General features: G+C 65.9%; 52 protein-coding genes and 6 tRNA genes (1 of these 58 only partly in view). 19 read left to right on the top strand and 39 right to left on the bottom strand.

Going from position 1 to position 56,670, the window contains the following annotated elements:
* On the top strand, window positions 1-1,354 hold the 3' portion of the coding sequence (locus tag SOM28_RS00290; RefSeq protein WP_320466803.1) for a S8 family serine peptidase. Its footprint begins 551 nt before the window's first position; only the last 1,354 of its 1,905 coding nucleotides appear in the window; its start codon lies off the left edge, out of view; the stop codon is at window positions 1,352-1,354.
* 125 nt (window positions 1,355-1,479) lie between these two features.
* On the opposite strand, the gene SOM28_RS00285 is transcribed toward SOM28_RS00290, so the two are convergent.
* The 11 genes from SOM28_RS00285 to apbC form a co-directional block, all read right to left on the bottom strand.
* Window positions 1,480-1,555 (bottom strand) — tRNA-Glu (locus SOM28_RS00285).
* 121 nt (window positions 1,556-1,676) lie between these two features.
* Window positions 1,677-1,752, bottom strand: a tRNA-Glu gene (locus SOM28_RS00280).
* A gap of 75 nt (window positions 1,753-1,827) precedes the next feature.
* Window positions 1,828-1,903: transfer RNA gene (locus SOM28_RS00275), tRNA-Glu, on the bottom strand.
* Window positions 1,904-1,942: 39 nt separating this feature from the next.
* Window positions 1,943-2,018 (bottom strand) — tRNA-Ala (locus SOM28_RS00270).
* A gap of 87 nt (window positions 2,019-2,105) precedes the next feature.
* Window positions 2,106-2,181, bottom strand: a tRNA-Glu gene (locus tag SOM28_RS00265).
* Window positions 2,182-2,237: 56 nt separating this feature from the next.
* Window positions 2,238-2,313: transfer RNA gene (locus SOM28_RS00260), tRNA-Ala, on the bottom strand.
* A gap of 286 nt (window positions 2,314-2,599) precedes the next feature.
* A complete protein-coding gene (gene gltX, locus SOM28_RS00255) occupies window positions 2,600-3,991 on the bottom strand; it encodes a glutamate--tRNA ligase (RefSeq protein WP_320466802.1) in 1,392 nt (463 codons plus the stop codon).
* 63 nt (window positions 3,992-4,054) lie between these two features.
* Entirely contained in the window at window positions 4,055-7,672 is a 3,618-nt protein-coding gene (locus SOM28_RS00250) for an AMP-binding protein (RefSeq protein WP_320466801.1), read from the bottom strand.
* A complete protein-coding gene (locus SOM28_RS00245; protein WP_320466800.1) occupies window positions 7,665-9,038 on the bottom strand; it encodes an aminotransferase class I/II-fold pyridoxal phosphate-dependent enzyme in 1,374 nt (457 codons plus the stop codon). The genes SOM28_RS00250 and SOM28_RS00245 overlap by 8 nt, the downstream gene beginning before the upstream one ends.
* On the bottom strand, window positions 9,028-11,634 hold the full coding sequence (locus SOM28_RS00240; protein WP_320466799.1) for a bifunctional diguanylate cyclase/phosphodiesterase: 2,607 nt from the start codon (window positions 11,632-11,634) through the stop codon (window positions 9,028-9,030). The genes SOM28_RS00245 and SOM28_RS00240 overlap by 11 nt, the downstream gene beginning before the upstream one ends.
* A 221-nt stretch (window positions 11,635-11,855) precedes the next feature.
* Window positions 11,856-12,944, bottom strand: a complete 1,089-nt coding sequence (gene apbC / locus SOM28_RS00235; RefSeq protein ID WP_123068152.1) for an iron-sulfur cluster carrier protein ApbC — start codon at window positions 12,942-12,944, stop codon at window positions 11,856-11,858.
* Between the two features lie 151 nt (window positions 12,945-13,095).
* On the opposite strand from apbC, the gene metG reads away from it, so the two are divergent.
* The 6 genes from metG (at window position 13,096) to SOM28_RS00205 (ending at window position 19,636) form a co-directional block, all read left to right on the top strand.
* The gene (gene metG / locus SOM28_RS00230) at window positions 13,096-15,243 is read left to right on the top strand and encodes a methionine--tRNA ligase (RefSeq protein ID WP_320466798.1); all 2,148 of its coding nucleotides are present in this window, start codon (window positions 13,096-13,098) and stop codon (window positions 15,241-15,243) included.
* 163 nt (window positions 15,244-15,406) lie between these two features.
* Window positions 15,407-16,723, top strand: a complete 1,317-nt coding sequence (locus SOM28_RS00225) for an enoyl ACP reductase FabMG family protein (protein WP_320466797.1) — start codon at window positions 15,407-15,409, stop codon at window positions 16,721-16,723.
* Window positions 16,724-16,799: 76 nt separating this feature from the next.
* Entirely contained in the window at window positions 16,800-17,009 is a 210-nt protein-coding gene (locus tag SOM28_RS00220) for a DUF3460 family protein (RefSeq protein WP_123068155.1), read from the top strand.
* A 16-nt stretch (window positions 17,010-17,025) separates the two neighbouring features.
* Window positions 17,026-17,892 (top strand): segregation and condensation protein A, encoded by an 867-nt coding sequence (locus tag SOM28_RS00215; protein ID WP_320466796.1) that lies wholly within the window; start codon window positions 17,026-17,028, stop codon window positions 17,890-17,892.
* A 27-nt stretch (window positions 17,893-17,919) separates the two neighbouring features.
* On the top strand, window positions 17,920-18,759 hold the full coding sequence (gene panC, locus SOM28_RS00210; RefSeq protein ID WP_320466795.1) for a pantoate--beta-alanine ligase: 840 nt from the start codon (window positions 17,920-17,922) through the stop codon (window positions 18,757-18,759).
* 103 nt (window positions 18,760-18,862) lie between these two features.
* Window positions 18,863-19,636, top strand: coding sequence for a flagellar brake protein (locus SOM28_RS00205; protein ID WP_320466794.1), 774 nt, complete (start codon window positions 18,863-18,865; stop codon window positions 19,634-19,636).
* Window positions 19,637-19,647: 11 nt separating this feature from the next.
* Here the strand turns inward: SOM28_RS00205 and SOM28_RS00200 are convergent, their stop codons facing one another.
* The 26 genes from SOM28_RS00200 to flhD all read right to left on the bottom strand — a co-directional run bounded on the left by SOM28_RS00200 (window position 19,648) and on the right by flhD (window position 42,177).
* The gene (locus SOM28_RS00200) at window positions 19,648-20,181 is read right to left on the bottom strand and encodes a GNAT family N-acetyltransferase (protein ID WP_123068159.1); all 534 of its coding nucleotides are present in this window, start codon (window positions 20,179-20,181) and stop codon (window positions 19,648-19,650) included.
* Between the two features lies 1 nt (window position 20,182).
* On the bottom strand, window positions 20,183-20,608 hold the full coding sequence (locus SOM28_RS00195) for a F0F1 ATP synthase subunit epsilon (RefSeq protein WP_123068160.1): 426 nt from the start codon (window positions 20,606-20,608) through the stop codon (window positions 20,183-20,185).
* Between the two features lie 11 nt (window positions 20,609-20,619).
* Window positions 20,620-21,489 (bottom strand): F0F1 ATP synthase subunit gamma, encoded by an 870-nt coding sequence (gene atpG / locus SOM28_RS00190; protein WP_123068161.1) that lies wholly within the window; start codon window positions 21,487-21,489, stop codon window positions 20,620-20,622.
* 28 nt (window positions 21,490-21,517) lie between these two features.
* Window positions 21,518-22,561: a hypothetical protein gene (locus SOM28_RS00185; protein WP_320466793.1), complete on the bottom strand. Its 1,044-nt coding sequence runs from the start codon at window positions 22,559-22,561 to the stop codon at window positions 21,518-21,520.
* Window positions 22,562-22,581: 20 nt separating this feature from the next.
* A complete protein-coding gene (locus tag SOM28_RS00180; RefSeq protein ID WP_320466792.1) occupies window positions 22,582-22,836 on the bottom strand; it encodes an RNA-binding protein in 255 nt (84 codons plus the stop codon).
* Window positions 22,837-22,848: 12 nt separating this feature from the next.
* Window positions 22,849-23,631 carry an enoyl-ACP reductase FabI gene (gene fabI / locus SOM28_RS00175; RefSeq protein WP_123068164.1) on the bottom strand — a complete coding sequence of 261 codons (783 nt, stop codon included), beginning with the start codon at window positions 23,629-23,631 and terminating at the stop codon, window positions 22,849-22,851.
* Window positions 23,628-24,311, bottom strand: a complete 684-nt coding sequence (locus SOM28_RS00170; RefSeq protein ID WP_123068165.1) for a 3-oxoacid CoA-transferase subunit B — start codon at window positions 24,309-24,311, stop codon at window positions 23,628-23,630. Before SOM28_RS00170 ends, fabI begins: the two co-directional genes overlap by 4 nt.
* A gap of 19 nt (window positions 24,312-24,330) precedes the next feature.
* The gene (locus SOM28_RS00165; protein WP_123068166.1) at window positions 24,331-24,978 is read right to left on the bottom strand and encodes a CoA transferase subunit A; all 648 of its coding nucleotides are present in this window, start codon (window positions 24,976-24,978) and stop codon (window positions 24,331-24,333) included.
* Window positions 24,975-26,177, bottom strand: a complete 1,203-nt coding sequence (locus SOM28_RS00160) for an acetate/propionate family kinase (protein ID WP_123068167.1) — start codon at window positions 26,175-26,177, stop codon at window positions 24,975-24,977. The genes SOM28_RS00165 and SOM28_RS00160 overlap by 4 nt, the downstream gene beginning before the upstream one ends.
* 4 nt (window positions 26,178-26,181) lie before the next feature.
* Entirely contained in the window at window positions 26,182-27,120 is a 939-nt protein-coding gene (locus tag SOM28_RS00155) for a phosphate acetyltransferase (protein WP_123068168.1), read from the bottom strand.
* 11 nt (window positions 27,121-27,131) lie between these two features.
* On the bottom strand, window positions 27,132-29,501 hold the full coding sequence (locus SOM28_RS00150; RefSeq protein ID WP_123068169.1) for a DUF3141 domain-containing protein: 2,370 nt from the start codon (window positions 29,499-29,501) through the stop codon (window positions 27,132-27,134).
* Window positions 29,502-29,621: 120 nt separating this feature from the next.
* Entirely contained in the window at window positions 29,622-30,836 is a 1,215-nt protein-coding gene (locus SOM28_RS00145; RefSeq protein ID WP_123068170.1) for an EAL and HDOD domain-containing protein, read from the bottom strand.
* Window positions 30,837-30,868: 32 nt separating this feature from the next.
* Window positions 30,869-31,513 carry a protein phosphatase CheZ gene (gene cheZ, locus SOM28_RS00140; protein ID WP_123068171.1) on the bottom strand — a complete coding sequence of 215 codons (645 nt, stop codon included), beginning with the start codon at window positions 31,511-31,513 and terminating at the stop codon, window positions 30,869-30,871.
* A gap of 1 nt (window position 31,514) precedes the next feature.
* Window positions 31,515-31,913: a chemotaxis response regulator CheY gene (cheY, locus tag SOM28_RS00135; RefSeq protein ID WP_005666673.1), complete on the bottom strand. Its 399-nt coding sequence runs from the start codon at window positions 31,911-31,913 to the stop codon at window positions 31,515-31,517.
* Between the two features lie 141 nt (window positions 31,914-32,054).
* A complete protein-coding gene (locus SOM28_RS00130; protein WP_123068172.1) occupies window positions 32,055-33,119 on the bottom strand; it encodes a protein-glutamate methylesterase/protein-glutamine glutaminase in 1,065 nt (354 codons plus the stop codon).
* Window positions 33,120-33,155: 36 nt separating this feature from the next.
* A complete protein-coding gene (cheD, locus tag SOM28_RS00125) occupies window positions 33,156-33,755 on the bottom strand; it encodes a chemoreceptor glutamine deamidase CheD (protein ID WP_147934842.1) in 600 nt (199 codons plus the stop codon).
* A 14-nt stretch (window positions 33,756-33,769) separates the two neighbouring features.
* Window positions 33,770-34,624: a CheR family methyltransferase gene (locus SOM28_RS00120; protein ID WP_320466791.1), complete on the bottom strand. Its 855-nt coding sequence runs from the start codon at window positions 34,622-34,624 to the stop codon at window positions 33,770-33,772.
* Window positions 34,625-34,703: 79 nt separating this feature from the next.
* Window positions 34,704-35,207 carry a chemotaxis protein CheW gene (locus SOM28_RS00115; RefSeq protein ID WP_071362121.1) on the bottom strand — a complete coding sequence of 168 codons (504 nt, stop codon included), beginning with the start codon at window positions 35,205-35,207 and terminating at the stop codon, window positions 34,704-34,706.
* Window positions 35,208-35,219: 12 nt separating this feature from the next.
* A complete protein-coding gene (cheA, locus tag SOM28_RS00110; protein WP_123068175.1) occupies window positions 35,220-37,397 on the bottom strand; it encodes a chemotaxis protein CheA in 2,178 nt (725 codons plus the stop codon).
* A 48-nt stretch (window positions 37,398-37,445) separates the two neighbouring features.
* Window positions 37,446-37,811 carry a response regulator gene (locus SOM28_RS00105; RefSeq protein ID WP_005666664.1) on the bottom strand — a complete coding sequence of 122 codons (366 nt, stop codon included), beginning with the start codon at window positions 37,809-37,811 and terminating at the stop codon, window positions 37,446-37,448.
* A gap of 74 nt (window positions 37,812-37,885) precedes the next feature.
* On the bottom strand, window positions 37,886-38,434 hold the full coding sequence (locus tag SOM28_RS00100; RefSeq protein ID WP_320466790.1) for a chemotaxis protein: 549 nt from the start codon (window positions 38,432-38,434) through the stop codon (window positions 37,886-37,888).
* A 25-nt stretch (window positions 38,435-38,459) separates the two neighbouring features.
* A complete protein-coding gene (motB, locus tag SOM28_RS00095; protein ID WP_123068177.1) occupies window positions 38,460-39,392 on the bottom strand; it encodes a flagellar motor protein MotB in 933 nt (310 codons plus the stop codon).
* 52 nt (window positions 39,393-39,444) lie between these two features.
* Window positions 39,445-40,299 carry a flagellar motor stator protein MotA gene (gene motA / locus SOM28_RS00090; protein WP_123068178.1) on the bottom strand — a complete coding sequence of 285 codons (855 nt, stop codon included), beginning with the start codon at window positions 40,297-40,299 and terminating at the stop codon, window positions 39,445-39,447.
* Window positions 40,300-40,445: 146 nt separating this feature from the next.
* Window positions 40,446-41,249, bottom strand: a complete 804-nt coding sequence (locus SOM28_RS00085; RefSeq protein WP_320466789.1) for a class I SAM-dependent methyltransferase — start codon at window positions 41,247-41,249, stop codon at window positions 40,446-40,448.
* Window positions 41,209-41,805: a flagellar transcriptional regulator FlhC gene (gene flhC / locus SOM28_RS00080; protein ID WP_123068180.1), complete on the bottom strand. Its 597-nt coding sequence runs from the start codon at window positions 41,803-41,805 to the stop codon at window positions 41,209-41,211. Before flhC ends, SOM28_RS00085 begins: the two co-directional genes overlap by 41 nt.
* 54 nt (window positions 41,806-41,859) lie before the next feature.
* Entirely contained in the window at window positions 41,860-42,177 is a 318-nt protein-coding gene (flhD, locus tag SOM28_RS00075) for a flagellar transcriptional regulator FlhD (RefSeq protein ID WP_005666655.1), read from the bottom strand.
* Window positions 42,178-42,778: 601 nt separating this feature from the next.
* On the opposite strand from flhD, the gene kynU reads away from it, so the two are divergent.
* From kynU to SOM28_RS00035, 8 genes are all read left to right on the top strand, one after another.
* On the top strand, window positions 42,779-44,038 hold the full coding sequence (kynU, locus tag SOM28_RS00070) for a kynureninase (RefSeq protein WP_320466788.1): 1,260 nt from the start codon (window positions 42,779-42,781) through the stop codon (window positions 44,036-44,038).
* Window positions 44,039-44,092: 54 nt separating this feature from the next.
* Entirely contained in the window at window positions 44,093-44,935 is an 843-nt protein-coding gene (gene kynA, locus SOM28_RS00065) for a tryptophan 2,3-dioxygenase (protein ID WP_320466787.1), read from the top strand.
* 308 nt (window positions 44,936-45,243) lie between these two features.
* Window positions 45,244-46,413: an acyltransferase family protein gene (locus tag SOM28_RS00060; protein WP_320466786.1), complete on the top strand. Its 1,170-nt coding sequence runs from the start codon at window positions 45,244-45,246 to the stop codon at window positions 46,411-46,413.
* Complete coding sequence (locus SOM28_RS00055; RefSeq protein ID WP_123070769.1) at window positions 46,403-46,951, top strand: RBBP9/YdeN family alpha/beta hydrolase; 549 nt, start codon at window positions 46,403-46,405, stop codon at window positions 46,949-46,951. The genes SOM28_RS00060 and SOM28_RS00055 overlap by 11 nt, the downstream gene beginning before the upstream one ends.
* A complete protein-coding gene (locus SOM28_RS00050; RefSeq protein ID WP_320466785.1) occupies window positions 46,948-47,475 on the top strand; it encodes a GNAT family N-acetyltransferase in 528 nt (175 codons plus the stop codon). Before SOM28_RS00055 ends, SOM28_RS00050 begins: the two co-directional genes overlap by 4 nt.
* A complete protein-coding gene (locus tag SOM28_RS00045; protein ID WP_320466784.1) occupies window positions 47,472-47,870 on the top strand; it encodes a GFA family protein in 399 nt (132 codons plus the stop codon). Before SOM28_RS00050 ends, SOM28_RS00045 begins: the two co-directional genes overlap by 4 nt.
* Before the next feature lie 7 nt (window positions 47,871-47,877).
* On the top strand, window positions 47,878-48,774 hold the full coding sequence (gene yddG, locus SOM28_RS00040) for an aromatic amino acid DMT transporter YddG (protein ID WP_320466783.1): 897 nt from the start codon (window positions 47,878-47,880) through the stop codon (window positions 48,772-48,774).
* Between the two features lie 108 nt (window positions 48,775-48,882).
* Window positions 48,883-49,257, top strand: coding sequence for a DUF3325 family protein (locus SOM28_RS00035; protein WP_320466782.1), 375 nt, complete (start codon window positions 48,883-48,885; stop codon window positions 49,255-49,257).
* 151 nt (window positions 49,258-49,408) lie between these two features.
* Here the strand turns inward: SOM28_RS00035 and htpG are convergent, their stop codons facing one another.
* Complete coding sequence (gene htpG / locus SOM28_RS00030; RefSeq protein WP_123070776.1) at window positions 49,409-51,328, bottom strand: molecular chaperone HtpG; 1,920 nt, start codon at window positions 51,326-51,328, stop codon at window positions 49,409-49,411.
* A gap of 204 nt (window positions 51,329-51,532) precedes the next feature.
* Between htpG and SOM28_RS00025 the strand changes: the two genes are divergently transcribed.
* Entirely contained in the window at window positions 51,533-52,030 is a 498-nt protein-coding gene (locus SOM28_RS00025; RefSeq protein ID WP_320466781.1) for a VOC family protein, read from the top strand.
* Window position 52,031: 1 nt separating this feature from the next.
* Here the strand turns inward: SOM28_RS00025 and SOM28_RS00020 are convergent, their stop codons facing one another.
* Entirely contained in the window at window positions 52,032-53,450 is a 1,419-nt protein-coding gene (locus SOM28_RS00020) for an aminotransferase-like domain-containing protein (protein ID WP_320466780.1), read from the bottom strand.
* A 112-nt stretch (window positions 53,451-53,562) separates the two neighbouring features.
* Here SOM28_RS00020 and SOM28_RS00015 point away from each other — a divergent pair, with 112 nt between their 5' ends.
* The 3 genes from SOM28_RS00015 to SOM28_RS00005 all read left to right on the top strand — a co-directional run bounded on the left by SOM28_RS00015 (window position 53,563) and on the right by SOM28_RS00005 (window position 56,542).
* Window positions 53,563-54,483 carry a DMT family transporter gene (locus SOM28_RS00015; RefSeq protein ID WP_320466779.1) on the top strand — a complete coding sequence of 307 codons (921 nt, stop codon included), beginning with the start codon at window positions 53,563-53,565 and terminating at the stop codon, window positions 54,481-54,483.
* A gap of 75 nt (window positions 54,484-54,558) precedes the next feature.
* Window positions 54,559-55,020 (top strand): RidA family protein, encoded by a 462-nt coding sequence (locus SOM28_RS00010; RefSeq protein ID WP_071362106.1) that lies wholly within the window; start codon window positions 54,559-54,561, stop codon window positions 55,018-55,020.
* Between the two features lie 328 nt (window positions 55,021-55,348).
* Window positions 55,349-56,542, top strand: coding sequence for an aminotransferase-like domain-containing protein (locus SOM28_RS00005; protein ID WP_123070771.1), 1,194 nt, complete (start codon window positions 55,349-55,351; stop codon window positions 56,540-56,542).
* Window positions 56,543-56,670 lie beyond the last annotated feature (128 nt).

Here is a 56,670-nt window from a genome sequence, read left to right as displayed (position 1 = left end):
CGGCGCGCCGCTACCCGACGTCGAGGTCTCGCTGTTCGGCGGTGCGCTGCCGAGCTCCGCGGTTACCGGTCCCGACGGGGTCGCCCACCTGCGCCTGTATGGCGAAGACGCGCACACGATCAGCGGCCTGTACGTCAAGCCGCGCACCGATTACTGGAGCCACTACCAGCGCGACCCCGACCTGAGCCTGGACGAAGCCAACGTCGTCATGCTGCGCCCGCTGGCCGATTGGCCGGCCCTGCGGGGCATGCCGCAGCAGCCCGCCATGGGCTGGGGCGCGCGCGCGATGCGCCTCGACCAGGTGCCCCAGCAATTCAGGGGGCGCGGCGTCAAGATCGCCGTCATCGATTCCGGCGCCGCCACCACGCATGGCAACCTCAACCAGATCCACGCCGGCTTCGACGTCGTCAACAAACACGTCGACCGCTCCACCTGGAACGTCGATACGCTCGGGCACGGCTCGCACTGCGCCGGCGTCATCGGCGCCGCCGATCCGGCCTGGGGCATACGCGGCTTCGCGCCCGAGGCCGAGATCCACGTCTGCAAGCTGTTCCCCGGCGGCCAGGTCAGCCAGTTGATCGATGCGCTCGAATACTGCATCGAACAGGGGATCGACGTCGTCAACCTGAGCCTGGGCGGCGGATCGCCGTCCGAAGCGCTGGAGCGGCAGATCGTGCGCGCCAAGCAGGCCGGCGTCGCCTGCATCGCCGCGGCCGGCAACTCGTCGTCGGCCGTCCAGTACCCGGCTTCGTCGCCGCATGTGCTGGCGGTCGCGGCGATCGGCAAGATCGGCGAATTCCCGCCCGATAGCTACCATGCCGAAACCCTCAGCCCGGACAGCGATATGCAGGGTTTCTTTACGGCGAAATTCAGCTGCTTCGGGCCGCAGGTCGACGTCTGCGCACCGGGCGTGGCCGTGGTGTCGTCCGTTCCTCCCAATAACTTCGCGGCCTGGGACGGCACCTCGATGGCGGCGCCACACATCACGGGCCTCGCCGCCCTGGTGCTGGCGCACCGGCCCGAGTTCCAGTCGATGTCGCTGCCCCGCTCGCCGGAACGGGTCGAACGCCTGTTCCAGGTGTTGCGGATGAGCGCGCGCCCCGTCACGCTGAGCGATCCGAACCGGATCGGGTATGGCTTGCCGGACGCCCTGGTGGCGCTGGGCCTGCCCGTGGCGCAGCCCGGCATGGCGTGGCAAGCCGCGGCCGCCGGTTTCGGTATTCCTGCGGGGATGTTCGCTGGGCTACCAGGCGACGGCACCCGCCTGGGCATGGGACCGCCAGGCAGCGGCGGAGCCGGCCAGGCTGGAACGATGCAATATCCATTCGGGGGCTTGCGGCCGTCGGGGTGGTGATGCCGCTCCAAAGATGACAGCGGCCGCGAAAGCTGCCCTGCATGGATTGCGTCCACAGTGCTACGAACGCAGCGCCCAAAGAAAAACCGGAGCCCCGCTCTCGCGGCCGGCTCCGGCTATCTGTATGGCGTCCCCACGGGGATTCGAACCCCGGTACTCACCGTGAAAGGGTGATGTCCTAGGCCTCTAGACGATGGGGACCTAAAACTGTATTGCGACTACTCTACTACTACTTTGCCCAAATGGACACACTTCTGCCGGCACAATAGAAAAACCGGAGCACCTCTCCGCACATTTGCGTTGGTCTACTCCGGTTTTAAGCTGGCGTCCCCACGGGGATTCGAACCCCGGTACTCACCGTGAAAGGGTGATGTCCTAGGCCTCTAGACGATGGGGACCTAAAACTGCACAAAACTTAAACTACCGACTACCTTACCATGCGCCGCCGCTGGCGCGGCGCATTGCCATATTCTTGGCGTCCCCACGGGGATTCGAACCCCGGTACTCACCGTGAAAGGGTGATGTCCTAGGCCTCTAGACGATGGGGACCCTAGTAACTCCGATACTGCTTACTGCTGTTTTCCATCGTGGTGGAGGTAAGCGGGATCGAACCGCTGACCTCTTGCATGCCATGCAAGCGCTCTCCCAGCTGAGCTATACCCCCTACGAGAAAACAACATTTTACTACATTGCTACTGCTTCGACTAGTGCCGCTTGCGCTGCCTTCGTCCGGTCATTCTTGCCAGTTACCTGGCGTCCCCACGGGGATTCGAACCCCGGTACTCACCGTGAAAGGGTGATGTCCTAGGCCTCTAGACGATGGGGACCGGGAACAACCGCTTACTGCTTTTACTGCTCTACTACCTTACTGCCACTTCAGAGTTGGTGGAGGTAAGCGGGATCGAACCGCTGACCTCTTGCATGCCATGCAAGCGCTCTCCCAGCTGAGCTATACCCCCGCAGTGCTGAAGTGCGAGCATTATATAGGACGACCTTGCATTTCGCAAAGTCCGTTTTTAGCGTTTGTGGTCAGCGCCATTCAACGTTCTTTCTTGCGTAGGGTCGGCGGGTCTTCCCGCCGACGCGATGATCGATATCGGCGCCGCTATCGTACCGGATGATCTGGCTGCCAACCATCACCGCGTGGACGGGGAACCCGTCCACCCTACAGCGCGTCCCAGACGCGCGATGTTGCGGTGTATCCAGGGCGCGCGATATTACAGCGCGCCCCAGACACACGATGTATTACAAGCCCTTCTGTACCCGCGCCAGCACGACGTCGCGCCCGAACAGCTCCAGCACCGCATCGATCGCCGGCGTCTGCAACTGGCCCGTCAACAGCAGGCGCAGCGGCATGGCCAGTTGCGGCATCTTGAGGCTGTGGGCAGCCAGCACTTCCTTCAGCATGGCCGCCAGCGCCGCCTTGTTCCACTCCACGGTGGCAGAGCGTTCGGCGAAGGTGGCCAGCGCGCCGCGCACGGCGTCGGTCAGGTGCAGGGCCAGCAATTCCGGATCAGGCTGCGGATCGCGGTAGAACAGCATCGCCGCATCGGCCAGCTCGTTGATCGTGTTGACGCGTTCCTTCATCAGGCCCAGCACGGTCGGCAGCGCCGGGGCGCCATCGAAGCGCGCGCCGTCGCGTTCCAGCTTCGGCAGCGCCAGCTGCGCCAGGCGCTCGTTGTCGGTCTGCTTGATATAGTGGTTGTTCAGCCAGCCCAGCTTTTCGGGGTTGAACTGGGCCGCCGATGCGGTCAGGTGCTCCAGGTTGAACCACTCGGTGAACTGCTCCATCGAGAAGATCTCGTCGTCGCCGTGGCTCCAGCCCAGGCGCGCCAGGTAGTTCAGCATCGCTTCCGGCAGATAGCCCTGCTCCGGGTATTCCATCACGCTCACCGCGCCGTGGCGCTTGGACAGCTTCTGGCCGTCGGCGCCCAGGATCATCGGCAGGTGGCCATACTGCGGCAGCTCGGCGCCGAGCGCGCGCAGGATGTTGATCTGGCGCGGGGTGTTGTTCACGTGGTCGTCGCCGCGCAGCACGTGGGTGATCTTCATGTCCCAGTCGTCGACCGCGACGCAGAAGTTATAGGTCGGGGTGCCGTCCGGACGCGCGATGACCAGGTCGTCCAGCTCCTTGTTGCCGATCGTGATCGGGCCCTTGACCACGTCGGTCCAGGTCACTTCGCCGTCCAGCGGATTCTTGAAGCGCACCACCGGCTTGACGCCTTCCGGGACGGCCGGCAGGGTCTTGCCGGCTTCCGGCCGCCAGGTGCCGTCGTAGCGCGGCTTCTCGCCGGCCGCGCGCATGCGCTCGCGCATCGCTTCGACTTCGTCCGGCGAGCAGTAGCACAGATAGGCGGTGCCGGCGTCCAGCATGCCCTTGACCACCTCGCGATAGCGGTCCATGCGCTGCATCTGGTAGAACGGGCCTTCGTCGTGCTCCAGGCCCAGCCACTTCATGCCGTCCAGGATCGCCTGCACCGCTTCCGGCGTCGAACGTTCGAGGTCGGTATCCTCGATGCGCAGGATGAAGGTGCCGCCGAAGTGGCGGGCATAGGCCCAGGAATACAGCGCGGTGCGGGCGCCGCCCAGGTGGAGGTAGCCGGTCGGGCTGGGAGCGAATCGGGTGCGGACGGTCATGGCAGAAAGCAATCAGGTAAAAGAGCGTATTCTACTCCGTCGCCCTGCGCCCGGCTGCATCGGTCAGGCGCCCGCCGCCCCGTTCTGCGCCACCCTTTCCTGCACAGCCCCGGCCGCCCTGCGCGCATCGAGATAGGCGGCCAGCTGGGCCACCGTCTGGTATTCATACAAAATCTCGGCATTGATCGCCATCCCGGTCTGGCGCTCGATGGCCAAAGCCACCGGCATCGCCGACAGCGAATCCAGCCCCACCTCGGCGAAAGGCTGGTCGTCGCCCAGCGTCTCGACGCCGCCATCCAGGCCGTACAGCAGGCAGCGCCGCACCAGCGCGCGAGTATCGTCCGGCGCCGCCTCCGTCTCTCCCTTTGCCTGAGCCTGCGGCAGTGCCGACGCCGGCTCCGCCGCGGGCATCCACTCCGGCGCCAGCAAGGGATCGCGCCTGCGGTCCTCATCGGCCGCCTCCTGTTCCGGCGTGCCGATCGCCTCGGCATAGGCGGCGATGCGCGCCGCCAGGGTCGCGGGCGCCGCCGGCGCTCCGCCCTGCTTCAGTTGCGCCAGCAGCGCCGACCAGCGGCGCCGTGCCCAGGGTGCGGCCGGACCGTCGCCGCAGGCCGCCACCAGCAGGGTCCAGGCGCACAGTTCGCCGGCCGCGTAGCTTGGGCACGCCGCCCCGGCCTCCTGCAACGCCGCGCGCACCTGCCGCACCAGGTCGGGCGCGTCCAGCACGTCGGCGGCGAACGTCAGGCAAGCGCCGTCCGGCGCGCCGGCGCCCAGGTGCACGTACAGCGCCTCGGTCGGCCCCTCCAGGATGCGCATCACGCGCGCGTCGCGCATCAGCAGCGGCGCCAGGTTTGGTTCCAGGTAGCCGCGCCCGCCCAGCAGCTGCATCAGCATGTCGGCCGCCTCCCACAACAGCTCCGAGGCCACGCATTTGCAGGCCATGCAGGCTTCCTGCGGCAGGCCGCCATGAGCCCCGCCCCGTTCGTCATGGGCGCCGAGCGCGCGCACCAGCGCCTCGAGCGCGCCAATCGCGCCGGTCAGGTCGTCCAGGCGCGCCAGCGTCACCGGATGCTCGAGCAGGCGCCCGCCGGCCACCTCGCGCCGGCTGGCGTAGCGCAGCATCAGCTGGGCGCAGCGCTTCATGCCGCCCAGACACAGCGCGCCGATCCCGAGCCGGGCGAAGGCCATCGCATCGCGCGCCACTTCCATCCCGGCGCCCGGCTGGCCCAGCACGTGGGTGTCGGGCACGAACACGTCGTCGAAGCGCAGCGCATTCTGGACCATGGCGCGCATGCCCATGGTCAGCGCTTCGGCTTCCTGGGAGAGGCCCGGCGCATCGTCCGGCAGCAACAGCGCCACCGTCCCCAGCGCGACGCCTTGCTCGTCGAGCGCGCGCGCCACCACCGTGATCCAGCCGGCCCAGTTGGCCAGGCCGATCAGGTGCTTGTCGCCGTTCAGGCGCCAGCCGCCGGCGCAGCGCTGGGCGCGGGTGCGCATCGCCAGCGGATTGGCGCCGGCCGCCGGCTCGGTCAGCGCGAACGCGGCCAGCTGACGCCCGCCGGCCAGGTGCGGGGCCACCGCCGCGCGCAGGCGCTCGGGCGCGAAGCGCAGCACCGGCCGCAAACCCAGGCCGTTGTGCACCCCGACCGCCGTCGCCAGGGTCAGGTCGATCGCGGCCAGTTGCTCCATCAGGCGCAACAAGTCGCCGGTCGCCAGCGCCTTGCCGCCCAGGGCGACCGGCGCCTGCATGCCGAGAAAGCCGCGATTGCCCAGGTCGAGCAGGACGTGCGGCGGCATCGTGCGGCGCTCGTCCATCAGGCGCGAATCGAGCCGGCGCGGCGCCCAGCGCCGCAGCCAGTCGCGCATCTCGCTTGCCGTGCGCCGGCTTTGCTCGGCCGCGCCCAGCTCGCGCGCGTCGCTGCTGCGGCGGCGCGGATGCAGTTCACGGGCCGCATACACCACGTCCAGTTCCTCGCGCGCGGCCAGTGCCCGGCACAGCGCGCGCTGCACCTTGCCGCTGCTGGTGCGCGGAAAGGAGCCGGGCCGCACCAGCACCAGCAGCTCGACCGTGGTGCCGAAGCGGCTGGCCACGGCGCTGCGGATGCGCCCGACCAGCGCGTCGAGCTGGGCCAGGCTGGCGGCGTCGCTGCGCCCGCGGCGGGCGATGCGCACCAGGCGGCGATCGGCTTCCAGCACGATCGCCAGCTGCTCCTGACCGCCGTCGTCGACGCCGAACACCGCGCAGCGGTTCGGCTCCAGGAAGCCGGCCACCTCTTCCACCAGCATCTCGACGTCTTGCGGATAGATGTTGCGGCCATTGACGATCACCAGGTCTTTCAGGCGTCCGGTGATGTACAGCTCGCCGTCGCGCACGAAACCCAGGTCGCCGGTGCGCAGCCAGGGCCCGGCGCCGTCCGCCAGCCTGGCCTCGAAAGCGGCTTGCGCCACGAAGGGCGCGTTGCGGTAGCCGCGCGCCACCGCCGCACCGGCCAGCCAGATCTCGCCGACCCGGCCCGGCCCCGCCGGACGGCAGCTGTCCGGATCGACCGCCAGCAGTTCCACGCCCGGCGCCGGCGGGCCGCAGCTCACCAGCTCGCGCGCATCGGGGTCGCTGCGGTCGGCCTCGCGCACCTGGCCCGCCTCGAGACGCGACTGGCTGAGCGCGAAGGTGCGCGGCGCCTGCCCGCGCGGACCGCCAGCCGCCAGCAGGGTGTGTTCGGCCAGGCCGTAGCAGGGAAAAATCGCCCCGGGACGCAGCCCGCACTCGGCGAAGGCCGCGAACAGGCGGCGCACGGTGGCCGCGCGTACCGGCTCGGCGCCGTTATAGGCCACTGTCAGGCAGGACAGGTCGAGCCGGGCCTTGTTCTCCGGCGTGGCGCGACGCGCGCACAGGTCCCAGGCGAAATCGGGGGCGCCGGCGCAGGTGGCGCGGTAGGTGTGGATGGCATCCAGCCAGCGCTGCGGCTGGCGCAGGAAGGTCGCGGGCGCCATCAGCACCGAGCGAAAGCCCACGCTGACCGGCGTGACGATGCTGCCTACCAGGCCCATGTCGTGGAACGGCGGCAGCCAGCTCACCATCACGCTGTCGGGGTCGAAGCCGAAGGCGGCGCGGATCATCGCGACGTTGGCCGCCAGGCTGGCATGACCGACCTCGACGCCGCGCGGCGCCATGGTGGAGCCGGAGGTGTACTGGATGAAGGCCAGCGCATCTGGGGCAACCATCGGTAGTGGCGCCGGCACTCCTTGCAGCCCATCGGTGCACAGCAGGCGCGTACGTCCGCCATCCATCACGAAGGCCAGGCCGGGCGCGGCTTCGCGCAGGGCCAGCGCCAGCGCCGGATCGGCGTCGACCAGCAGCGCGCGCAGGTGCCGCTCGCCTTCGTTCCGGCGCGGCAGCGGGGCCGGCACCGCCACCAGGCCGGCGCGCAGGCAGGCGAAGAACGCGGTCACGAAGGCCAGGCCGGGCGGATACAGGAGCAATGCCCGCTCGCCCGGCGCGGCCTCGCGCGCCAGCAGGCCGGCCAGTGCATCGACGCGTGCGGCCAGCTCGCCATTGCTGAGGGATTCCTCGCGCCCGTCCTCGCGCAGGAAGGTGAAGGCGGTGCGTTCGGGTGCGGTGCGCGCGTGGCGCTCCAGCTGGCGCAGGACGAAGGCCGCCTGCAGCGGCTCGCTCTCAGCCACGATAGCGCCCTTGGCAGGCCTGGCGCGGCGACTTGCCGGCAAAGACGCCGGCGCCGGCGCGGCCACAGGCGTTGGCGACCAGGCTGGCCCCGCGTCGCAGCTGGGCCGGCGCGTGCTGGGCCATCAGCTGCAGCCGCAGCCGCGCCGCCCCGAGCGGCACGCCGGGAAACTCGACCGGGTTGACGAACACCGCATCCCGCGCCAGCAGCATGCCGGCCACCCGCGCCGCGCTTTCCTGGCCGGTCCACACCGGCACGATCGGCGACGGGCCGCCCAGGCAATGCAGGCCCGAACAGCCCAGCAGCGCGCGCAGCTCGACCGCATTGCGCATCAGGTCGGCGCGCAGCCCGTCCCCCTCGCCCGATGCAACGATGCGCAGGCTTTCCAGTGCCACCGCCGCCTGCATCGGCGACAGCGCGTTCGAGAACATGTGCGGGCCGGCGTACAGCTGCAGCTGGCGCCGCGCCGATTGCTGGGCGCAGGCGACGAAGCCGCCGTTGGTGGCGAAGGTCTTGGAAAAGCTGCCCATCACGATGTCGATCCGTCCCTGCATGCGCTGGCTGGCCACCACCCCGCCGCCGCCGGGCCCCAGTGCGCCCAGGTCGTGCGCCACGTCGACCAGCAGGGTAGCGCCGTATTCGCGGCACAGGTGCTGCAGCAGCGGCAGGTCGGGACTGTCCGCGTCCATGCTGAACAGGCCCTCGGTCACCACCAGGATGCCGTTGACGGCATCCATCGCGCGGATCCGCGCCAGCAGCTCGCGCACATGGTCGCAGTCGAGGTGGCGGTGCACCAGCACGTTGCGGGTGGCGCAGGCCGCGCCCTGGCGCAGCGAGGCGTGGGCCAGGGCGTCGATTACCACGTGGTCGGCGCCGTGTACCAGGGCCGTGATCGCGCCGAAGGCCGCCGCCCAGCCGGTCGGGAACAGCACCAGCTGGTCCAGGCCCAGCAGCTCGCCGAGGGCGGTTTCCAGCGCCTGCGAATGGTGGGTATTGCCCAGCAAGACGGCCGAGCCGGCGCTGTGCGGCCCGGCGTCGTGCAGCGCGCGCCGGGCTGCCTCGTGCACCGCCGGATGGGCGGCCAGCGACAGGTAATCCTGGGACGCGAAATTGATGCCGCGCGCGGGTGGCGCGCCATCTTCGGCCACGCTCGCCAGCGGACCGGGCGCACCGACCAGCACCCGGCCGTAGGGCCAGACGCCGTGACGTGCACGCAGCGCCACCCAGGCGTCGAGCGCGCCGCCACGGCGCAGCAGGTCGGGCCCGCGAGGCTGGGCGAACTGGGCGACGTTGCCGTCCAGGGCGCCGGAAGCGCCAAGGGCCGCCGGGTCGCGCACGGGGTCGAAGGGAATCGATTCATTCTGCACGGCGTCCTCCGGCTACGGATTCTAGGATGCGGGTTGGCGGGGGCATGGCATCGGCGCACTCGCGCGCCTGGCGCGCCAGCAAGGCCGCCACCAGCTCGGGCGACAGCGGCCGGTCGAACAGGTAACCCTGGGCGGCATCGACACCCATCGCGCACAGGTCGCCCAGCTGTTCCGGCGTCTCGACCGCTTCGGCGATCACCGAGAGGCCGAGCCGGTGCGCCATCGCCACGATGCTGTCGGCGACGGCATAGGCGCGCGTCCGGCCGCTGGCGGCGCCCAGGCGGCGCACGAACAGGCCATCCATCTTGAGGATGTCCACCGGCAGCTCGCACAGGTAGTTCAGGCTCGAGTAGCCGGTGCCGAAATCGTCGATCGAGACCAGCACGCCGGCCTGCCGCAACTGGCTGATCACGGCGCAATTGGCGGCCAGGTCCTCGATCAGGATGCCTTCGGTGATCTCAAGGTCGAGGCAGGCGGGCGGCATCCCGGTCTCGGCCACGATGGCCAGCATGCGCGCGGCCAGGCCCGGTTCGCGCAGCTGACGCGCCGACAGGTTGACCGCGGTTTTTATCTCCGGCAGGCCGGCGGCGCGCCAGGCGCGGTTCTGCAGGCAGGCGCAGCGCAGCACCCACTCGCCGATCGGGACGATCATGCCCGTCTCCTCGGCCAGGGGGATGAAGCGGCCCGGGTCGATCCGGCCGTACACTGGATGCTGCCAGCGCAGCAGCGCCTCGACCCCGATCACGCGCCGCTCGCGCAGCTCGACCTGCGGCTGGTATTCGATGAACAGCTGACCCTGGGCCAGGGCATCGCGCAAGCCGTTCTTCAGGGCCAGCCGTTCGCTCTGCGGCGGGGGCGATATGCTGAGCGCGCCCTCGCCCGCGCCCGGGCCGGAGCCGCTCCCGGCATACACGCGCACGATGTTCTGGCCCCAGCCCTTGGCACTGCGCATCGCGATGTCGGCGCGCTTGAGCAGCGCGTCGAGGTCGCAGTCCGGCGCCGGATAGAGCGCGATCCCGACCGCCAGCGTCACGTAGCAATCGCGGCCGGCGACCGACAACGGCGCCGTGAAGCGGTCGAGGATCTTGTCGGCCACCAGCAGGGCGTCGGGCTGGCCGCCCAGGTCTTCCAGCAAGGCCACGAATTCGTCGCCGCCCCAGCGCGCCACCGTGTCGCAGTCGCGCAGGCAGCGCCGGATCGCGCCGCCGGCCTGGTGCAGCAGGATGTCGCCGGCCTCGTAGCCGAGGGCGTCGTTGACTTCCTTGAAGCGGTTGATATTCAGCAGCAGCAGCGCCACCACGCGGCCGTTGCGGCGCGCGCGGTCCATCGCATGGCGCAGACGGTCGCGCAGCAGGCGCCGGTTCAGGAGGCCCGTCAGCTGGTCGCGCTGGAAGCCATCGGCGCCGTCCAGCGGCGCACGGGCGTCGGTGACCGGCGCGGCCAGGCTTCTTGCGACTTCGGCCGGACCATCGTCGCCATGGCACAGCACCCGGTTGCGGCCGCCCGACTTGGCCAGGTACAGGGCCTGGTCGGCGCGCACGATGGTTTGCGCCACTTTTTCGCCCAGCCGGTACTCGGCCACGCCGGCCGACACCGTCAAGGTGATCGTGCGTTCGCCGTCGCTGCAGCGCAGGCCCTCGACCGCGCCGCGCACCCGCTCGGCCAGCGCGATCGCGCTCGCCGCCGGCGTCTCGGGCAGCATCAGGATGAACTCTTCGCCGCCATAGCGCCCGAAGGCGTCGAGCGCGCGCAGCTGGTCCTGCACCGTGCGGGCGAAGGCGCGCAGCACGGTGTCGCCGGCCGCGTGGCCATAGGTGTCGTTGATGCGCTTGAAGAAGTCGATGTCGAACAGGCACAGGCAGAATTCGCTGCCATTGCGGTCGGCGCGCTCCTTTTCCTTTTCCACCAGGTCGAGCAGGAAGCGGCGGTTATGGATGCCGGTCAGCTCGTCGCGGATCGCCAGCTCGTTGATCGTGGCCAGCGCCTGGCGCAGGCGCGAAAAGCCGTCGTTCTTGGTCAGTTCGAACAGCAGCACGAACACCAGCACCACGACGTACAGGCCGAGGTCGCACACGAGGTGCAGCAGCGGCATGTCGGTGCGCGGCGCCAGCGGCTGGGCCAGGCCGTTCGCCTCCAGCAGGTAGATCAGGGTGGCGCTGGCGCAGCTCATGGCCAGCCACATGCCGGCGCAGCGCTTCCCGCCCAGGAACATCGCCACCACCGGCCCCGTGATCAGCCAGCTGACGGTGGGCGAGACGATGCCGCCCAGGTGCCAGCTGAGCCAACTGAAGTTGAAGAACAGCGCGCACAGGAAGACTTCGCGCGCCGCCACCACGCTGCCAGTCAGGCGCAGCACGGGCGGGGCCGACAGCATCACCGCGCAGCACAGCAGGATCTCGACCGCCGCCGTCTCCAGGCCCAGCAGCCAATAGGCGAGCGCGTACAGCGGCCCGGCGGTGCCGGCCATCACCGCCGCGTTCACCACATTGGTCGCGCGCGCCGCCTGGGCCGCATCCTGCTGCAGCGCGGCGGGGATGAAGCGCTGCGCGACGCCCAGGTAGCGCCCGCTCCACCGCTGTGTGCTGTCGTCGTCCATGTGATTCCCAATGCCTGTTCTGCACACTTGTGCGGTGCTCGCTCAAGGTCAGAGTGTAGGTAGGGAATTTCCTAACGACTTTATTTTCAAACAGATAGACAGCAGGAAAATGCTGACGGAACAGCGCAGTTTCGGGATGCGAAATGAATGACGCGCGCTAACAACTAGGTGTGGGCGCGCGTCGGTGCAGGCATTAGCGCGGGGCTCACGCCCCGCCTACATCAGTCGTTCTTGACGACGATGCTCGGGAACTTGCTGCTCATGTCCTTCGCCTTTTCGGCGATCTTGATCGCAACTTTACGCGCGATCTGCTTGTAGACGGCAGCCACCGCGCCGTCCGGATCGGCCACCACGGTCGGACGACCGGCGTCGGCCTGTTCGCGGATCGCCATCGTCAGCGGCAGCGCGCCCAGGAAATCGATGCCGAAGTCGGCGCACATCTTCTCGCCGCCGCCATGGCCGAAGATCGCTTCGGTGTGGCCGCAATTGGTGCAGGTATGGGTGCTCATGTTCTCGACCACGCCCAGGATCGGGATGCCGACCTTCTCGAACATCTTGAGGCCCTTGCGCGCGTCGAGCAGGGCGATGTCTTGCGGGGTGGTGACGATCACGGCGCCGGTGACCGGCACTTTCTGCGACAGCGTCAGCTGGATGTCGCCGGTGCCCGGCGGCATGTCGACGATCAGGTAATCCAGGTCGCGCCAGTTGGTCTGCTCGAGCAACTGCTGCAGCGCCCCGCTCGCCATCGGGCCGCGCCACACCATCGGCTCGTCCGGATCGATCATGAAGCCGACCGACGACACCTGGATGCCGTGGTTTTCCAGCGGTTCCATGCTCTTGTTGTCGTGGCTGACCGGACGGCCGGACACGCCCAGCATCATCGGCTGCGACGGACCGTAGATGTCGGCGTCCAGGATGCCGACGCTGGCGCCCTCGGCGGACAGCGCCAGGGCCAGGTTGACGGCCGTGGTCGATTTGCCAACACCGCCCTTGCCCGAGGCAACGGCGATGATGTTCTTGACGTTAGGCATGACCTTCATGCCGCGCTGCACGGTGTGCGACACGATCTTGCTGTAGGCGCGAATGGCGACGCCTTCGACGCCGGGCAGTTCCAGCACGGCGGCGGCGGCCATGCCGCGCAGCATTTCGACCTGGCTGGCGGCCGGGTAGCCCAGTTCCAGCTCGAAGGAGACCTGGCCGCCTTCGATCTTGATGTTCTTGACCGACTTGGTCGTGACGAAATCTTTTTGGGTGTTAGGATCGATGACTTCCGACAAAGCGGTCTTGACGTCGTTCTCAGTGATGCTCATGGTGCTCTCCGGATGATATTGGGGCGAAGTGTAGCGCAAAACGGCCTGCAAGCTGGTCCGAAGGGCCGAAAGTCGGCCAATACCCCCTGAGCGCGCAGGGCCATCCACTGGTAAAATGCTTCTTTTCATATAACCCGAGCGTTTCGACACCATGACCCGCAAGCTGTTCGTCACCACCGCACTGCCCTACGCCAATGCTGCCTTCCATATCGGCCACATGATGGAATACATCCAGGCCGACATCTGGGTGCGCTTCCAGCGAATGCAGCGCGAAGGCAACGTGCACAGCGGTGCGCAGCGCGAGGTGCATTTCGTCTGCGCCGACGATACCCACGGCACGCCGATCATGATCGCGGCCGAGAGGGAAGGCATCACGCCGCAGGAATTCGTGGCCAAGATCGCCGCCGGCCGCCCGCAATACCTGGACGGCTTCCATATCGCCTTCGACAACTGGTATTCGACCGATTCGCCGGAAAACGTCGAACTGTCGCAGGGCATCTACCGCAAACTGCGCGATGCCGGCCTGATCGTCACCAAGACCGTCGACCGCTTCTACGACACCGCCAAGGGCATGTTCCTGGCCGACCGTAACATCAAGGGCGAATGCCCGGTCTGTCACGCCAAGGACCAGTACGGCGACAACTGCGAAGTGTGCGGCGCCGCCTACCAGCCGACCGAACTGATCAACCCGTTCTCGGTGTTCACCGGCTCGACCCCGGTGCTGAAACCGTCAGAGCAGTATTTCTTCAAGCTGTCCGATCCGCGCTGCTTCACCTTCCTGAAGGAATGGCTGAACACCCCGGGCCGCCTGCAGCCCGAGATGGTCAACAAGGTCTCGGAATGGCTGGGCGAAGAAGGCGAGAAGCTGGCCGACTGGGACATCTCGCGCGACGCGCCCTACTTCGGCATCCCGATTCCAGATGCTCCGGGCAAATTCTTCTACGTATGGCTGGACGCGCCGGTCGGCTACCTGGCCAGCCTCAAGAATTACTTCGCCAAGCAGGGCCAGGATTTCGACGCCTTCCTGAACGATCCGGACGCCGAGCAGCTGCACTTCATCGGCAAGGACATCGTTTCCTTCCACCTGCTGTTCTGGCCGGCCATGCTCAATTTCTCGGGCCACCCGATCATCGACAAGCTGAAGGTCGCGGTGCACGGCCACCTGACCGTGAACAACGAAAAGATGTCCAAGTCGCGCGGCACCGGCATTTCGCCGCTGCGCTACCTGGAACTGGGCATGAACCCGGAATGGCTGCGCTACTACCTCGCCTTCAAGCTCAACGCCCGGGTCGAAGACCTGGACTTCAATGGCGACGACTTCGTGGCCCGCGTGAATAGCGACCTGATCGGCAAATACGTCAATATCGCCAGCCGCTGCGCCGGCTTCATCGCCAAGCGCTTCGACGGCAAGCTGGCCGACAGCCTGTCGCAGACCGCCCGCGACACCATCTGCAAGGCCTTGATGGCCGACGGCGCCGAGCGCCAGACCAGTATCGCCGCCGCCTTCGAGGCGCGCGAATACGGCCGCGCCCTGCGCGAAATCATGGAAATCGCCGACGTCATCAACCAGTACGTCGACGAATACAAGCCATGGCTGCTGGCGAAGGACGAGACCAAGAGCGCGGAACTGCACGACGTGTGCACCACGGCGCTCATCCTGTTCCGCCAGCTGACCATCATGCTGGCGCCGGTGCTGCCGAACGTGGCCACGCGCGTGGCCGAGTTCCTGGGCGATGCCGAACTGAGCTGGGCCGACACGCATGGCGCCGCCGTCTATGAAACCATGCTCGGCCGCACCATCGGCACCTACGCGCACCTGATGCAGCGCGTCGATGCCAAGATGGTCGAGAACCTGTTCGACAAGCCGGCCGTGGCCGCCGTTCCCGCTCCGGCAGCGAAGGTTGAGGCTGCGCAAGCCCCGGCAGCCGCCGGCGACAGCGACATCGAAGCCCTGGCACCGGAAATCTCGATCGACGACTTCACCAAGATCGACCTGCGCGTGGCGAAGATCGTCAACTGCGAACACGTCGAAGGCTCGAGCAAGCTGCTGCGCCTGACCCTGGACGTGGGCGAAGGCCGTCACCGCAATGTGTTCTCGGGCATCAAGTCGGCCTACCAGCCGGAAGACCTGATCGGCAAGCTGACCGTGCTGGTCGCCAACCTGGCGCCGCGCAAGATGAAATTCGGCGTGTCCGAAGGCATGGTTCTGTGCGCCTCGGCAGCCGACGAGAAAACCAACCCGGGCCTGTACCTGCTGGACCCGATGCCGGGCGCGACGCCAGGCATGCGCATCCGTTAAATCCGCAAGGCAAGAGGCCATTTCGACGCCGGCAACGCCGGTCGTAGAGGGGCCTCATGCAAGCCTCGGGAAGCATTCCCGAGGGTGTGGCGTGTGTGTACAATGCCATGTTTTAAATATGACAAAACGCCGCCACAAACTCTTTTGATAGGTAGCTAATAATATGACCGATTTGAATCCTCTCCGCCATATCCCTGAAGCCAATGTGTTCCGCAAGGGCGACGTCTTCGTCCTGTTCGGCGAACTGTTCGGCCGCGGCTATGTCAACGGCCTGATCGACCAGGCGCGCGCCGCCGGCATGACCATCGTCGGCGTCACCGTCGGCCGCCGCGACGACAGCGGCGCCCTGCGCCAGCTGAACGACGAAGAACTGGCCGAAGCGGAAGAGAAGCTGGGTGGCCGCATCATCAACGTGCCGCTGATGGCCGGCTTCGACATGGACGCCCCGGAAGGCGAACAGAACCCGACCGAAATGCTGTCCGGTATCACCCTGAAGAACTGGCAAGAAGAAAAGCTGGACTGGGAACGCATCGAGCGCTGCCGCGCAGCCGGCGTGGCGCGCTTCACCGGCTCGGCCGCGACCGTCATGGCCGAGATCGACAAGCTGGTGCCGCAAGGCGCCAACGTCTTCTTCGCCCACACGATGGCTGGCGGCATCCCGAAGATCAAGGCCTTCCTGGCGATTGCCAACCGCATCTATAAAGGCCGCGGCGAGCGCTTCATGTCCTCGCGCGCCCTGCTCGACAGCGACCTGGGCAAGCTGATCCTGATGAACTTCGACGAAGTCTCGGCCAACACGCTCAAGTACCTGATCGATGCATCCGCCACCATCCGCGAGCGTGTGACCCAGGCCGGCGGCGAAGTGCGCTACACCGCCTACGGCTACCACGGCACCGAGATCCTGATCGGCGACGAGTACCAGTGGCAGACCTACACCAACTACACCCAGGGCTACGCGAAGATGCGCCTGGAATCGATCGCCGAAGCGGCCTGGAAGAACGGCACCTTCGCGACCGTGTTCAACTGCCCGGAAATCCGCACCAACTCGTCCGACATCTTCGTCGGCGTCGAGCTGTCGCTGTTCCCGCTGCTGCGCGCGCTGAAAAAAGAAGGCGGCGGCGCCTGGGCCGACGAGCAATGGCGCATCTGCGAAGAGCTGCTGGGCGACGACACCTCGCTGCAACAGTTGCTCGACACCATCGAGGGGTACAATAACGACGCGACCAGCGCCACCTTCCGCAATTTCGAAGCCTGGCCGATGGACAACACCCCGGCGCTGGCCGACGTCATGATCGGCACCTCGGAAGCCATCACCGCCCTGCACAAGGACAAGAAGGCGCTGATCACCGATCACCTGTCGAGCCTGGTGCTGGAAGGCGCCGGTCCATTGATGTTCCATGGCGCGTCGGAAAAAATCGCGCCGGTACTGTGGCTCAACCACGACATCATCGCCCGCCAGTTGAACGCGTTGCACAAGTAAGACTTGACGCCGGCGGCGCGTGGCAGAAGAATCTGCCCGTCGCCGGCACTCAGCCGTCATTTATCTCAAGCGAATCATGATCTTCTCGAAAAAACACGTGATGTACGAATCCGAGCACACCAAGTTCATCTCGGAACTCAAGAAGCAGAACCCGCACCTGGACGAAGGCCAGGTCGCCGGCCGCGCCCTGCTGTGGGACAAGGAGCCTGTCTCGCTCGACGAGCAGGCCCGCGTCCAGGAATCGCGCCTGCGCCAGCAGGCCTACCCGTACCAGACCAAGGTCTGAGGACGGAGGCGCGCGCATGATGCCCCAAGGGGCGGCCGAGGGAGAGGATATCCCTCTGGAAGCCGCCGTGGACGTCCAGCATGCCGCGCCGCCCCTGCCGGAAGACGCCGCGATCGCACGCCTGTATGGCGAGCCGCTGACGCGCCTGCCGAACGACCTGTACATCCCGCCCGACGCGCTCGAGATCTTCCTCGACGCCTTCGAAGGTCCGCTCGACCTGCTGCTGTACCTGATCCGCAAGCAAAACTTCAACATCCTCGACATCCCGATGGCGCAGGTAACCCTGCAATACCTGGTGTACGTGGAACAAATCCGCAAAAGCAACCTCGAGTTGGCGGCGGAATACCTGTTGATGGCTGCGATGCTGATCGAGATCAAATCGCGCATGCTGCTGCCCAAGCGCCAGGACGACCTGGTCGAGGACGTGGGCGACCCACGCGCCGAGCTGGTGCGCCGCCTGCTGGACTATGAACAGATCAAGTCTGCTGCTGTGGCGCTGGGCAATGTGCCCCAGGAAGGTCGGGACTTCGTGCGCCCGCAGCTGTTCGTGGAACAGGGGATCAATACGCCCCTGCCCGACGTCGATCCCTGGGACTTGCAGCGCGCCTGGCTCGACGTGCTGCGCCGCGCCAAGCTGACCCAGCACCACCGGATCGGGCGCCAGGAACTGTCGGTGCGCGAGCATATGTCGGCCATCCTGCGCACCCTGCAGTCGCAACGCTTCGTCGAGTTCGGCGACCTGTTCGCGGGCCAGCACACGGTGCCGATCGTCGTCGTACACTTTGTCGCCATGCTCGAACTGGCGAAAGAAACACTGATCGAAATTACCCAGGCCGAGCCTTTTGCGCCGATCTATGTGCGCCTGGCCTATTCGCCGGCTTGATGCCGCTTTATTCTCATTTGTTCACCCATGAAAATCATTTCTTCCATTGACGAATTGCGCGACCAGTTGCGCGGCCAGCTGCGCACTGCTTTCGTGCCGACAATGGGCAATCTGCATGAAGGCCACTTGTCGCTGATGCGCCTGGCGCGCCGTCACGGCGACCCGGTGGTCGCCTCGATCTTCGTCAACCGCCTGCAGTTCGGCCCCAACGAGGATTTCGACAAATACCCGCGCACCTTCCAGGAAGACGTGGCCAAGCTGGAAAAGGAAGGCGTCTACGTGCTGTTCGCGCCGACCGAGAAGGATTTGTATCCCGAGCCACAGGAATACCGCGTGCGTCCGCCGGACGACCTGGGCAATACACTGGAAGGCGAATTCCGCCCCGGCTTCTTCGAGGGCGTGTGCACCGTCGTCACCAAGCTGTTCTCGTGCGTGCAGCCGCGCGTGGCCGTGTTCGGCAAGAAGGATTACCAGCAGTTGATGATCGTGCGAAATATGGCGCGCCAGTTCGCCCTGCCGACCGAGATCATCGGCGCCGAGACCTTCCGCGCCGACGATGGGCTGGCCCTGTCCTCGCGCAATGGCTACCTGTCGGCCGAGGAGCGCGCCGAGGCCCCGGTGCTGTACCGGGAGCTGAACGCGGTGGCCGACACCGTCCGCAGCGGCGAGCGCGACGTTGGCGCCGTCGAGGCGCGGGCGATGGCCGCCCTTGCCGAACGCGGCTGGAAACCGGACTACGTCTCGGTGCGCAAGCGCATTGACCTGCAGGCGCCGAACGGCGCCGACCTCGAACGCGGCGAGCCGCTGGTGGTGCTGGCGGCGGCCAAGCTGGGCGCGACCCGCCTGATCGATAACCTGGAAATTTGATTAGTGCCAATGCTGCACGATTGATTTCCAGTTTGCAACAAGATTGCAATGAGTGTTATACTTCCGTGCAGCAGCATTTTACAATCACGCCCAGGACCCCGCCGTGAACGTCTCCGATGCCGTCGCCATTGCCCGCAAGGGCCCGCCCAAGCCATCCGACCTCCTGACCCGCATCCCGGGCAATGCCGCGCCGCACCAGATGTCGGATCCATTCGACATCGGCGAAGCGCTCACCGCCCTGTCGCTCAGCGGCGATCCGGTGACCGTCTATTCCGGCATCCAGGACCCGATCCTGGTGCGGATCGAGTCGGTCGATGCGGAATTACCGCATTTCGTGCTGGATTTTACGGGCAGTGACATGCCGGTCACCCATCACGCCACCTTCGTCAGCGCGATCGGCGGCAACGCCAAGCTGCAATTCGAGCTCGAGAGCGACTGGCAGACCTTGCCCGGCCAGCCGCATCTGGTGCCGGCATCCTTCCCCGAACACTGCCTGGTGCTGAACCGACGTTCGGCGCGCCGGGTCGAGACGCCGGTCGGCGCCAACTACAGCGCGAGCTTCGGCCTGTCGGGCCGCCAGTACGAACTGCCCCTCTACGATTTTTCCCAGGGCGGCATCGGCATGCGTGCTTCACCCGAGCAGTGTTTCGGGCTACACGTCGGCAAGAAACTGATCGGCGTGCGGCTGGAACTGGGGCCGGCACTGGTCGTCACGGCCGATCTCGAAGTGCGCCTGATGCGCCCCTTCCGCACCTTCCTGCTGGGCGAACAGGTGCAGATCGGCTGCAGCTTCGTGAATATTTCGATGCAGTTCCAGCAGACGCTGGAGCGCTTCCTGACCAACGGGCGCACCGAGCGCCGCGCCGCTACGGTCTGACGCCACCTGCTTCAGGCCAGCACGAGACTGACCACCCTCAGCGTGGCGTCGTCCTCGCACTGCCGGTCGACGAAGCCAAGGCGCCCGGCCAGCCGCCGCATCGGCGTGTTAGCGGCAAGCACATAACCTTCCATGCAGCGCACGCCGCGCGCCGCGGCGTGCGCGATGAGGATCTCCAGCAGACGCCGCGCCAGGCCGAGCCCGTGCCAGTCGTCGGCGACGGTGACGGCGAACTCGCAGGTATCGCTGCCGGCCGCGCCCACATAGCGTGCGCCCGCGACGATGTCCTGGTCCGGGCCGCCTTCGCCGCTGACGGCGACCAGCGCCAGGTCATGCTCCGGGTTCGGCCGCGTCGCCGCCGCCAGCATGGCGGGCGACGGCTCGCGCAGCGGGATCATGAAGCGCGCATAGCGCGAATCCGCCGACAGCCGATGGAAGGCGTCGCGCAGTTCGTCTTCATCCTGGGGCCGGATCTCGCGGAGCAGCACCGTGCGGCCGTCGCGCAGCCGGGCCAGGTTCGGCAACGCCGAACTGTCGTCTTGCATCTCAGCGCCGTTTCTTTTGCCGCGACAAGGCCTGGATTTGCGCGATGGCGATCGCCAGCTCCGACTGCGCCTTGGCGTAATCGATCTTCGTGTCCCGGTTGCGCAGCGCCTCCTCGGCCAGCTTGCGCGCCTCGTTCGCGCTGGCTTCGTCCAGGTCGCGGCCGCGGATGGCGGTGTCCGCCAGCACCGTCACTTCGTCCGGCTGGACTTCCAGGATGCCGCCGGCGACGAACACCAGTTCTTCGTCCTCCTGTCCCGGCACCTTGATGCGCACGGCGCCCGGCCGGATCCGGGTCATCAAGGGCGTATGCGTGGGATAGATGCCGAGCTCGCCGCTTTCGCCGGGTAGCGCGACGAACTCCGCATCGCCCTCGAACACCCCTTCCTCGGCCGAGACGACGCTGACGTGGATCGTGGGAGTCGCCATGATGTCCCCGCTCAGACCGCCGCCGCGCCGGAGACGATCTCGGAAAGTTCCTTCGTGATCGCCGCCTGGCGGGTCTTGTTATAGACCAGCTTGAGGTCGTCGATGATGCTGGCCGCGTTGTCGCTGGCCGCCTTCATCGCCATCCTGCGCGCCGAATTCTCGGACGCGAAGCTTTCGGCGACCGCCTGGTAGATCAGCGCCTCGACATAGCGCACCAGCAGTTCGTCGATCACCTGGGCCGGGTCCGGCTCGTACAGGTAGTACCAGGCATGCGTACCCCGTTCGGCCCGCACGTTCTCCGGCACCAGCGGCACCAGCTGCTCGATGACGGCCTGCTGGCTCATCGAATTGATGAACTTCGTGTAGCACAGGTGGATGGCGTCGATCTGCGCGTTCTGGTAGGCGTCGAGCAAAACTTTGGCCGGGCCCAGCAGCCGTTCGAGGTGCGGCGTGTCGCCCAGCTGCACGGCATGCGCGACCACCCTGGCGCCGATGCGGGTCATGAAGGACAGGCCGCGGTTGCCGATGACAACCAGGTCGCTGCCGATGCCGCGTTGCTGGTGTTCATGCATGGCGTGCGTCACGGCGCGCAGGATATTGGTGTTCATGGCGCCGCACAAGCCCTTGTCGGTCGTGACCACGATGAAGCCGACCCGCCTGGCCTCGTCGTGCCTGATGAGGAAGGGATGGCTGTATTCGGGGCTGGCTTCGGCCAGGTGTCCGGTGATGTTGCGAATCTTGCGCACATAGGGACGCGCGGTGCGCATCCGCTCCTGCGCCTTGCGCATCTTGGAGGTGGCGACCATCTCCATCGCCTTGGTGATCTTCCTGGTGCTTTCCACGCTCTTGATCTTGTCGCGTATTTCCCTGCCCCCAGCCATGATGTGCTCCTTATAAATTGACCTACCTTCAGGACCAGAGTCCCGACGACAGCAATTGCTCGGCTTCCTCGAACACGCTCGTTTCCGGAAGCAGGCTGGTCCGCGCGAAGCGCACCAGCGAGAATGCGCGCGCCCGCGGCGGCAGGGTCGGCAGGCGGGCGATCCGGAATTCGAGGTCGATCATCGGCGCGCCCGTGGACGTAGCTGGCTCGATCACGACGTTCATCCGGTCCAGGCTCAAGCGCCTGGTCGACACCGAGAGATGCCGCTCGGGCTGGGCGAACACCGCGCGCACGTGCTCGAGCTCGCGCTCCAGTGCGTCTTCGCGCAGACCCAGGCCGGCCAGGTCGCGGGCGTTTTCCTCGACCTGCGCCTGCAGCCGCGCCAGCTCGCCAGGGTCGCTCGCGACGTCGCCGCCGATCACGGAGCGGATGCCCTGGCCCTGGCGCTCCAGCAATTGCAGCCGCGTCTTGAGCAGCGCACGCTCGCGCTCGAGCACGGTGCGCCGCGACTTGTCGGCGGCGCCGCGCCCCAGTCCCGCCAGCGCGAGCTCGTCCAGCAGGCGCCGCACGATCTCCTCCCTGAGTTCGGCATCGTCGCGCCCACACATCCTGACCTGGTGGTCGCTGAAACTCACGGTGGTCTGCGGCACGTCGCGGCGCATCGTTTCCCCTTCCATCCTGGCGCCCAGGATGTGGCGTTCGGTCAGTTCCATCCCCAGCACCGCATACGCTTCCGGCGCGTCGCCGTTGGCGGCAAAGAAGGCCCGCAACTCGGCCGAGCGGCTCATCCGCGATGCGACGTCGTCGGGTGCGCCGAACCAGGCGTGGATGTAGGGGTCGCCATCCCAGGCGGCGGCGCTGGCCTCGCGCGCCGCGGGCACGGCATCGACCAGCGCGCGCACATGCGCCAACGAGGCCGCCACCGCGGGTGCGAGCCGCTTCTGGCAACTGCGTGCCAGGCCCAGCTGCGGATGCAGCGCCAGCAGGCGCTCGATCGCCGCGTCCACGCCGGCCTTGTCCTTTGCCGTGGTCTTGTCACCCTCACGCCTGATCCTGTGGAGCAAACCCATCGCCGGTCCCCGTTACCATGCTAGCTATAGCGCTCGTTGACGATATGCACATGGATCTTCCTGTTCTTCCAGAACATGTCCTGGACCCGCGGCAGCAGATTGCTCAGCGCTTCCGGCGGCGCATCCCTGAACGTCAGCAGCACCGCCGGCCGCGAACCGTTGCCGGGCAGGTGCTCGATCTCATCGAAGGGTGGAAACCCATACTTGACCAGGAAGGCCTTGATGTCCTCGTCGCTGGTGCCCGCTTCCACATTTCCCACCAATAAATCAGCCATGGCAATCCTCCTTCAGGCCATGATGTGCACGCCGCCATCGATGTACATGGTTTCGCCGGACAGCCGCCTGGCATACGGCGTGGCCAGGAAGGCGCAGGTAAAACCGACGTCCATGATGTCGACCAGTTCGCCGAGCGGCGCCCGCTCGGCCGCATCCGCAAGCAGCAGGTCGAAGTCCTTCAGGCCGGAGCCCGCGCGCGTCTTGAGCGGCCCCGGCGACAGGGCGTGCACCCGGATATGCCGGGGCCCGAGTTCATAGGCGAGATAGCGCGCGCATGCTTCCAGCGCCGCCTTGACCGGTCCCATCAGGTTGTAGTTGGCGACCACCTTGTTGGCGCCGTAATAGCTCATCGTAAACATGCTGCCGCCGTCCTTCATGAGGCGGGCCGCCTGGCGCGCCATGCGCACGAAGGAGTGGCAGGAAATGTCCATCGCCTGGGCGAAGCCTTCGGCGCTGCTGTCGAGCAGCCCGCCCTGCAGGTCTTCCTTCGGCGCCCACGCGATCGAATGCACGAACAGATCGAGCCGCCCCCATCGCCGTTCGATCTCGCCGAACACGGCCTGGATGTCTTCCGGCCTGGTGACGTCCAGCGGCATGAAGATCGGCGCGCCCAGTTCGCGCGCCAGCGGCTCGACATACGTCCTGGTCTTCTCGCCCGTATAGGTGATGGCGAGCTCGGCGCCGAGTTCGCGGAACGCCTTCGCGCATCCATAAGCGATCGAATGCTCGTTGGCGATTCCCGAAACCAGGGCCTTCTTGCCCTCCAATATCGGACGGTGGCCTTCATTCGTCATGACGAAACTCCTTCGATTGAATTCATGGGTTCGATCCGCATCTGCGGCACCTGGCCCGGGACCACCAGCTCGGCCTCGGTCGCGGCGAGTACCTGCTCCACCCCGACGCCGGGCGCCGTTTCCAGCAGGGTGGCCCGGCCGCCGTCGAAGCCGATCACCGCCAGCTCCGTCACCAGGAGGTCGATCGTGCGCAATGAGGTCAGCGGCAGCGAGCATTGCCGCACGATCTTCGGTTTGCCCCTCGCGGTATGCTGCATGGCGACGATGACGCGTCTGGCGCCGGTCACCAGGTCCATGGCGCCGCCCATGCCGGGCACCATCTTCCCGGGGATCGTCCAGTTCGCCAACAAGCCTTGCTGGTCCACCTGCAGGCCGCCCAGTACCGTCAGGTCCAGGTGGCCGCCGCGGATCAGGCCGAACGAGACCGCGCTGTCGAAGGTCGCCGCGCCCGGCAAGGCCGTGACCGGCTGGCCGGCGGCGTCGGTCAGATAGGCCTGCGCCAGGCCTTCCTGCGGAATCGGCCCCGTACCGACCAGGCCGTTCTCGGACTGGAAGTAGATGTGCATCCCGGGCGGGACGTAGTTGGCGACCAGGGTTGGAATGCCGACGCCGAGGTTGGCCAGCATCCCCGGGCGCAATTCCTGGGCAATGCGTCGGGCGATCAGGGTGGGAGCGTCCATGGTGCGGCCTTCTCGTCATTCACCTGTGGGCCACGAGGTAATCGACCAGCACCGCCGGCGTCACCACGTGGTCAGGCGAGATCATCCCTACCGGAACGATATTGGCGGCGTCCACGATCACGGTCCTGGCCGCCATCGCGATCACGGGATTGAAATTGCGGGCGGTCAGGGCGTAGACCAGGTTGCCCTCGTAATCGGCAAGAAAGGATTCGACCAGGGCGAAATCGGCCCCCAGCGCCGTCTCCAGCAGATAGGGCGCGCCGTCGACCTCGATCTTGCGCTTGCCCTCCTCGACCGCCGTGCCGACGCCGGTCGGCGTCAGGATGCCGCCCAGGCCGTAGCCGGCGGCGCGCAGCCGCTCGATCAGGGTGCCCTGCGGCACCAGTTCGACCTCGATGTCGCCGGCGATCATCTTTTGCTGGGTTTCCGGGTTGAGTCCGATATGGCTGACGATCGCCTTGCGCACGGCCCCGGCCGTGACCAGCTTGCCGATGCCGCGGCCCGGGGTCGCGGTGTCGTTCGCGATCACGGTCAGCCCGCGCTTGCCCTGGCGCGCCAGTTCGTCGACCACCCGCTCCGGCGTACCGACGCCCATGAAGCCGCCAATCATGAGACTGGCCCCGTCCGGGATCATGGCGACCGACTCCTCCAGGCTGACCGTTTTCATGCGGCGGCCCTCACGACTGCCCTCGTGTGGCGCGCAATCATCAGTTCTTCATTCGTCGGCATCACCCAGGCCGAGACCTTGCTGCGCGCCGTGCTGATGCGCGGCCCGCCGGCGGCATTGGCGGCCGGCTCGAGTTCGACGCCGAGCCAGCGCGCGGCGCGGCAGACCCGTTCGCGGATCAGCGCCGAATGCTCGCCGATGCCGGCCGTGAATACCAGGGCGTCGGCGCCCCCGGTCGCGGCCGCCAGCGAGCCGAGCTCGCGGCCGATGCGGTAGACGAACAGGTCGACCGCGAAGCGCGCCCGCGCATCGTCGCTGTCGAGCAAGGTTCGCATATCGCTCGAGATGCCCGACACGCCGAGCAGGCCCGACTCCTTGTAGATCAGGCGCTCGATGGCGCGCGCATCCATCTTGAGGTGGTCCATCAGGAACAGCACCACGCCCGGATCCAGGTTGCCGCAGCGGGTGCCCATCGGCAGGCCGTCGACGGCGGTGAATCCCATGGTGCTGGCCACGCTCTTGCCGTTCTCCAGCGCGCACAGGCTCGAACCATTGCCCAGGTGCGCCACCAGGATGGCGCGGGCGGCGCCCAGCTCGGGATAGGCCGGCAGCGCCGATGCGATGTATTCGTAGGAGAGTCCATGGAAGCCGTAGCGCCGCACCCCCAGCCTGGTAATGCTGTCCGGCAGCGCGTAGGCCTGCGCCACCTCGGGCTGGACGCGGTGGAAGGCGGTATCGAAGCAGGCGACTTGCGGCAGATCCGGCCGGGCCTCGACCAGGGTGCGGATCGGCGCCAGGTTGTGCGGCTGATGCAGTGGCGCGAGCGGCGTCAGGCGGTCGAGCGCCGCGATCACGGTCGGGGTGACGCGCACCGCTCCTGTGAACTGCACACCGCCATGCACGACGCGGTGGCCGACGGCTACCAGCCGGTGGTCCGCGCGGTGGCTGCGCAGGAAGTCGCCGATGTGGTCGGTCGCCTCCTGGTGGCCGAGCGCGGCGTCGGGCTCCCAGCGCCGCTCGCCGATCAGGGCGCCCCCGGCATCCTTGGCGCTGAATGTCGCCGCGCTGACTTTCCCCCCGATACTCAGCCCCTCCACCTGGCCATGAAGGACGAGCTCGGGCTCTGGCGGGCCGGCGTCGAAGGCGCGGAACTTGATGCTCGACGAGCCGGCGTTAAGTACGAGAATGAGGTCGGCCATGGCATCACCTCACCGGTTTGCCGCTCTCGCGGCGCGCCCTGGCCACCAGCGTGGCCACCGCGCACGAGGCCAGCCGGGTGACCATCGAATCGGCGCGGCTGGTGAGAATGATCGGCACCCGCGCGCCGAGGACGATGCCGGCGGCATCGGCGCCGGCCAGGAAGGACAGGCTCTTGGCGAGCATATTGCCGGCCTCGAGATCGGGCACCAGCAGCACATTGGCGCGCCCGGCGACCGGCGAATCGATCTTCTTGATCCTCGCCGCATCCGGATCGATCGCGTTGTCCAGCGCCAGCGGGCCGTCGACCAGGGCGCCGCTGATCTGGTGGCGGTCGACCATCTTGCATAGTGCAGCGGCCTCGACGGTGGAAGGCACTTTCGGGTTGACCGTTTCCATCGCCGATAGCACGGCCACCCGCACTTCCTTGAATTGCAGGGCGTGCGCCAGGTCGATGGCGTTCTGCAGGATGTCCATCTTTTCTTCCAGCGTCGGCGCGATGTTCACGGCGGCGTCGCTGATGACCAGCGCATCGGGATACCCGGGCACGTCCATGACGAAACAATGGCTGACGCGGCGCGCGGTGCGCAGTCCCGTCTCGCGCTTGACGACGGCCCCCATCAGCTCGTCGGTATGCAGGCTGCCCTTCATCAAGGCTTCGGCCTTGCCCTCGCGCACCAGCTCGACGGCGGCCGCCGCCGCCGCATGGCTGTGGGCCGCCTCGACGATGGTCACGTCGCCGAGGCGCAGGCTGTTCTCTTGCGCCACCGCCTCGATCCGTGCGCGCGGCCCGACCAGGACCGGCGCGATCAGGCCGATCCGCGCCGCTTCCAGCGCGCCGGAGAGCGAGCTGGTGTCGCAGGGGTGGGCAACGGCGGTCGGCAGCGGCGGCAGGTCGCGGCAATAGTCGATCAGGCGCCGGTATTTCTCGTGTTTCGGTTCCATGTCGGGTCCTTTCAATGGAGGCGCGCGGAGGCCGGCGCATCGGGGACTGGCGGGAAGCCGGGCCGCCGGCCCGGTTCGCTACTCAGCAGCGCATGCAGCCGCTCCACCATGGCCAGCTGGGCGCTTGTCGGCGGCGTCTCCTGCACGTGCTCGTCGGCCATGAGCTTGTCGACCAGGTGCAGCAGCCGCTCGCGATCGCCGGGGTCGCGCAGCAGATGCGGCAAGGTGGCGATCGCCTTCTCGGGCGCGTAACGGGTGATGATTTCCTGCTCGCCGCGCAGGCGGCGCCACTGGTCGAGCGGCACGTCGGGCAGGTAGTCGGCATAGGCCTGCGCCAGCTCCTTGCGCTTGACCAGGCGCGACAGCGGCAGCAGTTCTCCCTGCTGGGCGCGCAGGCTGGCCAGGCGGGCGAAGGCCTCGGCGTAGCCGCCCTCGGCGATCGAGTCCAGCGCTTCCTGGACGAAGGGCAGCGCGCGCGCATCGGGCGTCTCCGATTCCGCCTGCGCCGGCTTGCGGTCCGCAAGGTAGAGCGAGTACATATTCGCGTAGATGCTGAAGAAGCCCGCTTCGGTGGCCGCGTCGCGCAGGCCCCGATACAGGTCCAGGGACGCACTGAGCAGTTCGGCGCCCGCGCTTTCCAGGCGCCGCCACGGGTCGTGCCCGTCCAGCGGCTGGCGCTGCTCCCTGACCGCCTGCGCCGCCGGTTCGAGCCAGGCCATCCAGGGATTGCGGCTCGACAGCGCCCAGTTCTGGACGCGCAAGGGGTGGAAGACGCGCAGCATCCGCGCACTCAGGTCGTTGGACATCGCTTTCACAAGCGGCTGCACGAACAACTCATAACCACGCTGGTTGAAGTCGGACAGCGCCGCCACCGCCTCGAACGGCTGCTCGTCGACACGATTGAAGCGGTTGAACTGGGTGCTGACGTCCTCGAGCCGGCGTTCGTGGAAGGTGACCTCGTAGCGGGGTTTTCCTTCGGCGTTCCCGTCCTTGATTTCGTTGATCTGCATGCCATACAGGCCCGGCGGCAGGATCTCGACTTCATTGAGCACCGAGACCAGCTGCGTGTATTCCTTCTTCGCCACCTTGCCGGACACGAAGATGCCGAGATGGCCGATGTTCTGGTGCAGCAGGCCCACGATCACCTGGCCGCGCGCCTTGATTTCCTCGGTGCTCCCGTAGATGTCGGCCACCCAGTTGAAGGCCTGCTCGGGCGGCGTGATGTTGTCGCCCAACGAGGCGAACAGGATGATCGGCATCTCGATGGCGCGCAGGTCGAAGGCCTGGCCGGTATTGCCCTTGACGTCGCCCGACCACAGCTTGTTTCCGACGAACAGGTTGCGGGTGATGAACTCGATCTCTTCGCGGTTCAGCAGGTAATACGTGCCCCACCAGCGCTCGAAGTCCAGGTAGCGCGCCGGTTCGGTGTCGGCATCCTGATAGACCTTGTAATACTTGTCCCACAACGAATTGGCCGGATTCAGGTTCTCGAAATTCTGCACCAAATGGGCGCCGTCGAAGATGCCGTTGCCGAGGTCGGCGACGAAGGAGGACAGCCAGGTTCCGCCGAGCATCCCGCCGGCGTAGCGCATCGGATTGTCGCCCTCGCCTTCGTTCCAGGCCCCGCTCACATACGACATCGGCGCCCCGTTGATGAGGAGCGGTCCGGTATCGTCGGGGCTGGAGGCGGCCAGCATCATCGCCGCCCAGCCGCCCTGGCAGTTGCCGATGATGGCCGGTTTCTCGCTGGCCGGGTGCAGCGCGCGCACGTGTTTCACGAACTGCCCTTCGGCGCTGCACACGTCCAGCATCGTCTGTCCGGGTTCGGGATCGCGGAAGAAACTGACGAAGTACACCGGATGGCCGGCGCGCATCGCCACGCCGGCCTGCGAATCGTCCTTGAAGCCGCCGATGCCGGGGCCATGGCCCGCACGCGGATCGATGATGAGATAAGGACGCTTGGCGGGATCGGTCGTGACGCCGGCCGGGGGAACGATCCGCAGCAGCGCATAGTTCACGGGCCGCGCGAAGCCGCGGCCGTCGAGGATGGTTTCGTAGTCGAAATGCAGGACCGGCGCCGATCCCTTCGCCGCGCGCTCGAGGAAGTTGTCGCCGCGCTGGCGCAGGGTGTCCCAGAACAGGATGGAACGCTGGACGGCGTCGACCGCATAGCGCTGGTACGACCAGGGATGGAGCCCGGCCATCCAGGCTGCGGGTTGTTCCTGAATCGCGGCGTCCGGGACCTTGTCGCCCACTGCCCCGTTCACCGCCGCGCCGGCGCGCTGGCTGAACTGCGCCAGCGCGGTCTTGATGCGCTTTTGATGGATGAGACCGATCTTGGCGCCGATCTCATGGCTCCGTGCGAGGTGCTTGGTGTCCATGAACGAACCTCAAGAAGAGGAAATCCGTTGCTCGGGAAAGGAATATGTGTGCCGCTTAATCCGCTGCAGCTTCCATTCTCGGCTTATCTGATCGAGTCACAATCAGACCATGGTCCTACGTCAGGCGTCGACCGCCACGCTCTGTGCCCAGGCCAGCGCCGACAGGTGGGCCTGGTTGACTTCGGATGGCGTGATCGCGAGCGCATCGGCCAGCGACGCCACCAGGTTCGAGTTGAGCTCGCAGGCTTCGGCCAGCGCCAGGTAGGGGCCATACGGCCCTTCGCGCCGCGTCAGCGCCTGCACCACTCCGTCGGGCAGCTGGATGGTGTCGAGCACCTCCTGCATGCTCAGACCCAGCAGCCGGTCGAGCAGCGAGAACATGCCGGCCACGAACAGGTTCTCCGCCTCGCTCTTGCCCAGGTATTTTTGCCCCAGCAGCTCGGCCAGGCGGCCGCGCACCACGGCGGTCTCCATCAGCACCGGCGAATAGCCGCTCGCGCTGGCCGTGGCCAGCAGCAACACCAGCCAGCGGTACAGCGGCGCATAGCCCAGCAGCGAAATCGCCTGGCGCAGCGACTGCACTTCGCGCCCGGCGCCGAAGCCCGCGGTATTGATGTAGCGCAGCAATTTGTAGGTCAGCGCCGGGTCGCGCTTCAGCACGCTTTCGAGCTTGGGCACGTCCTCGTTGTTCTGTACCAGCTGCATCAGTTGCAGGATGATGCTCTGGGTCGGATTCATGCCCTTGACCGGATTGCCAGGCCGGGGCGTCAGGTGCAGCTTGCCGACGAAGGCGTCGAGCCCGAGCGCGGCGCAGGCGTCGAAATCGGCCCAGGTGCCTACCGGCCGCCCCACCATGCGCAGCGCCGAATGCTTGGCGGCGGCATAGCTGCGGGCCTGGTCGGCCACGTTGGCGCCGGTGAAGCGCACCTCGAGGTAGGAGGCATACGGCGACAGGTTGCGCCCCAGCAAATTGATGTCGCAGCCGCGGATCGCCACGCCGACGCCGCCCGCGCGCACGGCCTGCACGGCCGAGCGCACGTCGAGGTCGGTCAGCTGGCGGATATCGAAGGTGAGCACGGTGCGTTCCGGCGGCAGCGCGTGCAGGGCGTCGGTCGACAGCATGGCCGGCACGGCATCCAGGAACAGGATCTTGTCGCGCAGCAGCCAGCCATGGTCTTCATGGTTGACGTGCTCGGCGACGAAACCGACCAGCCCTTCCAGGTCCTGGTCGGTGGGAATGCGTCCGTCGTGCTGCTGCCACGACAGCTCATAGCCGAGAACACGCTGCTTTGGATCAAGCAGCGGTTCGCGGACGATGAAGTTGGTGCGATGCATGGTGGCGCCGTTGGTTGTTGCCCGGCGCTAGCTTAGAAACCGAGGCTGTCGAGCAGATCGTCGACCTGGCCCTGGTTGGCCACGACTTCGGTGCCGGTTGGCTTGATTTGCGGGCCGTTCAACAGGCCGTTGTCGAGCTCGCGCTTGATCTCGCTTGGGGCGAAATCGATCAGCACCTGCACCAGCTGCTTCTCGAGGTTCTGCGCGATACCCGTGATGCGGCCGATCACCTGGCCGGTCAGGTCCTGGAAATCCTGGGCCATCATGATGTTCATCAGCTCGCTGCGGGTGGCGACTGCCCCCGCCGCCGACTCGTTCATGCTGGAAATCGTGCGCTGGGCCATCTCGCGCCACTCGGCCTCGGTCGCGCCCTTGTCCAGCAGCGCCTGCCAGCCTTTCGTGAGCTCGGCCGAGCGGGTTTCGATCGCGTCCTGCAGCGGGCTGGCCGCATCGGTCGCATCCAGCACCTTCTTGGCAGCCTGTTCCGACAGGCGCGCCACGTAATCGAGGCGATCGCGCGCGTCGGGGATGTCGCTCGCCGCCTTTTCGATCAGCTTGTCGAGCCCCAACCCGCGCAGGTTTTCGTGCAGCGCACGGGTCATCAGGCCGACCCGCTTGAGCACCTCCTCATGCGAGGAGGCGGCGCCGGCTTCGTGCGCCGAGTTCATCTCACCCATTTCAGGCTCCGGCTTTATCCAGTTTCTCGAAGATCTTGTTCAGCTTCTCGTCGAGGGTCGCGGCCGTGAACGGCTTGACCACGTAGCCGCTGGCGCCGGCCTGGGCGGCGGCGATGATGTTCTCTTTCTTCGCTTCCGCGGTCACCATCAGCACCGGCAGCTTGGCCAGCGCGGGATCGGCACGGATGTTTTGCAGCATGGTCAGGCCGTCCATATTCGGCATGTTCCAGTCCGACACCACGAAGTCGAACGATTCGCTGCGCAGCTTGGCCAGCGCCATCACGCCGTCTTCTGCCTCGTCGACGTTGGCATAACCCAGTTCTTTCAACAGATTTCGCACGATGCGGCGCATCGTCGAGAAATCGTCAACAACCAGGAAACGCATCTTTGGATCAGCCATGAATAACTCCGTTTGAATCTTATACTGTGGTTTGTTGGGTGAGCTGCCCTGGTGGGCGAGATAACAGGCTCAAGAATAGCATTTTTGTTGCCTTACGGCGATAAAATAGCCCCTAAAGCATTACTCCAGCTCTAATTCGGATCAAACACGCAACGCCCGGCCGCCCTGCGCCGCCAGATGTTCGAGCACCATGCGCGGCAATGCCTGCAAGGGGCCGACGTCGTGGGCGGCGCCCAGCGCGATCGCTTCGCGCGGCATGCCGAACACGACGCAGCTGGCTTCGTCCTGCGCGAAGTTGTGGGCGCCGGCCTGGCGCATCTCGAGCATGCCGGCCGCGCCGTCCTTGCCCATGCCGGTCAGGATAACACCAACGGCGTTTTTACCGGCCGCCTGCGCAGCGGAGCGGAACAGCACGTCGACCGAGGGCCGGTGGCGGTTGACCGGCGGCGACTGCTCGATGCGGGTCATGTAGTTGGCGCCCGAGCGCGTCAGCAGCAGGTGCGAATGGCCCGGCGCGATATAGGCGTGGCCGGGCAATACCCGCTCGTTGCCGGCGGACTCGACCACGCTGATCTTGCACAGCGAATCCAGGCGCTTGGCGAAGGAACTCGTGAACCCCTCCGGCATGTGCTGGGCGATCAGGATGCCCGGGCAGTCGGACGGCATCTGCATCAGGAATTCGCGGATCGCTTCGGTGCCGCCGGTCGAGGCCCCGATGATGATCAGTTTTTCGGAAGAAATCAGGGGGCTCCTCAAGGCCGACAGCGGCGCGCTGGCGGCCTGCGGCGTGCGCGAACGCGGCGCGATACGGGCGCGCGCGGCGGCGCGGATCTTGTCGGCGATCATGTCGGCATACTCGCGCATGCCGGTCTGGATCGAGATCTTCGGCTTGGTCACGAAGTCTACCGCACCCAGTTCGAGCGCGCGCATGGTGATTTCCGAGCCGCGCTCGGTCAGCGACGACACCATCAGCACCGGCATCGGACGCAGGCGCATCAGCTTTTCCAGGAAGTCGAGGCCGTCCATCTTGGGCATCTCGACGTCCAGCGTCAAGACATCGGGATTATGCTTCTTGATCAACTCGCGCGCGACCAGCGGATCGGGCGCGGTGGCGACCACTTCGAGGTCGGGCTGGGAATTGACGATCTCGCTCATCACGCTGCGGATCAGCGCGGAGTCGTCGACGATCAGCACCTTGGTCTTCATGTGTATCCCTTTCAACTCCATATAGCAATAAGCAGGTCAGAACAGGTCGATGGCGCCACCGACGGGTTCGACCTTGAGTCGCTTGGCGTAGTCGAGCTCGCGCTTCGCCAGCGTATCGTTCTGGGTTTGCATCAGTTTCTTGACCAGCACCTTGCCCGTGCGCGGGAAGAAGAACACCTTGCGCGGATAGATGTCGTTCAGGTCTTCGGCCAGCACCGGGATGCGTTCGGTCTTGAGGAACTGCATCACGAAGGCGGCATTGCGCTCGCCGACGTTCATCGCGGTAAAGCCGCGCAGCACGGCGCCGCCGCCGAACACCTTCGCTTCCAGGTGTTCGCGGCGGGCGCCGGCCTTGAGCAGGTCATTGATCAGGATCTCCATCGCGAACGAGCCGTAGCGCATCGAGGCCGACACCGGGTTGCTGCCGGCGTCCGCCCCGCCGTCGGGCAGCATGAAGTGGTTCATGCCGCCCAGGCCGGTCAGGCGGTCGCGGATGCAGGCCGAGACGCAGGAGCCGAGCACGGTCGCGATCAGCATGTCCTTATTGGTATAGAAATACTCGCCCGGCAGGATCTTGGCCGCGTCGACATTGAAGGTGCGGTCGTGATAGAGATTGGTGGCGAACTGGTTGTTCATGGTCGTCCCACGCTTCAGGCACTGCGCCCATCGAGTTCATACACCGTCTTGCCGCGCAGGCGCAGCGCATCCGACACGTACAGGAAGTTCTCGGAGTGGCCGGCGAACAGCAGCGCGTGCGGCTTCATCAGCGGCACGAAGCGGCTCAGGATCTTGCGCTGGGTCGGCTTGTCGAAATAGATCATCACGTTGCGGCAGAAGATGGCGTCGAACTGCCCTTCCAGCGGCCAGCCGTCGGCCAGCAAATTGAGCTGCTTGAAGGTGACGAGGTTGCGCAGCTCGGGGCGCACCCGCGCCATGCCTTCGTGGGCGCCCTTCCCTTTGAGGAAGAAGCGGCGCAGGCGCTCTGGCGACGTCTTGTCGAGCCGCTCCATCGGGTACACGCCATTCGAGGCCGTGGTCAGCACATTGGTGTCGATATCGGTGGCGACGATCTGCACCGGCGGCGTGAGCGTATTGAAGGCCTCGCAGGCCGTCATCGCGATGGAATATGGCTCTTCGCCGGTCGACGCCGCCGAGCACCAGATCGTGAGCGGACGGGTGTCCTTCTTGCGCACCGCGGTCAGATGATCGAGCAAGAGCGGAAAGTGATGCGCCTCGCGGAAGAACGAGGTCAGGTTGGTCGTCAGCGCATTGGTGAACGATTCCCACTCGCGGTCCATGCGGCCCGCTTCCAGGTCGTCCAGGTAGGTGGCGAACGACTGGATGCCGGTCGCGCGCAGGCGCCGCGCCAGGCGGCTGTAGACCATTTCCTGCTTGCTGTCGGCCAGCGAAATGCCGGCGCGCTGGTGGATCAGCGCGCGTACCCGTTCGAAGTCACGGCGCGTGAAGTCGAATTCCTTGACCGTCTCTGTTTTCTGCTGCGGCACGTGTCTTGCCTTCTGAATGCTGGTTGGTCCGCGCCACGATTGACGCGGTCCGATGTGGATGCTGCGTGCCGCCGCTTTATTATGCGGCGAGCTTGTCGATCAGGCCCATCTCGCCCGAGGACATCAGCTTGTCGATGTCGACCAGGATCAGCATGCGCTCGTCGACCGTGCCCAGGCCGATCATGTAGTCGGAGTTGAAGGCGGTGCCCATCTCTGGCGCCGGCTTGATCTGGTCTGGCGTCAGGGTGGTGACGTCGGACACGCTGTCGACCACCATGCCCATGATGCGCCCGCCAATGTTCAGGATGATCACGACGGTGAACTGGTCGTACACCGGGGTGCCCAGGTTGAACTTGATGCGCATGTCGACCACCGGGATGATGATGCCACGCAGGTTGATCACGCCCTTGATGAACTCAGGTGCGTTGGCGATGCGGGTGACCGCTTCGTAGCCGCGGATTTCCTGCACTTTCAGGATGTCGATGCCGTATTCTTCCGAGCCGAGGGTAAAGGCCAGGAATTCGTTGCCGGCGCCGTCGTTCGCGGTCCCGTCAGCCGAGGTGGTGTTTGCCAGGTTGGACATGGGATTTCCTTCTTATTGAGTAAAAATTGATGGAACGACGGGATCGTCGGCCAACTGACGCGACGAGCGCACCAGCGCCGCCACGTCGAGGATCAGGGCGACGCCGCCGTCGCCCATGATGGTTGCGCCGGAGATCCCGGCCACTTTGCGGTAATTCGCTTCCAGGTTCTTGACCACCACCTGCTGCTGGCCCACCAGCTCGTCCACGAACAGCGCCGCCTTCTTGCCCTCGGTCTCGAGGATGACGACGATGCCCTCGCTCGGCTCGCGGTGGCGCGGCTCGATGTCGAACATCTGGTGCAGCGGGATCAGGGGCAGGTATTCGCCGCGCACCTTCAGCACGCGCCCGCGTCCGGCGATATCGCGCACGTCCTCGGGCGCCGGCTGCAGCGACTCGACCACGAAGGACAGCGGCAGGATATAGACTTCTTCGCCGCTCCTGATCGACATGCCGTCCAGGATCGCCAGGGTCAGGGGCAGCGAGATCGAGATCGTGGTGCCGAAACCGGCCGCCGAGCGGATGTCGACCGTGCCGCCCATGGCGGTGATGTTGCGCTTGACGACGTCCATGCCGACCCCGCGGCCGGAGACGTCGGTGACCACTTCGGCGGTCGAGAAACCCGGCGCGAAGATCAGCTGCCAGACTTCCGCATCGCTCATGGTGTCCGAGACCGCCAGCCCATTGGAGGCCGCCTTGGCCAGGATCTTCTCGCGATTCAGGCCGCCGCCGTCGTCCGCCACTTCGATCACGATGTGGCCGCCCTGGTGGCCGGCCGACAGGAACAGGCGCCCTGCTTCCGATTTACCCGCCGCGACGCGCGCGGCCGGCATCTCGACACCGTGGTCGATCGAGTTGCGCACCAGGTGCGTCAAGGGATCGACGATGCGCTCGATCAGGCCTTTATCGAGTTCGGTGGCGGCGCCGTGGGTGATGAAGTCGACCTTCTTGCCGAGTTTACCGGCCAGGTCGCGCACCATGCGCGGGAAGCGCGAGAACACGAAGTCCATCGGCATCATGCGGATCGACATCACGGCCTCTTGCAGCTCGCGCGTGTTGCGACCCAGCTGGCTCACCGACGACAGCAGGCGTTCGTGCAGGATCGGGTCGAGCACATTGCTGCGCTGCTCGAGCATGGCATTGGTGATCACCAGTTCGCCGATCAGGTTGATCAGCTGGTCGACCTTCTCGACCGAGACCCGGATCGACGACGACTCATTCTTGTCGTCCTTCTTGGCGGCCTTTTTCTCGGCGCTCAGTTCGGCCAGGTGCTCGACCATGTTTTGTGCCTGCGCCGACATGCTGGCGGCCACGGGTTCCGGCGGGGCGGCCACGATGCCGGCCGCGGCGCGGATCTGCTCGATCGGCTGGAAGAAACCGTAGCCGAGATCGTCGTCCGACAGCTCGCCGCCGGCAGGTGCGACGTCGTCGTCGGGGCCGAAGAAACCGTAGCCCTGGGCATCCTCGATGCGCTTGCGCTCGGCCGCCTCGATCGCGCGCTGCTCGGGCGTGAGCGCCGGGGCCTCGAAGATTTTGAGGTCGTCCGGGTCGAGCACGAAGGAGCAGATCGCGATGATGTCGTCCAGGCTCTCGTGGGTGGTGATGACCAGCGCCGTGCGCCCGCCCTCGAGCGGCGCCACCGAGACGCGGCCCATCAGCCCCAGTTCGTCGACCAGGGCATTGATGTCGCGCTGGGCGACTTCGGGCAGCTCGATCTTGTAGCGGTGCGCGCCTTCGGTGGAGTGTTCGGTGCGCGCCTGGGCCGTCAGGTAGGACGGCGCCACCACCGGCGCGGCCGGCACCAGGCCTTCGGCCAGGTCATGCAGGGCCATGCGCACGTTGGCGATGGCTTCATTGTCCACGGTCGCGCCATGGCGATGGCCGTCGAGCTGCATCTTGAGCCCGTCCTTGGCCGCCAGGAAGGCGTCCACGTGGTTCGAGGTCAGCGCCATCTCGCCCTTGCGGATGCGGTCCAGCAGCGACTCCAGCACGTGGGTCACGTCGCACATATCGGTCAGGCCGAAGGTCGATGCGCCGCCCTTGACCGAGTGGGCGGTGCGGAAGATCGCGTTCAGGTCTTCGGCATCGGGCGCGGCGACATCGACGCCCAGCAGCAGGCGTTCCATTTCGGCGAGCAGTTCTTCTGCTTCGTCGAAAAAGACCTGGTAGAACTGGCTGATGTCGATGGTCATGAGGCTGTCCGCTCGAGTGAAAGCAGGGTCAGGGCGTGGCGCATGGCGTCAGCCGATCACTTTTTTGACCACCTCGATCAGGCGCTGCGGATCGAAGGGCTTGACCAGCCAGCCGTTGGCGCCGGCGGCGCGGCCTTTGTTCTTCATCTCGTCCGACGACTCGGTGGTGAGCATCAGGATCGGGGTCTTGGCGTAGCCCGGCAGCGTGCGCAGGGTCTTGATCAGCTGCAGGCCGTCCATTTTCGGCATGTTCTGGTCGGTCAGCACCAGGTCGACGTTCTGCAGCTTCGCCTTGTCCAGGCCATCCTGGCCGTCCACGGCCTCCACCACGTTGTAGCCAGCGGCCTTCAGGCTGAACGCCACCATCTGGCGCAGCGAACTGGAATCGTCGACCGCGAGAATCGTTTTTGCCATTCTTTTTGCTCCTGCTATTTTGTATCCGGCTTCATGCCGGTTGAATTGTTCGGTTGATGCGCCCGGAGCAAAGCTCAGAACAGCTCGACGTCGCCGCTTTCCAGGTGTTTCTGCTCGACCGAGCGGCGCAGCATGCTGCGCAGTTCGAGCGACTGGATCGCCAACGCCATGCTGACCTTGCCGAGCCGCTCGACGATCTCGTCGCTGTCGGTCTCGGGCGCGATATCGGCGCCATGCTCGCTGAGCGTGCCCAAAAAGTCGCGCAAGCCTGCCACGCGTCGCAGTGTACGTTCAATCAGTTGCGCCGTCATGTCCTGGAACTGCATGCTGGTGATCGCCGTGTTCACGTGCGTGCCCACCTCGCCCGACATCGACGACAGCAGAATCCGGTCTTCCGGCGTCGGCGCGCCGCCCTCCAGCAGCCGCCCGATCGCTTCCTGGCGCGCGCCAACGGCCGTGTGCACCGCCATGAAACTGGCGGTGAGCTTGTCGATCGCCTCTTCCAGCAGCAGTTCGGTCTGCAGCAGATCGGTCTCGACTTCGGTCAGGTGGCGCCGCCCGTGCATGGACACGCCCGACAGCAGGCGCTTCACATGCGATCCCAATATTTTTTTTCTTGTCATTTCACTCTCTCCAGTCCTGCCGGGCCTATTTTTTTACTGCGTCCAGCGTGGCGGTGGCCGCCGCTTCGGCGTCCTCCGCCGGCACGTCCAAGGTCGCCGCGTCGCGCCGCACCGCGTCTTCGGTGCGCTTGTTCATGACGATGATGCTGATGCGGCGGTTGACCGGGTTGAACGGGTCCTTCGCATCGAGGTGGGCGGCCGAGGCCAGGCCCACCACGCGCAGCACCTTGTCGTCCTGCAGGCCGCCCAGCACCATCTCGCGGCGCGAGGCGTTGGCGCGGTCGGCCGACAATTCCCAGTTGCTGTAGCCGGCATCGCTGTAGTACGGCGTTGAATCGGTATGGCCCGAAATTCCGAGCTTGTTCGGCACCTCGTTGAGCACCATGCCGATGATGTGCAGGATCTCTTTTGTATACGGTTGCAGCTCGGCCTTGGCCAGCGCGAACATCGGGCGGTTCTTCTCGTCCACGATCTGGATCCGCAAGCCTTCGCTGGTGATGTCGAGCAGCAACTGGTTCTGGTACTTCTTGAGCATCGGGTTGACCTCGATGGCCGCCTCGAGGCGCGACTTGAGCATTTGCAGTCGCTGTCCTTCTTCGCGCGCCAGCGCCGCCTTGGCCGCCTGCAGGTCGTAGGTCTTCTTCTCGGGCGGCGAATCGCCGCGCTTGACCTGGCCCGCGGTACGGGTCAGGTCTTCGCCGCCGCCCTTGATCACCGACGACGAGTCGCCCGAACCGGAGCCGCCCGCCATCGCCACCTTCAGCGGCGTCTTGAAGTATTCCGAAATGCCGACCAGGTCGCCCTTGGCGGTCGAGCCCAGCAACCACATGAGCAGGAAGAACGCCATCATCGCGGTCACGAAGTCGGCGTAGGCGATCTTCCAGGCGCCGCCGTGGTGGCCGCCGGCCACCTTCTTGATGCGCTTGACGACGATGGGCCGCGCGTTGTCGTCAGCCATGCGCGCCTCCCTTCCTGCAGCCGGGGGTGAAGTCGAATGCGGTCATCGCGGCTTACTTCTTCTTCTTGATGTGCTCTTCGAGCTCGGCGAAGCTCGGGCGCTCGGTCGAGTACAGCACCTTGCGGCCGAATTCGACGGCCAGCGCCGGCGCATAGCCGTTCAGGCTCGCCAGCAGTGTGACTTTCACGCACTGGAACATCTTGGTCGATTCTTCGAGCTTCTGTTCCAGCACGGTCGCCAGCGGCGAGACGAAGGCGTAGGCCAGCAGGATGCCCAGGAAGGTGCCGACCAGCGCCTTCGCGATCAGGATCCCCAGCTCGGCCGGCGGCAGGCCGACCGATTCCATGGTGTGCACCACGCCCATGACCGCCGCCACGATGCCGAAGGCCGGCAGGCCGTCGCCGATCTTGGCGATCACGTGGGCCGGAATCGCGCCTTCGTGGTGGTGGGTCTCGATCTCGTTGTCCATCAGGTTCTCGATCTGCATCGCATCCATATTCCCCGACACCATCAAGCGCAGGTAATCGGTCATGAATTCGATGATGTGGTGGTCGGCCACCACCGCCGGGTATTTGGAGAACAGCGGCGACGAATCCGGCGCTTCGATATCGCCCTCGATCGACATCAGGCCTTCCTTGCGCACCTTCGACAGCACGTCGAATTGCAGGGCCATCAGTTCCATATACATGTCCTTCGTATACTTGGAACCCTTGAAGATGCTCGGGAAGGCCTTCAGCGTGGCCTTGATCGCCTTGCCGTTGTTACCGACAAAGAAGGCGCCAAAGGCGGCGCCGCCGATCATCAACAGCTCGATCGGCTGCCACAACGACGCCAGGTGGCCGCCGGCGAGCGCAAACCCGCCGAACACGCAGGCGCAAACGATGATGTAACCAACAATCACTAACAAGGGATTTTGCTCCAGAAAAGCCTGTTTCGACCTCGTCCTGAGGACCCGAAACCGGTAATTTCAGAAAAAGTTTATTCAGGGAACTACTCTAGCTGGAGAATGGCCCACGGGCAAGAAAAACTCCCGGAATACTCACCATTTGTCGCCTAAAAGTCCCACATGTACAGCGCCGGGCCGCCTATGGCCGGATGGATAATACGGCTCGGCGGGCGGTCTTCGATGACGAATTCGTAACTAAAAAGCGTCGAACCGGGCCGCATCTCGCGCGCGGCCTTGCGCCATAGCGCGCTCATCGCGGCGGGCGACAGGTAGGCGAACACGGCGTCGTAGTCGCCGAGGTCGAGTTTTTCGTAGTCGCCGCGGATAAACCGCGCGCGGCTACGGGCGATTAGCGCGCGCAGGTGGCTGGCCAGCCACGGCAGCGGCGCAAGCTCGATGCCCTCGATCGTCGATTCCGGCCGCCGCCGCTGCAGCTCGAGCACCAGGCCGCCGATGCCGCTGCCGATGTCGATCACGCGCACCGGCCGCTCTTGCGGCAGCGCGGCCGCCACCGCCTCCCATACCTTGCGCCCCGACGGGTAGTAAGGCACCTGGGTGCGATAGGTCGACCAGTACAGCAATAACAGGAACAGGAAGATGGCGAGAAAGGCGGCCGGCGGGATCGCCAGCGCGCTGGCGCCAAGCAGCGCCAGCGGAAAGCCGAACTGGATCGCGCGCCACCAGCTGGCCAGGCCGCGCCACCAGGACAGCAGCGCGGCCAGCATGCCCTGCACCAGGGCGACGTGCCAATACGACAAGACCAGGCCGCTGCTGGCGAGCAGGTAGACGATGGCGAGCGTGAGTGGAAAGGCGGCGACCTGGATCAGGAGCGCCCGGACTGCGGGAAAACGGAACAGACGTGGCGCCAAGTCAGGCGCCGGTGGCGGCGTCGTCGGCAGCGTCGGCCGCATCGGCAACGGCGCGCTCGGCCGCTTCGCGGGCATCCTTGGCCTTGCGGGTCTTGCCGGCGCGCGAAGGCATGTGGCACAGGCCGCACAGGTAGTCGGCATTCAGGTCGAGGGCGTTGACGATGAACTTGCCCTGGCAGCGGCTGCACGGGGCCAGCAGCAGCATGCCGCTCTGGAAGAAACGCACCAGGGTCCAGGCGCGCGTGAGCGACAGCAGCGGTTCTTCGCCCGGCGCCGGCGGCATCTGTTCGAGGTAGAGTTTATAGGCCTTCATGACGGCCTGGATGCCGGAGGCACCGGCATGCTCCACCAGGAACTGGTGGATGTTCATGAACAGCGAGGAGTGGATGTTCGGTTGCCAGGTCAGGAACCAGTCGGTGGAGAACGGGAGCATGCCCTTGGGTGGAGAGACACCCTTGAGCTCCTTGTAGAGTTTGAGCAAGCGTTCGCGCGACAGCGAGACCTCGGTCTCCAGCAGCTGCAGGCGTGCGCCCAGGTTGATCAGTTCGATCGCGAGCTGGATTTCCTGCGCTTCGGTTACGACGCTTTTTTTGCTCATCTACTGCTCCCGGCCTGTTCCAAGGCGGCCCCACCAAGTGGCCGCTGGCAGGGATTATACGATCTCTTCGACCGGCTGGCCCGCCATCAGGATGGCAGCGTGCGATTGCGCCAGGCTGCGTTCCTTGGTGTGGCTGGTCAGCATGCCCAGGATCGCGGTGTCGTCGAAGCGGAAGCGGGCCAGCATCATATTGCCGCCGGCGAGCTTCAGGATCTGGGCATTGCTCATGCCTTCGATCAGGTCGGCGATCTCGGCCGACACGCCCAGGCGGAAGATGGCGGTGACTTTGTCGGCACGAATCATCTGCTGGGCCAGCATCAGGTAGCTCAGGTTTGCGTCGCGAATCTCAGCCATCATGTCGTTCATCGTCATCTTCTCTCTCCGTTGGTTGTTTCGGCGTTGTTTTGTGTTGCCGACGAGATAGATTCTGACTGTGGGGAAACTTTTCAGGAATTGGACAAAACCTGTATTTAAGGTAGGCGAACGACGAGGGAGAGCCGTAGGAGTTTGTCTGACAAACGCCTCTGACTCCCTATGAAAACCCACCAGAAAAGAGGGCTGAAACGGCGCCGGGAAGCACCTTGATTTGGGTCTACGTCAGCCGGCAGCTGTCGCAGATTCACTACAGGTTTTGCTGAATTTATTGTCGGAAACTCGGAAATTTCTGTTTTACCGCCGGTGCATGTGTTGCTTTTATGCACTTCACTCATCCATTAACGGCAGCCTTCAGCCGGACTTTAGGGTTATTTGAAAATATTTTTTAATATTTTTTCGACGCCTTTCCGCCCTTCTGACTCGTTATCGGACAGCTCATCAGGAACTTTAGGGTTGGACGCAAAATAATTTCAAAATTTTTCGTCAATCCAAATAATGTCGTAACAGCAACATTTTGCTGTCGATAGACGATGGAACTTGCTACACTGCCGACCTGCACGCATTCTTCAAGCGTCAACTATCTATATATGGGACAGGCATGACCGCACCAACCACCACCCGCGCCGACTGCCTGGCGCGCGACGCGCTCGACCCGCTGGCCGGGCTGCGCACCCGTTTCGACCTGCCCGAGGGCGTCATCTACCTGGACGGCAACTCGCTCGGCGCCCGTCCCCGCGCCGCCCTGGCCCGCGCCCAGGACGTGGTGGCGCGCGAATGGGGAACCGACCTGATCAAGAGCTGGAACACGGCCGGCTGGTTCGACATGCCGAAGCGCCTGGGCGACCGCCTGGCCCCGCTGGTCGGCGCCGGCCCCGGCGAAGTGGCAGTCACCGACACCACCTCGCTCAACCTGTTCAAGGCGCTGGCCGCCGCGCTGCGCCTCCAGTCCGAAGGCGCCGGCGCGAGCCGCCGCACCATCGTGACCGAGCGCAGCAACTTTCCGACCGATATCTATATGGCCGAAGGCCTGAGCCGCTGGCTGGAACGCGGCTACCGGGTGCGCCTGGTCGACAGCGTCGACGAGATCCCGGCCGCCCTCGACGCCGACTGCGCGGTGCTGATGCTCACCCACGTCAACTACCGCACCGGCTACCAGCACGATATGGCCGCCCTGACCCGCCTGGCGCACGAAGCCGGCGCGCTGGCGGTGTGGGACCTGGCCCATTCGGCCGGCGCGGTGCCGGTCGACCTGCACGCCGCCGACGCCGACTTCGCCGTCGGCTGCACCTATAAATACCTGAACGGCGGACCGGGCGCCCCGGCCTTCATCTGGGTGCCGCAAAAACACCAGGCGCGCTTCGACCATCCGCTCTCGGGCTGGTGGGGCCACGCGAGCCCGTTCGCGATGGCGCCCGCCTTCGCCCCGGTGGCCGGCATCGGCCGCGCCCTGTGCGGCACCCAACCCATCGTCTCGCTGGCGCTGGTCGAGTGCGGCCTCGATATCTTCGAGGCGACCGACATGACGGCGGTGCGCGCCAAGTCATTGGCCTTGACCGACCTGTTCATCGAGCTGGTCGAGCGCCGCTGCGCCGGCCATCCGCTGGGCCTGGTGACACCGCGTGAACACGCGCGCCGCGGCAGCCAGGTGAGCTTCACCCATCCGCACGGCTATGCGGTGATGGCGGCCCTGATCGCGCGCGGCGTGATCGGCGACTACCGCGAGCCCGAGATCATGCGCTTCGGCTTCACGCCGCTGTACACCAGCTTCGCCGACGTCTGGGATGCGGTCGAGATCCTGAAGTACATCCTGGACCGCAACGACTACGACGTCAGCGCCGCCCGCGGCTTAGTCACGTAGGGTGGACGGCTCCGCCGTCCACGCGGTGATAGTTACAACTGGATGACCTACACAATGACCGACAAAAGCAAACAACCCACCGAATGGCACGGCGCCAAAATGGACTTCAAGGAAGCCATGAGCTATGGCGACTACCTTGGCCTGGACCAGATCCTGAACGCCCAGCATCCGCGCTCGCCCAACCACAACGAGCTGCTGTTCATCGTCCAGCACCAGACCAGTGAGCTGTGGATCAAGCTGATGCTGCACGAGCTGCAGGCGGTGCGGCGCCACATCCGCGAAGGCAACCTGCCGCCCGCCTTCAAGATGCTGGCGCGGGTGGCGCGCATCATGGACCAGCTGGTGCACGCCTGGGACGTGCTGGCCACCATGACCCCGCCCGAATACACGGCGATCCGCCCCTACCTGGGCGCCTCGTCGGGCTTCCAGTCGTTCCAGTACCGCGAACTGGAATTCATCCTCGGGAACAAGAATGCGGCCCTGCTGGCGGTGCACGAGAAGTCTCCCGAGGCCCACGCCCTGCTGGCGCGCGAACTGGCCCTGCCCTCGATCTACGACGAGGCGGTGATGCTGCTGGCGCGCAGCGGTTTCAATATCGATCCGGCGCGGATCGACGCCGACTGGACCGGTCCGACCCGTTCCGACGACTCGGTCAAGGCAGCCTGGCTGCAGGTGTATGGCGATACCGAGCGTCACTGGGCGCTGTACGAGCTGGCCGAGAAGCTGGTCGACCTGGAGACGGCGTTCCGCTTCTGGCGCTTCCGCCACGTGAGCACGGTCGAGCGCATCATCGGCTTCAAGACCGGCACCGGCGGCACCGCCGGCGTGAGCTACCTGCGCAAGATGCTGGACGTGGTGCTGTTCCCGGAGCTGTTCGCGTTGCGTACCGAGCTCTAAGGGACCTTAAAAAACTGCGGGGTCAGGTCTGACATTTGGACACAACCTCAGCCATAGAATGCCACTATGGTCGAGGCCGTGTCCGATTGCCAGACCTGACCCCGCTTGTGACCCCCAACCTCAGCCATAGAATGCCACTATGGTCGAGGCCGTGTCCGATTGCCAGACCTGACCCCGCTTGTGACCCCGCTTGTGCGCTGGACGTGGTGCTGTTCGCGGAGCTGTTCGCGCTGCGCACCGAACTCTAAGCCGCCGGCGGCGGCCCGGCTGGCGTCGCCATCGGCCCGTTTTGCATTAATATAAACGCCATGCGCGCCGCCCCCTCCCCACTCGACCAGCCGTTCTCGGTCTACCTCGACCTGGTCCGCTTCCTGGCGGCGCTGGCGGTCGTGGCGATGCACATGCGCCAGTTCGGCCTGGTGGAAGCGCCCGGCGCCGACCTCCTGACCCTGTTCGGGCGCGAGGCCGTGATGGCCTTCTTCGTGCTGTCGGGCTTCGTGATCGCCTATACCACCGAACAACGCCGCCCGAGCGCGCGCGACTACGCGCTGGCGCGCGCCGCCCGCATCTATTCGGTGGCGCTGCCGGTGCTGCTGCTGGCCTTCGCCTGCGCCAGCCTGGTGCGCGGCCACCTGATGACCGGCATGGACCTGCACTACCAGCTGGCCAAGCCCTGGTTCTACATCCCCTTCCACCTGCTGTTCCTGGGCGACCTGTGGTCGCTGGCCGAAGTGCCGCCCTGGCTCGGTCCCTGGTGGTCGCTCAACTACGAGGTCTGGTATTACGTGCTGTTCGGCGTCGCCTGCTACGTGCGCGGGCCGTGGCGGCTGCCGGCCCTGGGCCTGGTGCTGGCCGTCATGGGCGTCAAATTGTGGCTGCTGCTGCCGGTCTGGCTGGCCGGGGTCGCGCTCTACCACTGGCAGGCGCGCCACACGCTGTCGTGCGCCCTGGCGCGCCTCGGCTGGATCGCCAGCCTGGCCCTGCTGGTGCTCTATGAAGCCAGCGGGGTCGAGGAAACCTTGCGCACCGCCGGCCGCGCATCCTGGCTCGGGCAAGCCGTCGTGCTGGGGAACGCCGACCGCTTCCTGTCCGACTATGTGTTCGGCCTGATCGTCTGCCTGAATTTCGCCTGCGCGCGCTTCGCCCGCTTCAGCGCCCTGCTGCGCTGCGCGGCGCCGATCCGGCTGCTGGCCTCGTATACGCTGACCCTCTACCTGTCGCACGCGCTGGTGCTGATCGCCTGGCCGGCGCTGTATCCGCACGACCCCGGCAGCATGGCGGACCTGCTGGCCCTCGGCCTGGCCGTCGCCGTCGCCACCGCCGTCCTCGGCATGCTGACCGAGCAGCGCAAGGACGTATTCCGGCGCCTGCTCGCGCGCCTGGCAGCTGCGGTGTGGCGCCCTGCCCGCCTGGCTTCCGCCTGCGCCGCACCCGCTGCCCCCGCTGCCCCTATCAAGGAGAAGCAAGATGAAGTGTGATGTCCTGATCCTGCCCGGCCTGTGGAATTCCGGCCCGCGCCACTGGCAATCGCTGTGGCATGAACGTAATCCACACTGGCGCCGCGCCGCGCACCGCGACTGGACCAATCCCCATTGCGACGAATGGGTGGCCGAGCTGGACGCCGCCATCGCCGACTGCCAGGGCGCGCCGATCCTGGTGGCGCACAGCCTGGGCTGCATGCTGGTCGCGCACTGGGCGCTGTCCGGCTCCCCGCTCAAGGTCGCGGGCGCCTTCCTGGTCGCGCCGAGCGACGTCGAAGCGGCGTCCTATCCGGCCGACCTCAATTGCTGGGCGCCGATCCCGCTGCAGCAACTGCCCTTCCCCAGCGTGGTGGTGGGCAGCGCCAACGATCCCTTCGCCAGTCCCGCGCGCACCGGTGCCTTCGCCGGCGCCTGGGGCAGCCGCCTGGTCGAGATCGGGGACGCCGGCCACCTCAATTCCGATTCCGGCCACGGCGACTGGCCCGAAGGCCTGCGCCTGCTGGAGCAGTTCTGCGACGAGGTCTCGGGCACATGACGGTCCTGCACAGCGCGCGGCTGCGCTTCGAGCCGGTGTCCGACGCACACTATGAGGGGATGCGCCTGCTGAACGGCGATCCCGAGGTCATGCGATTCATTACGGGCCAGGCCGAGACGCCCGAGGAAACCCGCGCAGTCATCGCCCGGGTCAAGGGGCGCTGGGAGACGATCGGCTACTCGTGGTGGAATTTCATCGAGCAGGACACCGGTGAACTGGTCGGCGCCGGCTGCATCCAGCACCTGGCGCAAGACCCCGCCAACCCGCACGAAATCGGCTGGCGCCTGCGCCCCGACCGCTGGGGACGCGGCTACGCCATCGAAGCGGCCGAACGCATGGCGCGCTTCGCCTTCGAGGAGCTGCAGGCGCCGCTGTTGTGCGCGATCTGCGACCCTGGCAACCTGCGCTCGGCACGCATCATGGAAAAACTCGGCATGACGTATCGCGGCGAGGAAGTCTGGCATGGCCGCACGACGCTGGTGTACGAGATCGGCCGCGATGCGTGGCAGACGCGCGAGGCATGAAGACCTACCACGGCAGCTGCCACTGCGGCGCGGTGCGCTACGAGGCCGACATCGACCTGGCCCTCGGCACGATCAAGTGCAACTGCTCGATCTGCAGCAAGATGCGGTTCTGGGCCGTGCAGCTGGCCCCGGCCGCCTTCCGCCTGCTGCAGGGGCAGGACGCCTTGCGCGAATACCGTTTCCATAGCCGGCGCGACGGCCATTGTTTTTGCGGCGACTGCGGCATCAATGTGTTCTCGACCGGCGATGCGCCGCGCTCGGGTCCTTTTGTGGCCGTCACGGTGTCCAGCCTGGACGACCTGCCGGTGGCCGATCTGCTGGCCGCGCCGGTGCGCCATATCGACGGACGCAACGACAATTGGAACACGCCACCGGCGGAAATCCGCCATTTATGACGTAAGCATGCACAGTAACAGCAAGACCACGCGGGCCACCCTGATCGGCCTGCTCGCAATCCTGTTATGGAGTTCGATCGTCGGCCTGATCCGCAGCGTGAGCGCAAGCTTCGGCGCGACCGGCGGTGCGGCGCTGATCTATACGGTCGCCTCGATCCTGCTGCTGCTCACGGTCGGCCCGAGCAAGGTGCTCGCCTTCCCGCGCGCCTACCTGGCCTGGGGCAGCCTCCTGTTCGTCGCCTACGAAATGTGCCTGGCGCTGTCGATCGGCTACGCCGATACCAACCGCCAGGCCATCGAGGTCGGCATGGTGAACTACCTGTGGCCCGCCGTCACCATGGTATTCGCCATCCTGTTCAACGGCCAGACGACGCGCTGGCCGATCGTGCCCGGCGTGGCGCTGGCGATCGCCGGCGTGTGCTGGGTGCTGGGTGGCGATGCCGGCCTCGATCCGGCCGCGATGGTGGCCAATGTGCGCGACAACCCGCTCAGCTACGGCCTGGCCTTCGCCGGCACCCTGATCTGGGCCAGCTACTGCACCGTCACCGCGCGCATCGCCAACGGCAGCAACGGCGTGACGCTGTTCTTCATGCTTACTGCCATCGCGCTATGGATCAAGTACCTGGCCATTGGCGGCGAGCCGATGCGGGTCGACACCCGGGCGGTCGTCCACCTGCTGCTCGCCGCCGCCGCCATGGGCTTCGGCTATGCGGCATGGAACGTCGGCATCTTGCATGGCAACGTCACGGTCCTGGCCGGGGCCTCCTACTTCATTCCCGTGCTCTCGGCCGCGCTGGCGGCGCTGTTGCTCGATACGCCGCTGTCGTTCTCGTTCTGGCAAGGTGCGGCGATGGTGTGTGCGGGATCTGTCCTGTGCTGGATCGCAACGAGGCGTAGGTCCTGACGGCGCAACGTATTGCACCATTCAGTCAAATCCACGACAATGATAATAATTCTCATTTTCATTTGTCATTTCCTTGTCTACTACTCGCCGATCTGAAGAAAGCAGCGCATGACGGCGCAAGTGCTGGCCGCTGCGCTGTTGGGCATGGCCGCTTTTGCCGCGGCGGTCGGCGGCTTCCTGGCACTTGGCCTGACGACCGAACGCCACTGGCAAGAGGCTGGCAAGGTCGGCCGCAGGCCACGCCTGCGCAGGTGCGTGCAGGCGCTCGGCGCGCTGGCCTTGATCGCGTCCTTGTTATGCTGCGCGGCGCTGCGCAGGAACGGGTATGGTTTCGTGCCCTGGATCGCCTTCCTGACGGCGGCGGTATGGATCGCGATCGGCTTGCTGTCGCAGACGAGACTGAACGCGGCGCGCGTGGCGCGCCTGGTCGGCATGCTGGCGGCGGCCAGCTGCATGGCGGCGCTCGTACTGCGGTTCGGCTAACTACGCAAAAACGTCGTCCCTACGCAAAAACGTCGTCCCCGCGCAGGCGGGGACCCAAGTTTGCACGCATTACGACAACGCAGGCAGTACTTGGGTCCCCGCCTTCGCGGGGACGACGTTCATGGACTAACTGAAGAAAAGCGCCGCGGACTTATTTGCCGCCCGCCAGCAGCATCTCGTTCAGGCGCTTCACGAACGAGGCCGGGTCGGCCAGGCTGCCGCCTTCGGCCAGCATCGCCTGGTCGAACAGGATGTGCGACCAGTCGGCGAAGCGGGCGCCGCTCGCGTCCTCGTACTTCAGGCGCTGCACCAGCGGGTGGTCCGGGTTGATCTCGAGGATAGGCTTCGATTCCGGTGCTTCCTGGCCGGCGGCCTTCAGCATGCGCAGCAGATTGCCCGACAACTCGTTTTCGTCCGCCACCAGGCAGGCCGGCGAGTCGGTCAGGCGGAAGGTCACGCGCACGTCCTTGGCCTTTTCGCCCAGCGCGCCCTTCATGCTCTCGACCAGCTCTTTATAGCCAGCTTCGGTTTCGGCGTGCTCCTTCTTCTCGGCCTCGTCTTCCAGCGCGCCCAGGTCCAGGCCGCCCTTGGCGACCGACACCAGTTCCTTGCCTTCGAACTCGGTGAAGAACGACAGCATCCATTCGTCGACGCGGTCGGTCATCAGGATCACCTCGACGCCCTTCTTGCGGAAGATTTCGAGGTGCGGGCTGTTCTTCGCTGCCTGGTAGTTGTCGGCGGTGACGTAATAAATCTTGTCCTGGCCTTCCTTCATGCGGCCGACATAGTCGGCGAACGACACGGTCTGCTCGGTCGAGTCAGTGCCGGTCGAGGCGAAGCGCAGCAGCTTGGCGATGCGGTCCTTGTTGGTGGTGTCCTCGCCGACGCCTTCCTTGAGCACCTGGCCGAATTCCTTCCAGAAGGTCGCGTACTTGTCCTTGCCGGCCTGCTCTTCGGAGTTCGCCATTTCCTCGAGCATGCCCAGCACGCGCTTGGTCGAGCCTTCGCGGATCACGCGTACGTCGCGCGACTCTTGCAGGATCTCGCGCGAGACGTTCAGCGGCAGGTCGGCCGAGTCGATCACACCCTTGATGAAGCGCAGGTAGGTCGGCATCAGCTGCTCGGCGTCGTCCATGATGAACACGCGCTTGACGTACAGCTTGATGCCGCCGCGCTTGTTGCGGTCCCACAGGTCGAACGGGGCGTGGGCCGGCACGTACAGCAGCTGCGTATATTCGCTGCGGCCTTCGACGCGGTTGTGGGTGTAGGTCAGCGGCTCCTGGAAGTCGTGCGAAACGTGCTTGTAGAACTCGTTGTATTGTTCTTCGGTGATGTCCGATTTGCTGCGCGCCCACAGCGCGCTGGCCTGGTTCACGGTCTCCAGTTCGTCCTTGACGACGGTCGCCTTCTGCTCTTCGTCCCACTCTTCCTTCTGCATCACGATCGGCAACGAGATGTGGTCGGAGTACTTGCGGATGATCGACTTGAGCTTCCACGACGACAGCAGTTCTTCTTCGCCTTCGCGCAGGTGCAGCACCACCTCGGTGCCGCGGCCGGCCTTCTCGATCTGCTCGATCGAGTAGTCGCCCTCGCCGCGCGATTCCCAGCGCACGCCCTGTTCGGCGAAGGCGCCGGCGCGGCGGGTATTGACGACGATCTTCTCGGCCACGATGAAGCCCGAGTAGAAGCCCACGCCGAACTGGCCGATCAGGGCCGCATCCTGCTGCTGGTCGCCCGACAGCTTGCTGAAGAATTCCTTGGTGCCCGATTTGGCGATGGTGCCCAGGTGCGAGATCACCTCGTCGCGGTTCATGCCGATACCGTTGTCCGAGATCGTGATGGTTTTCGCGTCCTTGTCGAACGAGACCTTGATCTTCAGTTCATGGTCGTTGCCGTACAGGGCGTCGTCGTTGATCGCCTCGAAGCGCAGCTTGTCGGCCGCGTCGGACGCGTTCGAGATCAGTTCGCGCAGGAAGATCTCCTTGTTCGAATACAGGGAGTGGATCATCAGCTGCAGCAGCTGTTTTACTTCTGCCTGGAAGCCAAGGGTTTCTTTTTCGGCGTTCGCCATCTTGTTCCTCGTTAAAAACTTAGGGGGGTTGGTCAGACTCGGAGGCATATAAGGATGTCCTTCGCGATTTCAAGAGGTCTTTTTGACAAGAAAGACGCTACTTCAAAGAAATAGGCACTTTTATTGATCCGCCATGTCGAATCCTGCCCATCCCGTTCGTCGTAACGGGTGCAGGACCCATCCAACACCACACAGGAGAACACCATGAACCAGGCAGTTCGTCCCATCCCCGAAGGCTACCGTACCGTGACTCCGCACCTGGTCTGCGAACAGGCGAGTGAGGCAATCGCGTTCTACAAGAAAGCCTTCGGCGCCGTCGAGATCGCCCGGCTGCCCGGGCCGGACGGCAAGATCATGCATGCGGAGCTGCGCATCGGCGATTCACCCATCATGCTGGCGCAGGACTTTCCCGAATTCGGCAGCCTGGGGCCACTGGCCCTGAAAGGCACGCCCGTAGTCATCCACCTGTACGTGGAAGACGCCGACGCCGTGTGGGCCAGGGCGCTGGACGCCGGCGCCAAGCCGACGATGCCACTGTCCGACATGTTCTGGGGCGACCGCTATGGCCAGGTGGTCGATCCTTTCGGCCACCGCTGGTCGATCGCCACCCACAAGCAAGACCTGACGCCGGAGCAGATCATGGAAGGTTTCAATAAGATGATGGCGGCCGGCGGCGGCTGCCCGGGCGAGCAGGCCGGCTAACTTAGTCGCCGCGCCCCTCCAAAAAGCGCCACACGCCCGGATCCTGCAGCGCCGCCAGGTTCAGCCGCATCCGGGTCGACGGCTGCTGGCTGGGCGAAAACAGGCTGCCCGGCGCCAGCAGCAAGTCGTGCTGCATGGCGCGCGCCGTCAGCGCATTGGTGTCGGCGCCGGCATCGACCCACAGGAACATGCCGGCCGCCGGCGCCGGGTCGACCCGCATCCCGAGCGCCTCGAGCCGGCGCAGCGCGCCCGGCCGCGCCGCATCCAGGCGGCCGCGCACGCGGTCGAGGTGCTTGCGGTGGTGACCTTCGGCCAGGATTTTATAGACCACGCGCTCGCCGATATCGCTGGTGCTCAGTGTGGCCAGCATCTTGCGGTCGGCCACCAGCGCGGCCCGTTCGCGCGAGGTGGCGATGAAGCCGACCCGCAGGTTGGCCGCCATCGATTTCGAGAAGCCGCCCAGGTAGATCACGCGCCGCAAGCCATCCAGTGCGGCCAGGCGCGTGGCCCCGCCCGGGTGCAGGCCACAATAGATATCGTCCTCGACCACGAGAAAATCATGCTGCTCGGCCAGGCGCAGCACCTGGAAGGCCTTGGCCGCCGATACCGAGGTCGAGCTGGGATTGTGCAGCACCGAGTTGATGACGAACAGGCGCGGCCGATGCAGGGCGGCGAGTTCCGCTAGCCGCGCCAGGTCGGGACCGTCGGCCAGGCGCGGCACGCCGACCACCTTCAGGCCCATGGCCGCGAACGAACCGAACATCAGGAACCAGGCCGGATCGTCGACCAGCACCGTGTCGCCCGGCTGGCAGAACGCGCGCGCCACCAGGTCCAGCGCCTGGGTCACGCCGAGCGTCGTCACCAGTTGCTCGGGCCCCGCCTCGATCTCGAGTTCGGCCAAGGTCAATTGCAGCTGCTGGCGCAGCGGCAGGAAGCCGTGCGGCGAACCGTAGCTGAGCAGGCCGTCGCAGTTCTGGCGGCTGAGCGCGCGCAGCGCATTGGCCACCGCCGGGCCGTCGAGCCAGTCGGCCGGCAGCACGCCGGAACCCGGCGCCAGCCCCAGCGGGGCCTGGCGAAACATGCTGCGCACCAGCCAGGCGATGTCGAGCTCGGCCGGGACCGGCGCCGGCTGCGCCGGCTGCGCCGTCGGCACGCCGCGCGCCTGGGCCTGGCGCTCGCGCACGAAGAAGCCGGCGCCGCGCCGCGATTCCAGATAACCCTGCGCCACCAGCCGGTCGTAGCTGGCCACGACGGTGAACGGCGACACCCCGTGGCTGGCGGCGAAGCGCCTGATCGACGGCATGCGCGCGCCGGGGCGCAGCAGGCGCTCGTCGACGCGCGCCGCGACCGCGCGCACGATCTGGTCGGCCAGCGGCGCGCCGGCATCGCGCGCCAGTGCAAAGGAGAGTGTATCGGTCATTTCACCACCACAGTCGGCAAATTATCGCTTGAAGTGTACTGGGACTGTATTGGTCCTTGCGGCTAGGATAGACCTACTACCCTGTTGCCGCAAGCTCGATCAAGGACACCCGATGACCACCCTCGCCCGCCCCATCCCGACCGCCAGCCACGACGAGGCGCGCGGCATGCTCCTCGGCCTGGTGGGCGTGGCGATGTTCAGCCTTACCTTGCCGTTCACCCGTATGGCGGTGGCCGAACTCGATCCGCTGTTCATCGCCCTCGGGCGCGCGCTCGGCGCGGCGCTGCTGGCCGGCCTGTGGCTCGGATGGCGGCGTGCTCCGCTGCCGCCGCGCGCTGCGCTACTGCCGTTGGCCCTCGTGGCACTGGGCGTGGTGATCGGCTTTCCGCTCCTGAGCTCGATTGCCCTGCGCTGGGTGCCGGCCTCGCACGGCGCGGTACTGGCGGGCCTGCTGCCGCTGATGACGGCCCTGTACAGCGCCATGCGCGGCGACGAGCGGCCGTCCGCGGCCTTCTGGCTGATGGCCGTGCTCGGCGCGGCGCTGGTGATCGCGTTTGCCTTGTCCCAGGGAGGCGGCGCCCTGCACCTGGCCGACCTGCTGATGTTCCTGGCCATGGCGGCCGGCGCGGTCGGCTATGCCGAGGGCGGCAAGCTGGCGCGCACCCTGGGCGGTCCGGAGACGATTTCTTGGGCGCTGCTCCTGGCGCTGCCCGCGGTGGCGCCGCTGCTGGCCTGGCATTACATCCCAAGGCTGGACGCGTTCGCCGGCGTCGGCGCGGCGGCCTGGGCGGGGCTGGGCTATGTGACCGTGTTCTCGATGTTCATCGGCTTCTTTTTCTGGTACCGCGGCCTGGCCTTGGGCGGGATCGCCCGGGTCGGCCAGGTGCAGCTGTTGCAGCCGTTTATGAGCCTGGTCGGCGCGGCCGTGCTGCTGGGCGAAGCGCTGACCCTGCACAACAGCCTGTTCGCGCTGGCCGTCATTGGCGTCGTGTTCGCCGGACGGCGGCTGCAGGTGGGGCGCCGTGCGGCTTGATGACCGCACCCGATGTGCATGACGCTGGCTCGACGTACAATACCGCCTTCATTCACGCAACTTATGGAAAACACTATGTCCGTCTACGACAAACTCAAGGAACTGAACATCACCCTGGAAGCACCGGCGACCCCGGCCGCGGCCTATGTCATGTACGTGCAGACTGGCAACCTGGTGTTCATCTCCGGCCATATCGCCAAGAACAAAGACGGCAGCATCAACGCCGGCATCCTGGGCCGCGACAAGACCACGGCGGATGGCCAGGCTGCCGCGCGCTCAGTCGCGATCGACCTGATCGGCACCCTGCAGGAAGCCGTGGGCGGCGACCTGAACCGCGTCAAGCGCATCGTCAAGCTGATGAGCCTGGTCGCGTCGACCCCGGACTACAACGAACAGCATCTGGTCACTAATGGCGCCTCGGAACTGATCGGCGAAGTGTTCGGCGACGCCGGCAAGCACGCGCGCTCGGCCTTCGGCGTCGCGTCGCTGCCGCGCGGAACCTGCGTCGAGATCGAAATGATCGTGGAAGTGGCATAAAGCCGTCGATAACGTGTCTACAACCGGCATTAATTTGTCGGTAAATCAATTACTGTTGTACCTCGCGCGGCTGACCCGGCTCCATTCGCCGACGTGAAGGAAGTACTGATCTATTCTGGCGTGCTGCAATCGGTCACGAAAAATGTGCCCCGCAAGGCGCAAACCGTAGCGATACCGCGTGGTATCGCGAGGATTTGCAACGCCGCGGGGCGCATTTTCTCGTGGCCGAGTGCGCCGCCATGAATAGATCAGTGCTTCCTACAGCCGCCAACGCGGCGTGTTTTATATAATGGCCCGGCACGACCGTGCACCTTCCTGTGAGACGAGTATGAAAATCGAAAACCCCAATCCCATCCAGTGGCAGTTCTCGGAACGCGCCCAGCAGCTGCAAAGCTCGTTCATCCGCGAGATCCTGAAGATCACCCAGCGTCCGGAGATCATCTCGTTCGCCGGTGGCCTGCCATCGCCAGCCACCTTCCCGGTCGAGCGCATGAAAGCCGCTTACGACAAGGTCCTGAGCGAGAACGGCAAAGTCGCGCTGCAATATGGCCCGACCGATGGCTACGCGCCGCTGCGTGAGTGGATTGCCGGTTCGCTGTCGACGGAAGGTTCGACCATCCTGCCGGAACAGATCCTCATGACCTCGGGTTCGCAGCAAGCGCTCGACCTGCTGGGCAAGGTGCTGATCGACGAAGGCAGCCGCGTGCTGGTCGAGACCCCGAGCTACCTCGGCGCGCTGCAGGCGTTCTCGGTCTACCGTCCCGAATTCAAATCGGTCGAGACCGACGAGCACGGCCTGGTGCCGGCGTCGCTGGAAGGCATCGCCGAAGGCGCGCGCATGCTGTACGCACTGCCGAACTTCCAGAACCCGACCGGCCGCTCGCTGTCGGTCGAGCGCCGCCAGGAACTGGTGGAAACCTGCGCCCGCCTGGGCGTGCCGCTGATCGAGGACGATCCCTACGGCTCGCTGAGCTACAAGGGAGCGCCGAGCCCGAAGATGGTGGCCATGAATCCGGACGGCGTGATCTACATGGGCTCGTTCTCGAAGGTGCTGACCCCGGGCATCCGCCTGGGCTATGTCTGCGCCCCGCTGCCGCTGGTGCGCCGCCTCGAACTGGCCAAGCAGGCAGCCGACCTGCACACCGCCCAGCTGACCCAGATGGTGGTGCACGAAGTCGTCAAGGACGGCTTCCTGGACCAGCACATCCCGACCATCCGCCAGCTGTACGGCGACCAGTGCCAGGTGATGCTGGACGCGATGCAGGAACACTTCCCGGCCGGCGTGAGCTGGACCAAGCCGGAAGGCGGCATGTTCATCTGGGTCACCCTGCCGCAACAGGTCGATGCCATGAAGCTGCTGGAACAGTCGCTGGCCGCGCGCGTCGCCTTCGTGCCAGGCGCGCCGTTCTACGCCAACAATCCCGCCACCAACACGCTGCGCCTGTCCTTCGTGACCGTGCCGCCTGAGCGCATCCGCGAAGGCATCGCGGTTCTCGGCAAGCTGATCGCCGGCATGCTGTAATCTCCGAAGGGGCCGCAAACGCGGCCCTTTTTCTTCGGCGCTGTCATCGTTACCTGTTGATGACCCCGAATGCAATACGCAGCAATTGCTCTACAGAAGTGACCCTCCCACCATCGAGCGCCCAATGC

It is taken from the genome of Massilia sp. CFBP9026 (assembly GCF_034045165.1).
Classification (GTDB): domain Bacteria; phylum Pseudomonadota; class Gammaproteobacteria; order Burkholderiales; family Burkholderiaceae_D; genus Telluria; species Telluria arenae.
This window is presented reverse-complemented; position numbering and strand designations above follow the sequence as displayed.

Bases quoted from the DNA above. Each gene is read 5' to 3' on its own strand.
- SOM28_RS00100 (WP_320466790.1), bottom strand. From the start codon at position 38,434: ATGACAAGAAAAAAAATATTGGGATCGCATGTGAAGCGCCTGCTGTCG.
- SOM28_RS00035 (WP_320466782.1), top strand. From the start codon at position 48,883: ATGACGGCGCAAGTGCTGGCCGCTGCGCTGTTGGGCATGGCCGCTTTT.
- SOM28_RS00020 (WP_320466780.1), bottom strand. From the start codon at position 53,450: ATGACCGATACACTCTCCTTTGCACTGGCGCGCGATGCCGGCGCGCCG.
- fabI (WP_123068164.1), bottom strand. From the start codon at position 23,631: ATGACGAATGAAGGCCACCGTCCGATATTGGAGGGCAAGAAGGCCCTG.
- metG (WP_320466798.1), top strand. From the start codon at position 13,096: ATGACCCGCAAGCTGTTCGTCACCACCGCACTGCCCTACGCCAATGCT.
- SOM28_RS00010 (WP_071362106.1), top strand. From the start codon at position 54,559: ATGTCCGTCTACGACAAACTCAAGGAACTGAACATCACCCTGGAAGCA.
- SOM28_RS00055 (WP_123070769.1), top strand. From the start codon at position 46,403: ATGAAGTGTGATGTCCTGATCCTGCCCGGCCTGTGGAATTCCGGCCCG.
- SOM28_RS00225 (WP_320466797.1), top strand. From the start codon at position 15,407: ATGACCGATTTGAATCCTCTCCGCCATATCCCTGAAGCCAATGTGTTC.
- SOM28_RS00025 (WP_320466781.1), top strand. From the start codon at position 51,533: ATGAACCAGGCAGTTCGTCCCATCCCCGAAGGCTACCGTACCGTGACT.
- panC (WP_320466795.1), top strand. From the start codon at position 17,920: ATGAAAATCATTTCTTCCATTGACGAATTGCGCGACCAGTTGCGCGGC.
- SOM28_RS00155 (WP_123068168.1), bottom strand. From the start codon at position 27,120: ATGGAACCGAAACACGAGAAATACCGGCGCCTGATCGACTATTGCCGC.
- motB (WP_123068177.1), bottom strand. From the start codon at position 39,392: ATGGCTGACGACAACGCGCGGCCCATCGTCGTCAAGCGCATCAAGAAG.
- yddG (WP_320466783.1), top strand. From the start codon at position 47,878: ATGCACAGTAACAGCAAGACCACGCGGGCCACCCTGATCGGCCTGCTC.
- cheA (WP_123068175.1), bottom strand. From the start codon at position 37,397: ATGACCATCGACATCAGCCAGTTCTACCAGGTCTTTTTCGACGAAGCA.
- kynA (WP_320466787.1), top strand. From the start codon at position 44,093: ATGACCGACAAAAGCAAACAACCCACCGAATGGCACGGCGCCAAAATG.
- SOM28_RS00005 (WP_123070771.1), top strand. From the start codon at position 55,349: ATGAAAATCGAAAACCCCAATCCCATCCAGTGGCAGTTCTCGGAACGC.
- SOM28_RS00170 (WP_123068165.1), bottom strand. From the start codon at position 24,311: ATGGACGCTCCCACCCTGATCGCCCGACGCATTGCCCAGGAATTGCGC.
- SOM28_RS00145 (WP_123068170.1), bottom strand. From the start codon at position 30,836: ATGCATCGCACCAACTTCATCGTCCGCGAACCGCTGCTTGATCCAAAG.
- SOM28_RS00115 (WP_071362121.1), bottom strand. From the start codon at position 35,207: ATGTCCAACCTGGCAAACACCACCTCGGCTGACGGGACCGCGAACGAC.
- SOM28_RS00220 (WP_123068155.1), top strand. From the start codon at position 16,800: ATGATCTTCTCGAAAAAACACGTGATGTACGAATCCGAGCACACCAAG.
- cheZ (WP_123068171.1), bottom strand. From the start codon at position 31,513: ATGGGTGAGATGAACTCGGCGCACGAAGCCGGCGCCGCCTCCTCGCAT.
- SOM28_RS00215 (WP_320466796.1), top strand. From the start codon at position 17,026: ATGATGCCCCAAGGGGCGGCCGAGGGAGAGGATATCCCTCTGGAAGCC.
- htpG (WP_123070776.1), bottom strand. From the start codon at position 51,328: ATGGCGAACGCCGAAAAAGAAACCCTTGGCTTCCAGGCAGAAGTAAAA.
- SOM28_RS00060 (WP_320466786.1), top strand. From the start codon at position 45,244: ATGCGCGCCGCCCCCTCCCCACTCGACCAGCCGTTCTCGGTCTACCTC.
- SOM28_RS00015 (WP_320466779.1), top strand. From the start codon at position 53,563: ATGACCACCCTCGCCCGCCCCATCCCGACCGCCAGCCACGACGAGGCG.
- flhC (WP_123068180.1), bottom strand. From the start codon at position 41,805: ATGAGCAAAAAAAGCGTCGTAACCGAAGCGCAGGAAATCCAGCTCGCG.
- SOM28_RS00165 (WP_123068166.1), bottom strand. From the start codon at position 24,978: ATGAAAACGGTCAGCCTGGAGGAGTCGGTCGCCATGATCCCGGACGGG.
- SOM28_RS00045 (WP_320466784.1), top strand. From the start codon at position 47,472: ATGAAGACCTACCACGGCAGCTGCCACTGCGGCGCGGTGCGCTACGAG.
- SOM28_RS00200 (WP_123068159.1), bottom strand. From the start codon at position 20,181: ATGCAAGACGACAGTTCGGCGTTGCCGAACCTGGCCCGGCTGCGCGAC.
- SOM28_RS00050 (WP_320466785.1), top strand. From the start codon at position 46,948: ATGACGGTCCTGCACAGCGCGCGGCTGCGCTTCGAGCCGGTGTCCGAC.
- apbC (WP_123068152.1), bottom strand. From the start codon at position 12,944: ATGAGCATCACTGAGAACGACGTCAAGACCGCTTTGTCGGAAGTCATC.
- kynU (WP_320466788.1), top strand. From the start codon at position 42,779: ATGACCGCACCAACCACCACCCGCGCCGACTGCCTGGCGCGCGACGCG.
- atpG (WP_123068161.1), bottom strand. From the start codon at position 21,489: ATGGCTGGGGGCAGGGAAATACGCGACAAGATCAAGAGCGTGGAAAGC.
- gltX (WP_320466802.1), bottom strand. From the start codon at position 3,991: ATGACCGTCCGCACCCGATTCGCTCCCAGCCCGACCGGCTACCTCCAC.
- SOM28_RS00150 (WP_123068169.1), bottom strand. From the start codon at position 29,501: ATGGACACCAAGCACCTCGCACGGAGCCATGAGATCGGCGCCAAGATC.
- SOM28_RS00105 (WP_005666664.1), bottom strand. From the start codon at position 37,811: ATGGCAAAAACGATTCTCGCGGTCGACGATTCCAGTTCGCTGCGCCAG.
- SOM28_RS00160 (WP_123068167.1), bottom strand. From the start codon at position 26,177: ATGGCCGACCTCATTCTCGTACTTAACGCCGGCTCGTCGAGCATCAAG.
- flhD (WP_005666655.1), bottom strand. From the start codon at position 42,177: ATGACGATGAACGACATGATGGCTGAGATTCGCGACGCAAACCTGAGC.
- SOM28_RS00195 (WP_123068160.1), bottom strand. From the start codon at position 20,608: ATGGCGACTCCCACGATCCACGTCAGCGTCGTCTCGGCCGAGGAAGGG.
- SOM28_RS00085 (WP_320466789.1), bottom strand. From the start codon at position 41,249: ATGCGGCCGACGCTGCCGACGACGCCGCCACCGGCGCCTGACTTGGCG.
- SOM28_RS00240 (WP_320466799.1), bottom strand. From the start codon at position 11,634: ATGGACGACGACAGCACACAGCGGTGGAGCGGGCGCTACCTGGGCGTC.
- SOM28_RS00130 (WP_123068172.1), bottom strand. From the start codon at position 33,119: ATGAAGACCAAGGTGCTGATCGTCGACGACTCCGCGCTGATCCGCAGC.
- cheD (WP_147934842.1), bottom strand. From the start codon at position 33,755: ATGAACAACCAGTTCGCCACCAATCTCTATCACGACCGCACCTTCAAT.
- SOM28_RS00185 (WP_320466793.1), bottom strand. From the start codon at position 22,561: ATGGGTTTGCTCCACAGGATCAGGCGTGAGGGTGACAAGACCACGGCA.
- SOM28_RS00180 (WP_320466792.1), bottom strand. From the start codon at position 22,836: ATGGCTGATTTATTGGTGGGAAATGTGGAAGCGGGCACCAGCGACGAG.
- cheY (WP_005666673.1), bottom strand. From the start codon at position 31,913: ATGGCTGATCCAAAGATGCGTTTCCTGGTTGTTGACGATTTCTCGACG.